52 protein-coding genes, 25 tRNA genes and 3 pseudogenes (2 of these 80 cut by a window edge) are annotated in these 56227 nt (G+C 65.8%); 49 read left to right on the top strand and 31 right to left on the bottom strand.

The window, feature by feature from the left end:
* From FB459_RS10550 to FB459_RS10540, 3 genes are all read left to right on the top strand, one after another.
* Window positions 1-880, top strand: the 3' portion of a protein-coding gene (locus tag FB459_RS10550) for an ATP-binding protein (protein WP_211345177.1). The gene continues 536 nt to the left of window position 1, outside the view; the window shows 880 of its 1416 coding nt (coding positions 537-1416); its start codon lies beyond the left edge, outside the window; its stop codon occupies window positions 878-880.
* Window positions 880-1770 carry an O-methyltransferase gene (locus FB459_RS10545; RefSeq protein ID WP_141928457.1) on the top strand — a complete coding sequence of 297 codons (891 nt, stop codon included), beginning with the start codon at window positions 880-882 and terminating at the stop codon, window positions 1768-1770. The genes FB459_RS10550 and FB459_RS10545 overlap by 1 nt, the downstream gene beginning before the upstream one ends.
* Window positions 1771-2057: 287 nt before the next feature.
* The gene (locus tag FB459_RS10540) at window positions 2058-3020 is read left to right on the top strand and encodes a tyrosine-type recombinase/integrase (RefSeq protein ID WP_141928456.1); all 963 of its coding nucleotides are present in this window, start codon (window positions 2058-2060) and stop codon (window positions 3018-3020) included.
* Window positions 3021-3094: 74 nt separating this feature from the next.
* On the opposite strand, the gene FB459_RS10535 is transcribed toward FB459_RS10540, so the two are convergent.
* The 7 genes from FB459_RS10535 to FB459_RS10505 form a co-directional block, all read right to left on the bottom strand.
* Window positions 3095-3358, bottom strand: coding sequence for a hypothetical protein (locus tag FB459_RS10535; RefSeq protein WP_141928455.1), 264 nt, complete (start codon window positions 3356-3358; stop codon window positions 3095-3097).
* A gap of 172 nt (window positions 3359-3530) precedes the next feature.
* Window positions 3531-4034, bottom strand: a complete 504-nt coding sequence (ssb, locus tag FB459_RS10530; protein ID WP_141928454.1) for a single-stranded DNA-binding protein — start codon at window positions 4032-4034, stop codon at window positions 3531-3533.
* 134 nt (window positions 4035-4168) lie between these two features.
* Window positions 4169-5035 (bottom strand): ATP-grasp domain-containing protein, encoded by an 867-nt coding sequence (locus FB459_RS10525; protein WP_141928453.1) that lies wholly within the window; start codon window positions 5033-5035, stop codon window positions 4169-4171.
* The gene (locus FB459_RS10520) at window positions 5028-5249 is read right to left on the bottom strand and encodes a hypothetical protein (RefSeq protein WP_141928452.1); all 222 of its coding nucleotides are present in this window, start codon (window positions 5247-5249) and stop codon (window positions 5028-5030) included. Before FB459_RS10520 ends, FB459_RS10525 begins: the two co-directional genes overlap by 8 nt.
* Entirely contained in the window at window positions 5246-11554 is a 6309-nt protein-coding gene (locus FB459_RS10515) for a PHP domain-containing protein (protein WP_141928451.1), read from the bottom strand. Before FB459_RS10515 ends, FB459_RS10520 begins: the two co-directional genes overlap by 4 nt.
* Before the next feature lie 127 nt (window positions 11555-11681).
* Complete coding sequence (locus FB459_RS10510; RefSeq protein ID WP_141928450.1) at window positions 11682-12581, bottom strand: hypothetical protein; 900 nt, start codon at window positions 12579-12581, stop codon at window positions 11682-11684.
* Window positions 12582-12660: 79 nt separating this feature from the next.
* Complete coding sequence (locus FB459_RS10505) at window positions 12661-13641, bottom strand: class I SAM-dependent methyltransferase (protein ID WP_141928449.1); 981 nt, start codon at window positions 13639-13641, stop codon at window positions 12661-12663.
* 182 nt (window positions 13642-13823) lie between these two features.
* On the opposite strand from FB459_RS10505, the gene FB459_RS10500 reads away from it, so the two are divergent.
* A complete protein-coding gene (locus FB459_RS10500; RefSeq protein WP_141928448.1) occupies window positions 13824-14045 on the top strand; it encodes a hypothetical protein in 222 nt (73 codons plus the stop codon).
* Here the strand turns inward: FB459_RS10500 and FB459_RS10495 are convergent.
* The gene (locus FB459_RS10495; RefSeq protein ID WP_170221862.1) at window positions 14042-14581 is read right to left on the bottom strand and encodes a P-loop nucleotide/nucleoside kinase family protein; all 540 of its coding nucleotides are present in this window, start codon (window positions 14579-14581) and stop codon (window positions 14042-14044) included. The two genes, FB459_RS10500 and FB459_RS10495, sit on opposite strands and share 4 nt — an antisense overlap.
* Before the next feature lie 114 nt (window positions 14582-14695).
* Between FB459_RS10495 and FB459_RS10490 the strand changes: the two genes are divergently transcribed.
* The 9 genes from FB459_RS10490 to FB459_RS10455 all read left to right on the top strand — a co-directional run bounded on the left by FB459_RS10490 (window position 14696) and on the right by FB459_RS10455 (window position 23504).
* Window positions 14696-15969, top strand: a protein-coding gene (locus FB459_RS10490; protein WP_425472344.1) for an IS3 family transposase whose coding sequence is annotated in 2 segments (ribosomal slippage) — window positions 14696-15044 and window positions 15044-15969 — 1275 coding nt in all. Because the reading frame shifts where the segments join, the coding sequence is not laid out codon by codon here.
* A gap of 708 nt (window positions 15970-16677) precedes the next feature.
* Window positions 16678-17769 carry a KTSC domain-containing protein gene (locus FB459_RS10485; protein ID WP_141928445.1) on the top strand — a complete coding sequence of 364 codons (1092 nt, stop codon included), beginning with the start codon at window positions 16678-16680 and terminating at the stop codon, window positions 17767-17769.
* A gap of 130 nt (window positions 17770-17899) precedes the next feature.
* Window positions 17900-18418 (top strand): hypothetical protein, encoded by a 519-nt coding sequence (locus tag FB459_RS10480; protein WP_141928444.1) that lies wholly within the window; start codon window positions 17900-17902, stop codon window positions 18416-18418.
* 51 nt (window positions 18419-18469) lie between these two features.
* Window positions 18470-19555: a site-specific integrase gene (locus FB459_RS10475; RefSeq protein ID WP_170221860.1), complete on the top strand. Its 1086-nt coding sequence runs from the start codon at window positions 18470-18472 to the stop codon at window positions 19553-19555.
* Window positions 19555-20307, top strand: a complete 753-nt coding sequence (locus FB459_RS10470) for a hypothetical protein (protein ID WP_141928442.1) — start codon at window positions 19555-19557, stop codon at window positions 20305-20307. Before FB459_RS10475 ends, FB459_RS10470 begins: the two co-directional genes overlap by 1 nt.
* Before the next feature lie 89 nt (window positions 20308-20396).
* Window positions 20397-22208 (top strand): FtsK/SpoIIIE domain-containing protein, encoded by a 1812-nt coding sequence (locus FB459_RS10465; RefSeq protein WP_170221859.1) that lies wholly within the window; start codon window positions 20397-20399, stop codon window positions 22206-22208.
* A gap of 41 nt (window positions 22209-22249) precedes the next feature.
* Entirely contained in the window at window positions 22250-22603 is a 354-nt protein-coding gene (locus tag FB459_RS10460; RefSeq protein WP_141928440.1) for a hypothetical protein, read from the top strand.
* A 113-nt stretch (window positions 22604-22716) separates the two neighbouring features.
* Window positions 22717-22863, top strand: coding sequence for a hypothetical protein (locus tag FB459_RS17555; protein ID WP_211345176.1), 147 nt, complete (start codon window positions 22717-22719; stop codon window positions 22861-22863).
* A complete protein-coding gene (locus FB459_RS10455; RefSeq protein ID WP_141928439.1) occupies window positions 22860-23504 on the top strand; it encodes a PDDEXK family nuclease in 645 nt (214 codons plus the stop codon). Before FB459_RS17555 ends, FB459_RS10455 begins: the two co-directional genes overlap by 4 nt.
* Here the strand turns inward: FB459_RS10455 and FB459_RS10450 are convergent.
* Window positions 23501-24295: a MerR family transcriptional regulator gene (locus FB459_RS10450; protein ID WP_281279559.1), complete on the bottom strand. Its 795-nt coding sequence runs from the start codon at window positions 24293-24295 to the stop codon at window positions 23501-23503. The two genes, FB459_RS10455 and FB459_RS10450, sit on opposite strands and share 4 nt — an antisense overlap.
* A 116-nt stretch (window positions 24296-24411) precedes the next feature.
* Between FB459_RS10450 and FB459_RS10445 the strand changes: the two genes are divergently transcribed.
* The 35 genes and pseudogenes from FB459_RS10445 (at window position 24412) to FB459_RS17845 (ending at window position 31957) form a co-directional block, all read left to right on the top strand.
* On the top strand, window positions 24412-24900 hold the full coding sequence (locus FB459_RS10445; RefSeq protein ID WP_141928437.1) for a putative immunity protein: 489 nt from the start codon (window positions 24412-24414) through the stop codon (window positions 24898-24900).
* Window positions 24897-25157 (top strand): annotated as a pseudogene (locus FB459_RS18245) (hypothetical protein); the annotation flags it as partial. The gene FB459_RS10445 and the pseudogene FB459_RS18245, both read left to right, overlap by 4 nt.
* Before the next feature lie 36 nt (window positions 25158-25193).
* Window positions 25194-25781: an RCC1 domain-containing protein gene (locus FB459_RS10440; RefSeq protein WP_246092408.1), complete on the top strand. Its 588-nt coding sequence runs from the start codon at window positions 25194-25196 to the stop codon at window positions 25779-25781.
* Window positions 25751-26074, top strand: a pseudogene (locus tag FB459_RS10435) (helix-turn-helix domain-containing protein); the annotation flags it as partial. The gene FB459_RS10440 and the pseudogene FB459_RS10435, both read left to right, overlap by 31 nt.
* Window positions 26075-26408: 334 nt before the next feature.
* On the top strand, window positions 26409-26621 hold the full coding sequence (locus FB459_RS10430; RefSeq protein WP_141928435.1) for a hypothetical protein: 213 nt from the start codon (window positions 26409-26411) through the stop codon (window positions 26619-26621).
* A gap of 129 nt (window positions 26622-26750) precedes the next feature.
* A tRNA-Trp gene (locus FB459_RS10425) sits at window positions 26751-26823 on the top strand.
* Window positions 26824-27024: 201 nt separating this feature from the next.
* Window positions 27025-27111: transfer RNA gene (locus FB459_RS10420), tRNA-Tyr, on the top strand.
* Between the two features lies 1 nt (window position 27112).
* Window positions 27113-27185 (top strand) — tRNA-Lys (locus FB459_RS10415).
* Window positions 27186-27198: 13 nt separating this feature from the next.
* Window positions 27199-27271, top strand: a tRNA-Arg gene (locus FB459_RS10410).
* A 2-nt stretch (window positions 27272-27273) separates the two neighbouring features.
* Window positions 27274-27349: transfer RNA gene (locus tag FB459_RS10405), tRNA-His, on the top strand.
* Between the two features lie 2 nt (window positions 27350-27351).
* Window positions 27352-27423 (top strand) — tRNA-Met (locus FB459_RS10400).
* Window positions 27424-27427: 4 nt separating this feature from the next.
* Window positions 27428-27514: transfer RNA gene (locus tag FB459_RS10395), tRNA-Leu, on the top strand.
* A gap of 1 nt (window position 27515) precedes the next feature.
* Window positions 27516-27588: transfer RNA gene (locus tag FB459_RS10390), tRNA-Thr, on the top strand.
* Between the two features lie 12 nt (window positions 27589-27600).
* Window positions 27601-27685, top strand: a tRNA-Leu gene (locus FB459_RS10385).
* 26 nt (window positions 27686-27711) lie between these two features.
* Window positions 27712-27784, top strand: a tRNA-Val gene (locus FB459_RS10380).
* A gap of 182 nt (window positions 27785-27966) precedes the next feature.
* A tRNA-Gln gene (locus FB459_RS17335) sits at window positions 27967-28039 on the top strand.
* A 9-nt stretch (window positions 28040-28048) separates the two neighbouring features.
* Window positions 28049-28122, top strand: a tRNA-Ile gene (locus tag FB459_RS10375).
* A 27-nt stretch (window positions 28123-28149) separates the two neighbouring features.
* Window positions 28150-28221 (top strand) — tRNA-Glu (locus tag FB459_RS10370).
* Window positions 28222-28348: 127 nt separating this feature from the next.
* Window positions 28349-28432, top strand: a tRNA-Leu gene (locus FB459_RS10365).
* 13 nt (window positions 28433-28445) lie between these two features.
* Window positions 28446-28515: transfer RNA gene (locus FB459_RS17330), tRNA-Glu, on the top strand.
* A 105-nt stretch (window positions 28516-28620) separates the two neighbouring features.
* Window positions 28621-28693: transfer RNA gene (locus tag FB459_RS10360), tRNA-Ala, on the top strand.
* A gap of 53 nt (window positions 28694-28746) precedes the next feature.
* Window positions 28747-28820: transfer RNA gene (locus tag FB459_RS10355), tRNA-Asp, on the top strand.
* A 5-nt stretch (window positions 28821-28825) separates the two neighbouring features.
* Window positions 28826-28897 (top strand) — tRNA-Asn (locus FB459_RS10350).
* Between the two features lie 19 nt (window positions 28898-28916).
* Window positions 28917-29002 (top strand) — tRNA-Ser (locus FB459_RS17325).
* A gap of 5 nt (window positions 29003-29007) precedes the next feature.
* A tRNA-Gln gene (locus tag FB459_RS10345) sits at window positions 29008-29080 on the top strand.
* A 405-nt stretch (window positions 29081-29485) separates the two neighbouring features.
* A tRNA-Pro gene (locus FB459_RS10340) sits at window positions 29486-29564 on the top strand.
* Between the two features lie 31 nt (window positions 29565-29595).
* A tRNA-Lys gene (locus FB459_RS10335) sits at window positions 29596-29669 on the top strand.
* 36 nt (window positions 29670-29705) lie between these two features.
* Window positions 29706-29776: transfer RNA gene (locus tag FB459_RS10330), tRNA-Lys, on the top strand.
* A 2-nt stretch (window positions 29777-29778) separates the two neighbouring features.
* Window positions 29779-29854 (top strand) — tRNA-Asn (locus tag FB459_RS10325).
* Between the two features lie 21 nt (window positions 29855-29875).
* Window positions 29876-30310, top strand: a complete 435-nt coding sequence (locus tag FB459_RS10320; RefSeq protein WP_141928434.1) for a hypothetical protein — start codon at window positions 29876-29878, stop codon at window positions 30308-30310.
* On the top strand, window positions 30310-30582 hold the full coding sequence (locus tag FB459_RS10315; protein ID WP_141928433.1) for a hypothetical protein: 273 nt from the start codon (window positions 30310-30312) through the stop codon (window positions 30580-30582). The genes FB459_RS10320 and FB459_RS10315 overlap by 1 nt, the downstream gene beginning before the upstream one ends.
* Before the next feature lie 21 nt (window positions 30583-30603).
* Window positions 30604-30801 carry a hypothetical protein gene (locus tag FB459_RS10310; RefSeq protein ID WP_141928432.1) on the top strand — a complete coding sequence of 66 codons (198 nt, stop codon included), beginning with the start codon at window positions 30604-30606 and terminating at the stop codon, window positions 30799-30801.
* A 110-nt stretch (window positions 30802-30911) separates the two neighbouring features.
* Window positions 30912-31613 carry a hypothetical protein gene (locus FB459_RS10305; protein WP_141928431.1) on the top strand — a complete coding sequence of 234 codons (702 nt, stop codon included), beginning with the start codon at window positions 30912-30914 and terminating at the stop codon, window positions 31611-31613.
* Window positions 31614-31669: 56 nt separating this feature from the next.
* Window positions 31670-31743 (top strand) — tRNA-Asp (locus FB459_RS10300).
* 55 nt (window positions 31744-31798) lie between these two features.
* Window positions 31799-31957: a hypothetical protein gene (locus FB459_RS17845; protein ID WP_246092407.1), complete on the top strand. Its 159-nt coding sequence runs from the start codon at window positions 31799-31801 to the stop codon at window positions 31955-31957.
* Window positions 31958-32356: 399 nt separating this feature from the next.
* Here the strand turns inward: FB459_RS17845 and FB459_RS17840 are convergent.
* The 12 genes and pseudogenes from FB459_RS17840 to FB459_RS10240 all read right to left on the bottom strand — a co-directional run.
* Window positions 32357-33403, bottom strand: a pseudogene (locus FB459_RS17840) (recombinase family protein); the annotation flags it as partial.
* Between the two features lie 350 nt (window positions 33404-33753).
* Window positions 33754-34359, bottom strand: coding sequence for a hypothetical protein (locus tag FB459_RS10290; protein ID WP_141928430.1), 606 nt, complete (start codon window positions 34357-34359; stop codon window positions 33754-33756).
* A 9-nt stretch (window positions 34360-34368) separates the two neighbouring features.
* Window positions 34369-34833 carry a single-stranded DNA-binding protein gene (locus FB459_RS10285; RefSeq protein ID WP_141928429.1) on the bottom strand — a complete coding sequence of 155 codons (465 nt, stop codon included), beginning with the start codon at window positions 34831-34833 and terminating at the stop codon, window positions 34369-34371.
* 47 nt (window positions 34834-34880) lie between these two features.
* Window positions 34881-36698, bottom strand: a complete 1818-nt coding sequence (locus FB459_RS10280; RefSeq protein WP_141928428.1) for a type IV secretory system conjugative DNA transfer family protein — start codon at window positions 36696-36698, stop codon at window positions 34881-34883.
* Window positions 36695-37273 carry a hypothetical protein gene (locus tag FB459_RS10275; protein ID WP_246092406.1) on the bottom strand — a complete coding sequence of 193 codons (579 nt, stop codon included), beginning with the start codon at window positions 37271-37273 and terminating at the stop codon, window positions 36695-36697. Before FB459_RS10275 ends, FB459_RS10280 begins: the two co-directional genes overlap by 4 nt.
* A 166-nt stretch (window positions 37274-37439) precedes the next feature.
* Complete coding sequence (locus FB459_RS10270; protein ID WP_141928427.1) at window positions 37440-40379, bottom strand: hypothetical protein; 2940 nt, start codon at window positions 40377-40379, stop codon at window positions 37440-37442.
* A gap of 151 nt (window positions 40380-40530) precedes the next feature.
* Window positions 40531-41544, bottom strand: coding sequence for a DNA-processing protein DprA (gene dprA, locus FB459_RS10265; protein ID WP_141928426.1), 1014 nt, complete (start codon window positions 41542-41544; stop codon window positions 40531-40533).
* A 181-nt stretch (window positions 41545-41725) separates the two neighbouring features.
* On the bottom strand, window positions 41726-43204 hold the full coding sequence (locus tag FB459_RS10260) for an ATP-binding protein (RefSeq protein ID WP_141928425.1): 1479 nt from the start codon (window positions 43202-43204) through the stop codon (window positions 41726-41728).
* Complete coding sequence (locus FB459_RS10255; RefSeq protein ID WP_141928424.1) at window positions 43201-43977, bottom strand: hypothetical protein; 777 nt, start codon at window positions 43975-43977, stop codon at window positions 43201-43203. The genes FB459_RS10260 and FB459_RS10255 overlap by 4 nt, the downstream gene beginning before the upstream one ends.
* A gap of 10 nt (window positions 43978-43987) precedes the next feature.
* Complete coding sequence (locus tag FB459_RS10250; protein ID WP_141928423.1) at window positions 43988-45451, bottom strand: SCO6880 family protein; 1464 nt, start codon at window positions 45449-45451, stop codon at window positions 43988-43990.
* 3 nt (window positions 45452-45454) lie between these two features.
* A complete protein-coding gene (locus FB459_RS10245; RefSeq protein WP_141928422.1) occupies window positions 45455-46861 on the bottom strand; it encodes a TrbL/VirB6 family protein in 1407 nt (468 codons plus the stop codon).
* Window positions 46862-46891: 30 nt separating this feature from the next.
* Window positions 46892-47161 (bottom strand): DUF6112 family protein, encoded by a 270-nt coding sequence (locus FB459_RS10240; RefSeq protein WP_141928421.1) that lies wholly within the window; start codon window positions 47159-47161, stop codon window positions 46892-46894.
* An 85-nt stretch (window positions 47162-47246) separates the two neighbouring features.
* On the opposite strand from FB459_RS10240, the gene FB459_RS10235 reads away from it, so the two are divergent.
* The gene (locus FB459_RS10235; RefSeq protein WP_141928420.1) at window positions 47247-48395 is read left to right on the top strand and encodes a hypothetical protein; all 1149 of its coding nucleotides are present in this window, start codon (window positions 47247-47249) and stop codon (window positions 48393-48395) included.
* Here FB459_RS10235 and FB459_RS10230 read toward each other — a convergent pair.
* From FB459_RS10230 to FB459_RS10185, 10 genes are all read right to left on the bottom strand, one after another.
* Window positions 48390-48656, bottom strand: coding sequence for a DUF6112 family protein (locus FB459_RS10230; RefSeq protein ID WP_141929508.1), 267 nt, complete (start codon window positions 48654-48656; stop codon window positions 48390-48392). The two genes, FB459_RS10235 and FB459_RS10230, sit on opposite strands and share 6 nt — an antisense overlap.
* Window positions 48653-49831, bottom strand: coding sequence for a M23 family metallopeptidase (locus tag FB459_RS10225; RefSeq protein WP_141928419.1), 1179 nt, complete (start codon window positions 49829-49831; stop codon window positions 48653-48655). Before FB459_RS10225 ends, FB459_RS10230 begins: the two co-directional genes overlap by 4 nt.
* Window positions 49832-49837: 6 nt before the next feature.
* A complete protein-coding gene (locus FB459_RS10220) occupies window positions 49838-50533 on the bottom strand; it encodes a hypothetical protein (RefSeq protein WP_141928418.1) in 696 nt (231 codons plus the stop codon).
* Window positions 50534-50611: 78 nt separating this feature from the next.
* On the bottom strand, window positions 50612-51679 hold the full coding sequence (locus FB459_RS10215; RefSeq protein ID WP_141928417.1) for a ParB N-terminal domain-containing protein: 1068 nt from the start codon (window positions 51677-51679) through the stop codon (window positions 50612-50614).
* Complete coding sequence (locus FB459_RS10210; RefSeq protein WP_141928416.1) at window positions 51676-52545, bottom strand: hypothetical protein; 870 nt, start codon at window positions 52543-52545, stop codon at window positions 51676-51678. The genes FB459_RS10215 and FB459_RS10210 overlap by 4 nt, the downstream gene beginning before the upstream one ends.
* 78 nt (window positions 52546-52623) lie before the next feature.
* Entirely contained in the window at window positions 52624-53055 is a 432-nt protein-coding gene (locus tag FB459_RS10205) for a hypothetical protein (protein WP_141928415.1), read from the bottom strand.
* Window positions 53052-53744, bottom strand: a complete 693-nt coding sequence (locus tag FB459_RS10200; RefSeq protein ID WP_141928414.1) for a DUF2637 domain-containing protein — start codon at window positions 53742-53744, stop codon at window positions 53052-53054. Before FB459_RS10200 ends, FB459_RS10205 begins: the two co-directional genes overlap by 4 nt.
* Entirely contained in the window at window positions 53741-54646 is a 906-nt protein-coding gene (locus FB459_RS10195) for a bifunctional DNA primase/polymerase (RefSeq protein ID WP_141928413.1), read from the bottom strand. The genes FB459_RS10200 and FB459_RS10195 overlap by 4 nt, the downstream gene beginning before the upstream one ends.
* The gene (locus FB459_RS10190) at window positions 54646-55728 is read right to left on the bottom strand and encodes an ArdC-like ssDNA-binding domain-containing protein (RefSeq protein WP_141928412.1); all 1083 of its coding nucleotides are present in this window, start codon (window positions 55726-55728) and stop codon (window positions 54646-54648) included. Before FB459_RS10190 ends, FB459_RS10195 begins: the two co-directional genes overlap by 1 nt.
* 227 nt (window positions 55729-55955) lie before the next feature.
* On the bottom strand, window positions 55956-56227 hold the final stretch of the coding sequence (locus FB459_RS10185) for an AraC family transcriptional regulator (protein ID WP_141928411.1). The gene runs 703 nt beyond the window's last position; 272 of the gene's 975 nt are visible here — the last part of the coding sequence; its start codon lies beyond the right edge, outside the window — the gene reads right to left on this strand; its stop codon occupies window positions 55956-55958.

The following is a 56227-nucleotide window of genomic DNA, read 5'->3' as shown; positions in this document are numbered from 1 at the left end:
GCTGCACCCCAGCGTCCAAGACGACCTGAAGGACCCCGCCATCGTTCAGGCCCTGCGAACGGAGCTGCGTGTCCGGCATCAAGAGTCGATTCAGAGCGGACTGCAGCTCCACCTCAACAGCGACAAGCCTCTCGTGGCGTCGCGACCGTCGCTTCAGGCATCGGACGTGATCCAACCGGTCTTCAAGGAGTTCCAGGTCCCGGGCGCCAACGGAGGGACCGTCGACGTCAAGCTCTACGCCGGAACCGTAGCCCCACGGAAACGCGACAAGGACTCTGACCCGGAAGACGAAGGACAAGCCGAGAACTTCCAAGACCCTGGAGATGCCGGGTGGTATCTCTTCTGCAACGACCGGCTGTTGCTGGTGGCGGACAGGACGTCGCTCACAGGCTGGGGTAACCCTGCGGCCGCTTATCACCCGCAGTACCGGTCGTTCCGTGGCTTCGTGTACCTGTCCGCCGACGATGCCGGCCTTCTGCCCTGGAACACGACCAAGACCGCGGTCGACCGCGACTCTCCCGTTTTCAGGGCAGTCCAGTCGGAGATGAAGACCGTTCTGGTCGCGGTTCAGGCCGTCATCAATCGGGCCAAGCAAGTGCGCGCTCGGCTGGAGGACGAGGAGCCGAAGCCCGACATCTTGGTGGCCCTGGACGAGACGCCTGACAAACCGATCACATCTCTCACGGCCTCGTCGAGCATGGTCACGCCACCTTCGCCGCCGGCCAAGCCGAAGGCGCCCCCGACGCCCAAGGTCCAGCGCATCCAGTACGTAGTCGATCCCGACAAGTTCGAGGAGGTTGCCGAAGCGCTCGGTGCCAGTAGCGGCTCGGAGGTCGGCCGTCTCACTTTCGACTACTTCTACGAGCAAGAAATCGGCTGATGGCTCGGCAGTACGAGTTCCGGCCTGCCAAGGCCGCGCAGCGTCGCATGATTGTCGATGCGTGCCGACGGCTGACGGCGATCGCCGCCCTCGACCAGTACCAGTACGTCGGTTTCGGTGGACTGGAGTTCATCGACTTCGTCGAATTCCACCGCGGCCTCGGTGTCCCGCAGATGACGAGCATCGAGCGGGATACGAACATGCTGCATCGGCTGGAGTTCAACAAGCCCTACAACGGCATCCGGCTGCTCATGGGCGAAGCACGCAACGAGCTCCCGCAGGTGGACTGGACCAAGCTCTCGATCACCTGGCTCGACTACACGGACGTGCTCACTACGGACATTCTACGCGATGTGGACTTCGTGGTGCGCTCAAGCCAACCCGGCAGCGTTGTCATCGTGACCGTCAACGGCGCGACGACCGGCGTCCGGCTGCCCGAAAGGTTAAGCAATCTGCGTATGAATCTCGGAGACCTCATCGCTGATGACCTCACCGATAAGGACATGGCGGCATGGGGGCCTACTCGGGCCGAACGAAGCGTCCTTCAAGCAGCGGCACACTCCGCCAGCCGCGAAGCCCACGGGCTTCCTCTGCGCCAACTCTTCAACTTCCACTACGCAGATGACGCCAAGATGCTCACGTGGGGCGGGATCGTGACAAGCCCGTCGCTCGACCGCACGATCGACTTGTGTCGGTTCGAGGACCTCCACTTCGTCCGCACCGGTGACGACGCATTCGAGATCAACGTTCCCGTGCTCACCGAACGGGAGATCACCTACCTGGAAACCGAACTCGTCGGTGCCGGTCCCCTACCGAAGATCAAGGGCGTGGAGCCAAAGGACATCCAGTCGTTCGCTCAGGTCTACCGCTGGCGGGTCGGCACCCGCTGACGGCGCCGCTTTCGCCCCGCGCTTGACCCTGGGCCCGCTCCGGGCGACCCCAATCAGAACACGTTGCACTCCGCCGACTACAGCGCCGGGCCGACGCCTCTCATATCAACGGCACGACGAGGTGTCCGATCGTCGCGCCCGGACTCAGCCAGGTCTCGCGCCTTTTCGAGGGCCGTGCGAGCGCGGGCGGCGTCGATCTTCTGCACTGTGTTCTCGGCTGGTGCTCCGAGCGGCGTGGACGTGGTGATCGTGTAGCGGTCGCGGTAGGCCGCGACGGTGCGGGACCTTTGACGAGGGAACACACGAAGCCGTCGAGCTGCGCCCGCGGCCTGTCCGGCCTCGCCTCGACCTATCGACAGGTCATCTTCGCCAACGTCTCGACCGTCTTCACCGCAGCGGTCGATGACAGTCTGATCCAGAAGAACCCCTGCAAGGCGCCTTCGGTACGCAAGCCGAAGCCGGAGCCGCGCACGATGACCCCCTGGTCGTCAAAGCAGGTGGCACTGGTTCGAGACGCGCTCCCGACCGCTATCAACTGGTCACGCATCTTGGTGCCGGGCTGGGCCTGCGCCAAGGCGAGATATTCGGTCTGTCACCCGATGACATCGACTTGGACAAAGGGCGAGATCGAGATCGTCCGGCAGGTCCAGCTCCGTGGCGGCAACAAGCAGCTCTTCGGGCTGCCCAAAGGACGTAAGACTCGCCGGGTCCCGCTCCCCGATTCGGTGCTCGACGCGATCAACGAGCACATGACGCACTACCTGCCGCGCAAAGTGACCCTGCCCTGGGATCGACTCGACGGGCCAGAGCGGACCTTCGCTCTACTGCTCACCACGCGGGAAAGGGGCGCGCTCAACCGCAACTACTTCAACACCCACCTCTGGCGTCCAGCACTTGAAGAAGCCGGCATCGAGGTCACCCGAGAGAACGGCACCCACGCACTTCGCCACTTCTACGCCAGCACCCTGCTCGACGCCGGCGAGTCGATCAAGGCACTCAGCGAATACCTCGGCCACGCCGACCCCGGCTTCACGCTCCGCACCTACACCCACCTCATGCCGACATCGACTGAGCGAACCCGCAAGGCCATCGACTCGATGTTCAGTGAGCACGACGGTAGGCGTCCGTCCGAGACCGCCAAGGAACCGGCAGAGCGCCGCTCCCCCGCCGAGAGCGTTCGACCCGCACCGGGCAGCTCGATCCTGCCGCCAACGCGGCCTGCGCCGCCTCGACCCGGCCCCAGCCTGTGATGTGAGATGCGTACCCACTGCACCCCAAACGCCTTCAGAATCAGTGTTTACGCAGGTCAGAGCCGGTGCACCAGTCACACCAACGACTTGTGCTCACACTGTCCGCCGCACCATGCCGCGACCTGGCGTTTTGACTCCGGGTCGAACAATCGAACAGGGTCACGCTGCGTCGCCCGCGACATGCGCACAGACATCACAAACCGCAGGGTCAACGCCGCGACGAGAGCGAGGATCGCCCACTTCAGCCAGGGGTGCTGGTCCAGCACTTCGAGGGCCAGGCCGACACCTGCTCCGGGCAACGAGCCCTCGTCGACGTTGCCCCGCGCTTGAGCGTTCAAGGCACCTCCTTTCGAATACGACGTAACGCCCGTCCGGAGCTTGGGGTCTCCGGACGGGCGCTGTCGTGCGAGGTACTACCTCAGCGGGTCAACTCAGAAGTCGCCCGCGGGCTTCGAGGAAGATGGTCGGCTCCCTCATCAACGAAGGATCAGTGAACCGACCGATGACGTCCTAGAAATCGCCCTGGTAGCCGCCAGCCTGAGCAGGCTGCGCGTACTGCTGCGGCTGCGCGGCGGGCGCGGCCTGGGGGGCCGACTGCTGCGGAGCCTGGGCCTGCGGCGCAGCCGCCTGCCCGTTTCCCAGACCGCCACCGTTCTTGGTGACGCGGGTGACGACGGCGGTCGCCCACTCCAGGCTCGGGCCGACGTGCTCGGCCTCCACCTCGAAGTAAGTGGTCTTCTGACCGTCCTTCTCGACGACGTTGCTCTTGAGGCGTCCGGTCACGATGACCTTGTCGCCCTTCTTGAGCGACTCGGCGATGTGCTCACCGAGGTCGCGCCACGCGGAAACCCGCATGAACGTGGTGTCTCCGTCGACCCAGGCGTTCGTGCCCCGGTCGAACTTGCGCTCGGTCGAGGCGACCGAGAACGAAGCGACCGCTGCGCCGGACGGAGTGAACTTGAGTTCCGGGTCGGCGGTCAGGTTGCCGACGATGACGATGTTGTTGTTTGCCATGCGATGAATCCTTTGAGTCGTGACCCGTCGGTGACGGGCGTTTGAGTCACTGCCACGGCTGGTCGGGCAGACCGTCCGCTTACTGCGTCTGTACGGTGCGACGAAGCCGACAAATCGACGCTTCGCTGTACCGTTCACTCAGGCAACCGGTGGCAGCCTGCACTCGCACGGTGCGACGAAGGCGACGTTTCGACGCTCTCGTGCAGCGGCCGCTGGCGCGCGGCCCGCTGAATGAGCCAGGCGTCCGGGCGCCAGTCCCACTCCCCCGTCGGATCGGCACCGTTCGCGGCGAGCACGGTGACGACCACGCCGTCGATGTCCGCACCGTAGAACGCCGACGACCACGCCGGGTTCGCCTCGACGACCGACCAGATGCCGTTGGTGCGCCCGACGTCCAGCACATACCCACGCGGTCCGGGCACGGCGTCGGCGACCCGACCTGCGAACAGCACGGCGCGGGCTGCGTCGAAACGGTTGATGGACATGCCCTCATGCCACGTCTGCCCGTTCACCAGGTACGGGCTGTGGGCAACGACGCGGCCATCGAGTACGAAGCACCGGACCTCGAGATCGAACGACGTCGGTGTCGTCAGCTGGATCCACGACCCGTCCGGCAAACCGGCCGCTGCTGCTTCGACGAGAAAACCCGACAGCGTGGACCGGACACCGGCGGGCAGGTTCTGCGGTTTCGCCTCGGCGACCTTGGCGAACCGAGGCACCGTCCAGCGGACGGCTCCGGATCGAAGATCGGCCAGCGGCACCGTCTCGATGCGTCGGTGGAGCGCCCACCACGGAGCGCTCGACAACCAGTGCGGTCCGGGCGCCTGCATCGACAGACCCGCTCGCGCAGCCCATTCCGTCGGGCACCAGAACGCGCGTCCCGGCGGCGGCATATCGAAGCCGAGATCGGACTCGACAACGACCCCGATCGTGTTGACACTCAGCCCATCAGCCACCCAGTGTTTATGGGTGACGACGCGCAGCGCGTCGATGTCAGGCATGGCTGCCTGCGGTCTGCGGCGACCGAACAGCTTGCCGATGCGACCGCACGTCGTCCGGGTCGGCAGTGCTGTGCGGAACGAAAACAGCGGCCAGGAGCAGGAGCGTCGTGCGCAGATCCGCGTACCAACCGAGCGAGGCCCCGGCCGGGATGGCTGCCAGAGCGACCGGGGCGACCCGCCGGTCGGGAGGGTCGGCCTCGAATCGACTCCTCACGCGATGTCGCTCTCTCGCGCCTTCGGTCCGCCGTCCACGAGCACGACGCACGGTCGGTTCACCGGGTACTTGTCCGGCGTCACTTCCAGCTGAAACCCATCTCGCGACACCCGGTGGTGCAGGTTGAGGTTGCTCAGGTCTTCCGCGATCGCGGTCACATCTGCGCCGGGGACCAGCACGGACTTCATCTCGCGAGCAAGCTTGCGGCTCGAGTTGCGCACAGACACGGCGACCGAGCTCGTCATGCTGATGATCAACGGATTGGATTCGTGTGATGAACCGCCCGTTGGGACCGGCCCGCTGTGGGCTGGTGGCGGCGCGCTCGGCGTCACCGGAATCGGATCCGGAACCGGCTCCGGCGCCGTCTGGATCACGGGCTGTAGCTGCACGGGAAACAGCTGGAAGACGTTGCTGGCCGCGTCGGCATCTGCCTCGTCCTCGACTTCAACGACGTCGACCGGCTCTTGCGGCGAGGACATATCGGGCTGCATCGCCGGCACGGAGAACATAGACGCGACATGCAGCGCTCGAACCGGTGCGAGGTTGTCCTGAGCCACCGACACGAAGTGGGTACCGAGCCAGAATGCGGAACCGATCATCTCCAACTGCTCGTCGGTCGAGTCGTCCTCATCAACATCGCCCATCGCCGAGATCTTCACCCGGCCGCGCATGCAGACAATGTCTCCCGGCTTCGGGTCGCGCAACCCGTTGGCGAGACGCGCTTTCTCCAACGACTCGGGCCACAGCACACCGGAGATCGACCCGGTGGAACCCTCGATGGTGAACCGCGCGAACTCACGTCCGCGGGTGTGACCGATCGTCCACTCAGACACCATCGCCTTCGTGGTGACGACCGGGCAGGGTGACAGGCCAGCGACCGGAACGCACGGAGCCTGATCCGGGTGCGGGTTCCACGCACGGACCTGCGCCTGCATCTCGCTCAGCGGGTGGCGACCGACGATGATGCCGAGACGTGCACGTTCACGGGCCGCGCGCTCGGCCACCGACCATTCGATCGCCGGGATCGGCAGGTCGGGGTACTCCCGCAGCGCCCGCAGTACGCAACTCATCCCCCGACGGGTGCCGTACTCGTCCAGCGCGCCGGCGTCGATCAGCCCTTCGAAGACGTTGCTCGGGATGAACTTGTCATCCACCTTCGCGGCCCGCAACAGGTCCCCGAGCGTCTTGAACGGCCCCCCGTTGCGCTCGATGATCTGCACGAGCTTGGCGGCGTTGTCCTTCACCCCAGCGATCTCGGACAGACCAAGCCGCACCGTGTGGCTGCCCTCGACAGCGGTGTCGAGGTTGCCGGCAGCCAGGCTCGGGCCGAGCACAGTCACACCGGACCGGCGCACCGAATCCAGGACCGGCAGACGCCTGTCCTTATCGGTGGTCACGGTGAGCTGGGCCGCAGCAAAGTGCGCTGGCCAGTTCGCCTTCAGGTAGGCCGTCATGTAACCGATATAGGCGTACGGCGCCGAGTGGCTGTTGTGACTGACAACCCCGTTGGCGACGAAGTTATGGTCAGTCCCCTCAGCCATCTCAACGTCGTAGACCAACTCCTCGCCGTCCGGGGTGACCGTGACGATCTCCAGTTCACGGGTGGTGTGCCCCTTGGCCCAACGGCGCGGTCGGTTGTTGTGCGCGTAGTCCCACTCCTTATGGTGCGAGACGCACTTCCACGCCAGGTTGGACGGCTGGTTGTTCGTCCGGTCGCCGTCCAGGTGCGCGCGCTCGAGACGCGTCTGCTCCCGGGTGACACCGCACTCGTCGCAGGCCGCCTCCGCGATGGTCTGCTCGGTCCATTCCTGCAGCCGGTTGTACCCACCGTCGATGAACCACCCAGAACGCGTCACCCCGTTGACTTCTGTGCGACTTCCGATGCGCTCACCGACGGTGACTCGACGGGACGGGTCGCTGGAATCCTGTCGCTCGTAGCCGCCGTCGGCGATCAGTGCATCGCCGGGGTTCAGCTGGTCGACGGTGCGGTAACCCTGCGCGGACAACCACCGGTGGTTGCCGGTCGAACGCAGCACCGTTCCGTCCGACAGTTCGATCCGGAACACCGGCTTCACACCGTGGCAGTGCACGTCTTTGACGCGCTGCGGGCGGATGCGCCCGTCGCTCGAGTCGTACGCCAACAGCATGAAGCCGCGGCTGTCGTTGAACTTGTAGAGCCACGTCGAGCAGCGGGCGCACATCCGTCCGACAGCTGTCGGACGCGTCGGACGCTCACCGCAATGAGCACACATTCCGGCGGCGACATCGTCGTCCCCGTAGAGTCGGTGATAGAGCTTCTCGATCGTCCACTTCTCCGCCTTCGGACCCGTCCCACGGCCCGTCCACAGCTCGGTTTCCCCAACTGCGCAGCTATTGAAGAGGTACGAGGCCGAGGCCTCGAAGGTGCGCCACAACTCCTTGAGGGTGTGCTCACCGAACGGAATCGAGGCTGCGGTGTCGGTCTCCGGGTTGTCGAGCGTCGCGATGGCGCCCTGGCGGAAGAAGATCTCCTTCAGGGCGTCCATGTCGGCTTTCTTCTTCTTGCTGAAGGCCTTGCGTAGCTTGTTGCGCTTGTCCGGTCCGAACCCGGCGACCTCACGCGCCAGACTCATCAGGTCTTCCTGCACGACGATCAGTCCGAGGGACTTGTCGAGGACACCGGCGAGCACTGCGGCCTCGGCCGGGTTGGAGGTCAGGTACTCGTAGCTGATCTCCTCCTGCCCGCGTCGGCGTGCGACGTACCGGTTGTGCATCCCGGCCCCCATCGGGCCGGGGCGGTACAGCGCGACGGCCGCCGACAGGTCATCCAGGCACGTCGGGGCGATGCCCTTGACGAGCTTGGTCATGCCGGAGGATCCGAGCTGGAACAGTCCGGCGGTGTCACCGGCAGCCAACAGCTCCCAGGTGCGGCGGGCGCGCTCATCGGTCTGCCCGTCCATCGGCAGCTTGCCGTAGGCCAGGTCGATCGGTTCACCGGTGACCTTCTCGACGTGCTCCTTGGCTGCCGCGATGATGTCCAGGCTCTTCAACCCGAGACGGTCGAACTTGGTGAAGCCCATCGCCGCGAGCGGATTGGAGTCCCAGATGGTGACCCACTGAGCGGTCCGCAGGTCCGGCTTTCCGTCCTCACCGGTGCTCGCGGTGCGCTTGTCCTTGCGCATTGGCAGGATGTCCAGCAGCGGCTCATCCGACAGCACTACACCGCAGGCGTGGATGCCGGGGTAGGACTTGGTGCCTTCGATGGCGACGGCCTGCTCGACCAGGTCGGCGGACATGTCGTCCTCTTCCATCTGGGCACGCAGCGGCGCGCCATCGAGTGACCACCGGACCTGGTTCTCGTTCTCCGGGTCGGGGTCGGTGCGCAGCAGGTCAGTCAGCGTGACGTCGGCGTGGTCCGGCACCATCTCAGCCAAAGTGGCGCCGAGGCTGGCGTACCCGGTGAGACGGCCGAGGTCGCGGACGAGGGACTTGGCCTTCTTGGAGCTGAACGTGCCGATCTGCGCAACGTGCTCGTAGCCGTACTTGTCCTGCAGGTAGCCGACGGCGCGGTTGAACAGGGCCTCGGGGAAGTCGATGTCAATGTCGGGCGGGTCCAGGCGCGTGACGTCGAGGAATCGCTCGAACAGCAGGTTGTGTTTCAGCGGGTCGACGTCGGTGATCTGCAAACAGAATGCAACGAGGGACCCGGCTGCCGAGTTGTGCACGACGTAGGAGTCGGTCATGAAGCTGTGGTCGACCGGCACTTCGAAATCGAAGACCTCGCGGACTGCGTCGGTGGTCTCGGCCGAGCGGACGCGCAGGTATACGAAGTTCTCGTCGGCGCCACCGAACTGGTCCTTGGGCGCGGTGAACCCACCCGTCGTGCGGATCTGCCAGGAACGCGCGCGGTTCGCGAACTCCGGTCGCAGGTCGATGCGATCGTCCACCCGGACGCCGGCCGGAGCGCCGATCGACCAGAGCAAGTCACGCACCTGCTGCATGAGGGCGGAGGAGGCGGTGCTGTACGAAGCCCTCCCGTCGTGCCGGGAGCCGTCTCCCCACCACAGCCCGTCGAGAACCATGCGCTTCTGCTCGAGCGACAGGTCTGCGACCCAGGTGGGCAAGTGCTTGGTGGTGGCGGACATGCGGTAGTCGGGCGCCAGAGATCGGAACAGCCCGAACACCGCAGCGGAGCGGATGTCCCACTGAACCAGATCCGTCGTTGCATGGCGCGCTTGTGGGACGTCCAGCCCCCAGACGCGCTTGACCAGCAGCGGGATGAGGTCGGTTGCGGTGCTGCCGCGCTCGGCGAAGCCAACGGCACGGGTGGAGTCGGTCCGCAACCACCCGTTCGAGGCGAAGGCGCCGAGCAGGAACAGCAGATCCTCGTTAACGGTCACGAATCGCGGAGTCCGGATTTCGACGGTCGCGTGTTGGCGGACATGGGCGTCCCACGCAGCGAACGACGCGAAGCCGTGGGACGACAGGTCGGTCCACAGTGCGTCGCGAGCCGCCTCGGACCGCGTAGCTCGACAGGACTGTCCGTTCGATCGCTGGATCGTGAGTGGACCGGTCTCAGTCCACCCACGAGCGATGATCGACTGGATCGTGTGACGGGAGACGCCGGTCCGAGCGGTGACCTCGCGCACGCTGTGCGGGTACGGCCTGTTCGTCGGTACGAGCTCGATGATCTCCTCGCTCGTGATGATGTGCCGGGTCTTCCCGTTCGCTGCGGGCAGCACGGACGCGACGTCGATGACCGACGGGGCGGTACCGGGCGAGGCCGGACGCGGCACGCACAGCAGATCGCCAACCTGAACCTCGCCCGCGGGCGTCCACTGCGTCGGGGCGAGGTCCTCGGCGTAGAAACGTCCGTTCCGAGCGCGCTTCCCGCCACCCTCGAAGAGACGCTGGGGGCTGACGAGGACCTTGTGGTCGCTCGTCATCGAGACACCGTTGCCGTCGGAGAAGGTGCGCAGCGTGACAAGCTTCTCCTGGACCTCGTAGCGGAAAGTGTTGCTGACCTGGCGCAGCGCGCCGGTGTGGGTGCGCACCGTGTCGCCACGCTGGATGTCGCGGATTGGCAGGTAGCCGGCGGTTGTCCAGATGAGAGAGTCGCCGTGCAGACAACCGCGGCCCGGTCCTGTCGGGTAGCCCTCGTTGCGCGCCCAAGCGATCCAGTCGTTGACGATGAGGAAATAGTCCTCGTATCCGAACTTGGAGATGACGTCGAACTCGAACTTGAGGCGATCTTTGACGCCCTGCGGCAGCGTCGGGTGGGGGTCGTTCGGGTCGCAGAAGCGCTTGACCGCACCGGTGCCGACAAGTTCGCGCAGCAGCCGGTTCTGCGGGCTGACGCCGTCGCGCTCGGCGTAGGCGAGAGTCACCGGGTTGGTGACCGGGAACTTCGGCATGCGCGGGCGGCTGGCCGGCAGGAAGTCGGCGAGGGTGCCCTCGACCATGTTCGCGATCTCGACCGAGGTGCCGATGATGTCCCGGTCACCCAGGATCTCCTTCGCCCAGGAGAACGCTTCGAGGATCTCCTCGGAGGTCCGCATGTGGTAGCCGGCTCCGTGGAAGCGGAAACGCTTGGGATCGTCCAGGTGCTTGCTACTACCGATCGCGAGCCAGCGGTCGTGGTCCTCACACTGGTCTATGTGGGTGTAGTGCGCGTCGTTGGTGGCGACCATCCGTAGGCCGTAGTGATCGGCGATGGCGACCTGCATCGGTAGCAGTGCGCGCTCGTCAGGGATCCCGTGATCCATGACCTCCACAAACAACCGTTCGGTGTCGCCGTCGAGGATGTCGAGCAGCTGCGCGACGATCTCCAGCCCGGCCTGGTAACCACCCCTGGAACGCAGCGCCACAGACAGTGGCCCGCCGAGGCAGCCGGTGCCGATGATGAGTCCGTCGGAGTACTGCTTGAGCAGTTCGAAGTCCATCAGTGGGTAGCTCTTGACGGACTGCGAGGCCTCGTTAGTGAGCCGGACGAGGTTGTTCCAACCCTGCTGGCTCTTGGCGAGCAGCGTCAGGTGGTAGCGGCTGACGACTCGGTCGCCTTCGGCGTCGGAATCGGCGACGCCCTCGATCGTGTCCGGGGACCAACGCGAACCGACGGCGACGTACGCCTCGACACCGCCGATGACTGGGATGCCGACCTCGAGGCCGGCAGCAGCCATCGCAGGCGCCGCAGCCAGCGTGCCGTGATCGGTGAAGGCGACCGCCGGCGCACCCTGGCGCTTGGCTTCACGGCACATGCCCACGGGTCGTTGGAGACCGTCAAGCGGACTGAACTCGGTGTGGTTGTGGAGGTGGACGAACGTCATGCTTTTGACGGTGCGACGAGTCGCACGATTCACGTTCCGTCGCCTGAACGCCGACTCCCGCCCGAGCCGGGTGGAGTCGGCGGGGCGGGAGTTCTGGGTCCAGTATCGGCTACGAGGCCGACAAGCGTCAGCTACTCGCCGGAAGATCAGTGTCCCAGCCGAGCGGGCTGTTCTCCAGTCCGGCAGCCTTGCGCGCGGAGTCGAACTGGTCCTTCATCTCGCGTTCGACCGGTTCGGCGTCAACGACGAAACCAGCGAACGTCTCGGCCAGGCGCGTCGCCGGTGATCCGACATCGCTCAGTCGTTCCTCGTCGACATCACGCAGCTGCGTGGAGGTTCGCTCGAAGTAGCTCGACATCTCCGCGTCATCCCCAACGAGCCACTGCCCCAACGCGCAGGTCATGACCAGCAGGCTGACCTTGTCCTCGAACGACAGTTCAGGACTGATGATGGCGTCCGAGACGATCTCGCGCAGCTGCTCTCCGGTCCGTCCGCGCGCGATGAGCTGCACCGGTTCGAGCATCGTGATAGCTGCATCGAGGGACCACTCCGGGTCGTCGATCTGGAAGATGAGGTCGTCGAGGTCGAAGTCGTCCAACACTTCATCTGGATCGCCGGACTTCCAGGACAGCAGCCGCTCCCGGTCAGCCTCGGCGTCGATACCGAGATAGTCCAAGATGTCGAACCACGTTCCGGTCTCCGGGTCGTAGCAACCCGTCTCCTGCATCTCGAATCCGACGCGCATGAGCCACCCGTCGATCGGCTCGAGCTGACCCTCGAAGGTCATCGGTTCGGCCAGTCGCTCCGGCAGCCATGCCAGAGGGTGCCAGAGCATCTCCGCCGGCCACTGGCGGGCTGTCGTGCCCACCGGCGGGAGCGGGGTCGACAGCACAGGCGAGGAGACCAGCTCGGATCCCTCGAAGCCGGTGTCCTGACTGAACTGGGCAAAGTCCACGACGTAGTCGATGAGGTCAGCGGGCAGCAGAAGGGATGTGCCAGGCGCAAAGCCGGGGCGACGCGACGACATCAGCAGACACCGCCGATCGGGGCGCGAGCGGCGAGGTCGCAGTGGGTCATGTCGGAGCCTCCAGTGGCTGATCGGGCGGTCAGGCGAAAACGGTTCTGCCTGTTTCATGGGTAGGTCGCGCAGACCCAGGGTGCCCACTTTCGACCCAGTGCGACCTACCCAGCCGTCGGAGCCGGTGGATAGACCCGCCCATGCCAACCCCGCACGGGCGCACCACCGATCGCGCAGCGGACGGTGGTGAGGGTCCAACTTCTTCCGGGGCCGGCCTACCCAGCCTGCGGAGCCAGTGGGTAGCGCCGGGCGCGGACAGCAGGACGGCGAGATGCGAGCGATTCGGGCCGACCCCGTGCGTGGTGGCACGCTCCCGATTCGAACCTGTTTGAACACAGAAAACTGCGAGATTCCGCGGGTTTACGAGTACGCTGCGACCTGCTGCGTAATCACACCCCGTGTCCAAGATCCGGGGGTAGGGCCCGAACTCCATTCGACATCGAGCCGTCCGCAATCGGTCGACCGTCAGGCCCGCCGCTCGCGCTTCGGCAGCCTCAGCCTTCGGATCACGACCGCTGCGCTGTTGGGGCGACAACGGGCCGAGCATGAACTCGATGAGCTCGAACGCGGAGGACGGCCCGACGTGCTGGGCGAGGTAGCACCCTCCAGGACGGAGAACCCGGTGGATTTCCGACCAGTCGGGTTTCACCGGGTGCCGTGAGCTGACCACGTCGAATGATGAGTCGTCGAACGGCAGCCCGCCGCCGGTGTCTGTCGCCACGACGCGAACGCCGCGGGCGCCCAGGATCTCGCGGGCACGTTCCGCGTTCGGTGCCCAGGATTCGGTCACGACCATGGTGCGGGGCAAACAGGACGCCTCGTTGACGACCTCTCCGCCACCGGTGTCGATGTCCAGCGCGCTACCGGCATGTGCCAGCCGCTGCTCCAGCAAGCGCGCATAACCCCACGACGGTCGCTGCTCATTGGCTCGACCTTCGAGCCAACCGAAACCCCAACCGGTCACGTCGGCATCCTCGGCCTCGGTCACGAGGTCTTCGAACGAGCGCATGAAGCAGACCATCTCCCACCCGACGCGACGCTGCAATCGATTTCGGCCGGATAGAGGCACCCGAGGACCGACGCCTACGAGCGGGTCCTGGACTCCGACGTCCGCTACCGCTTCGTCATCGACACCAGCACCCTGGGTTGAGGCTCACCGTTCCGGCCCGGGAGGGCGCATACTGAGGGGTGATGACAAGTCGATCCGGCGCTCCGCGGAGCCACCTCGCCACCAGTCCCTTCGCGCCCAAGGTCGAGCCGGTGATCCAGCAGTTCGCGCTGCACGACCGGGTCTGCCACCAGACCTACGGGCTGGGGCGCGTCGTGGGTGAGGAGTCTGCGGCCGCGACCGTGGACTTCGGCAACCGCACCATGCGCATCGTCAGCCCCTACGCCAAGCTCGAGAAGCTCTAGGCCTGGTGCTCTCGTGCCGCCGAGGAGGCGGCACGGGAGCATCCGGTATGCCGTGCGGCGGGCTGATCGTAGGTCCGCACCTCCGCGGCGCTCGGGATCTCGAACAGGCCCCGCCAGGTCTGCAGGTCCTCCAGGGTGATGGCGCGATCCTCCCGGCCGCGCTCGGTGATCCGGCGATGCAGCTCCTCATCAGGGGCATCGAGGTAAACCAGTTCGACCCGCGCGCCGTGGCTGCGAGCTAGATCGCGCAGCTCGACCCGCTCGCTGCGCGCCCACGTCCCCCACTCCAGCACCACGCTCACGCCGAGCGCGAGCAGGTCCTCCAGCAGACCTCGCTGGAGCGCCTCGACGCGGGCCCGCGCCGCGATGTCCCAGATGCTCTGCCCGAGCTGCTCCAACCACTCGTCCGGGCAGAGCCGCACCGCGGATCGCTCGGCAGCCAGACGCCGGGCCAGGGTCGTCTTCCCGCTGCCGGGCAGTCCGCAGACGAGGAGCAAGGTCGCCGGTGACGGGCGGTCGGCGCCAGGATGCGGCATACCGAAGAGCCTAGGTGAGTGCATGGCATGCTGGGCCTAGAGGGGCCTGACCCCGGTTCTTGGACACGCTGAATCCAGCACCTGGTGCTGGGGAAGCGAGATGATCGAAGAACCATGGCCAGGAAGAACTACTCCGAGGAGTTCCGTCGTCAGGCCGTCGACTTGTACGAGTCCACCCCGGGCGCCACGGTCCGCGGCATCGCCGAGGACCTCGGCATCGTGCGTGGCACGCTGCGGGGTTGGCTCGAGGTCTACGGGACCGGCAAGAAGACCGCCGCTGACGGGACGTTGACCTCCAGCCCGCTGCAAGCCAAGACGTCCGCCGCGAGCTCGTCGGCACCGACGGACGAGACGCCGGAGCAGAGGATCGCCCGGCTCGAGGCCGAGAACGCGGCGTTGCGAGCGGAGACCACCAAGCTCACGACCGAGCGGGAGATCCTGCAGCGGGCGGCCAAGTATTTCGCCGGGGAGACGCGCTGGTGAGTCGCTTCCAGTTCGTCGCCGACAACTCCGCCACCTTCGAGGTGAAGCGACTGTGCGAGCTCGTCGAGATCGAGCGCTCGTCCTACTACGCCTGGCTCAAGGCCGCGCCGGCCCGCGAAGCCAGAGCAGCTGACGACGCAGCGCTGGCTGAGCGGATCAGAGCGGTCCATGCCGAGGACAACACTCAGGGCGCGCCGCGGATCACCGCCGAGCTCAACGCTCAACTCGGTGACAGCGCGGCTGCCGGTGAGCGGGTCAACCACAAGCGTGTCGCGAGGGTGATGCGCTTTGAGGGCATCCGCGGCTACATGAAGAAGCGCCGGGTCCGCACCACGATCCCCGAGCCGTCGGGGCAGAAGTACCCCGACCTGCTCCAGCGTGACTTCACCGCCGAGCGCCCCAACGAGCGCTATGTCGGCGACATCACCTACCTGCCGCTGGCCGACGGGACGAACCTGTACTTGGCGACCGTGATCGACTGCTACTCCCGTCGGCTGGCCGGGTGGGCCATCGCCGACCACATGCGCACCGAACTCGTCCAGGACGCCCTCAAGGCCGCCGCCGCGACCCGGGGCAGCCTCAAGGGCGCTGTGTTCCACAGCGACCACAGGTCGGTCTACTGCTCGAAGGCCTACGCCAAGCTCTGCCGCAAGCTCGGCGTGACCCAGTCCATGGGCGCCGTCGGATCCAGCGCGGACAACGCCCTCGCAGAGTCGTTCAACGCCACGATGAAGCGTGAAGTCCTCCAAGACGCCGCCTGCTGGAGTGACGAGCTGACCTGCCGTCGGCAGGTCTTCAGATGGCTCGTCCGCTACAACACCAAGCGACGCCACTCGTGGTGTCGCTACACCTCGCCGGTCGCCTTCGAGACCGGCTACACCGCTACGCTGCGACCTGCTGCGTAATCACACCCCGTGTCCAAGATCCGGGGGTAGGGCCCGGACACCCGGCTGTTCATCGTGGTCACCGGTTGGGTCAAAGTTTCGCCCCGCGTTTCCGCAGGTCAGCAGCGGTTTGATTGGTACAAGTCCGAGGATTTGTACTTTTGAACAGCGCGCACGTAGTGCTTATAGGGGTGATTCGTATATATCTACTTGCCGAAAACAACCATACATATAGGAGGTACCCCCTTATACCGTTACTAACCTCGTACAAAAGATCAAAAAGTAGTAGTAGTAGTAGGGTTTCCGGCTCTGACCTGCAGAAACGTGGGTGGCGATTTTGAACCAACCCGTGAACACAAGGGCTGCGGAGGGGTTCATTTTGGACGAAACAGCCCTGTTTTCGGCCCAAGATGACCCAAAGTACCGAATGTGACGCAGGCCACACACTGCCGACTACCCCTACGCGCGCGCGGGCGCGCGCACACGATGGGAGAAGGGGTCGTGCTCATCCTTCCCCCATCGCCGGTGTCGCATCTACGAAACTCGGTAGATGGCCGTATATTGCATGGGTATCGTCCGCTATATACACCTAGATTTAGCTAGATTTCCTAGAGTGCGCTAGACACCGGTAGACACTGCTCGGGGTGTGGCCCGTCCTTGGCGTCGCGCACCTGCCCGCCATTCCTTCGGACAGAAGGCGCAGGAGTGCCGTACGAGGAGGAGTTACTCATGACCACCGTTGATCCGTCTGGCGCCATCCACGACGCCAAGGGACGCTTCGCCGGCCACGTTGCCAGCGAGGCCGGAATGGAACTGTCGGCGGCCGACCAGGCACCGGCATCGGATGCTGTCGACAAGAACTGGCGCACCGAGCGCGCCGAGCAGTTGGCCTCGATGGGGTACGTCCGGCCAGCCGCGACACCGACGAACATCCCGACCACCACCACCGACCGGATCTCCGATTGGTGGACCAACAGCTTCATCGACGCCGAGCACGGTCACGCCGACGGCGACTACCCGGTGATGCCGGATGACAACACGCCCGGCATGCACGGCGGCCGGTCGCTGGCCGGAAACCGCCGCACGCACCGGATGAACTACTCCGGCGCTGGCATCAGCCTGCGGATGCCGTCCAAGACCGCGATCCACCGCTTCGCCAAGGAACGCGGTGCGCGCACCTTCGACGTTCCACTGTCGGTGACCGCGAGCGATGGTTCGACCAAGCACGGCACGGTGCGGGTGGTGCGCGGCGAAGGCAACATCTGGAACGTGAAAGCCCTCGGCTTCTCCGGCTCCTCCGAGATCGAGGTCTCCGAGGGGGTCAAGGCGATCTTGGAGGGGCAGCGCGCGCGGACCGCTCTGGCTGAGGCGGGCGACCTGACCCGGCAGCGCGTCGAGGGGATGACGAAGATGGGCGCCGCGGAGAAGACCGTTTCCTCGGAGTGGGTGAAGGCCGTTGGCCTGACGACGAATGACGGTGGTGATCCGGTCATGACGATGCGCACCAAGCCGTACGAGCGCAAGGACGGCACCGTCACGCCCGGCCGCAGCTACGGCTACAAGGTCGACCTCGAGACCTTCAAGGCGATGTCGAGCTCGGGCGAACCGGGTCGGTTCTTCAACCGTCAGATCAAGGGCAAGGCGACACCGGTCGAGGTGATGGAATGCGACAAGTGCCACCGGTTGTCGGCCCGCGCTGACCACGTCTGCCCGACTCGTTCGGTCCCGGCAGCACCGCGCCCGAAGACGCAGGACGCAACGCGCGCCTCGTGGCGTGAGGCAGCAGCCGCCCGGATGGAGCGATTCCGCCGACGCGACTGACTCCCGAGCACTGACGACACGGCCGGTCGTGCGCGTCTAGGCTGGCTGTTCGCACGGTTGGTTCCCGCCGTCGCACCGTTGCAGCTGAACGCCCCGGACATGGCTGGGGCCGCGCAGAAAGGCACGATCTGTGGCACTGCTTCAGAGCACACTCGAGGACGGCGGGCAACCACTACTTCCCCCGCACCCGCACGGGGACGCATGGCAGTTCGTGATGTTGTTCGGTGACCACCAGCAGGCAGTCGCGGACACGGCATCTGAGCTTTTGTCGCTCGTCATCGACGGCTACGGCTCGATCGTCGACGACCAGTCCGCCTTCCTGGCCCGGCTCGATCACGCGATCGCTGTCAGTGCCGGCGTGCAGCACTCCGTGGTGGCATCGGCTATCGACGGTGGCTACCAGCTCGACGACGACGACGTCACCACGGCGCTGTTGTCGAACAAGGGGCAGCCGCTGCGGATCCCCCCTGAGTCCTGGGATCAGCCGGTCGCGCTGATCCTCGTCGCGACGCATTACGCGCCGTACACCGACACCCCTGCTCCGTCGGGTGAGCTCGTCATGCTGGTCGATCCGAGCAGCGAGAAGGAATACCTCAGCGCGTTGGACGCTCTCGGGCTGCTGACCTTCCGGGAACTGAACCTGGCCTGATCGCCCGGGCAATCCGGCGGATCGTCGGTGCGCTGTCGTTCAATGGACGGCATGCCCTCCCACGATCTGACTCACCTCGACGACGCCGTTGCGGATCTGCGCGCGGCGTCGTTGTCGTCTCGCACGATCGCTGAGTACGAGAAACAGTGGCGTGGCGTGCAGTCGTGGTGTCAGGTGATGGACGTGCGCTCGTTGCCGATGAGCTCGCAGGACCTGGCCCGCCACCTGGCTGCGGTCGCCGACGACTACTCGGTGTCGACCTTGGCCCAGCGCGTCGCTGCAATCAACGCCGCACACCGCATCGCGGGCCTTCCTGCCCCTGGCAACGACCCGATGGTGTCGCAGGTGCTGGCTGGGCTGCGTCATCGGCGCCGCGCTGTTCCCAGACGACGGGCCAAGGCGTTGTCGCTCGAGCATGTTCGCGTGCTGGTCTCGAGTCTGGATCAACAGACCGTGACCTGGCCGGACGCGGTGGCGGCTCACCGGGACACGGCACTCGTCCTGCTGGGTTGGACGGCCGCTCTGCGGCGCAGCGAGATCGTTGACCTCGACTGGCGGCACCTGTCGGTAGAGAGATCGGCAGGTTCGGTTCATCTGCGCGTCAGAATCGACTACTCCAAGACCGATCAGCACGGCGACGGCGACACGTTGGCCATCCCGTCTGGATCGCACCGGCTGACCTGCACCCCGTGCGCAATGCACCGATGGGCTCATCTCGTCCGAACTACCAGCCGACCCGAGGCAATGTCCGCCGTGTGGGATGCGCGCTCATCCAGCCGGGCAGCTGACGCGCACCGCTGCGGGCTCAGTGACGAGTCCTGGGCGCAGGCGACGAACGGGCTCGACGGACCTGTCTTTCGTTCGGTGACAGCTTCGGGAGCGATCTCCGATCGGCGGTTGGCGGGGTCATCGGTCGGCTCGATCCTGGTCCGGCGAGCTGAGCAGGCCGGGCTGTCCACGACCAAGCTGTCGGCGCACAGCCTGCGCGCCGGTTTCATCACCGAGGCCGACGCGAGCGGAGCAGACCTCGCCGCGATCATGCGTCAGTCCCGGCATCGCCGACCAGAGACGGTGCTGGGCTACATCCGTCACTCCAACCCGCTCGCCGGCAACGCCGTCACATCCCTCGACCTGTGATGCGCACCGCCACCGCTCGCCAGCTCCAGCAGGACTACCTGGCAAGTCTCGGCCTTCCCGTTTTCGACCGCGAGATCACCCTGCGTCTGGCGTCCGACGTACCCGGCAGTGTGACCGGTGACTTGGTGTCACAGTTCGTCCTGCAACCGATCAGCGCGATCCGTCACCGGTGGGCTGGCGGCGACGCACGCGCGATCCGCGACCACCTCATCACCGTGCTGCACGACCTGGGTCTCACGCGTGCCCGACTGACCTCGTTGTCCCCCGCCGATGTGCGCGTGGTCGGGCGGACATGGCGGGTCGGCGAGGTCACACTTCGGCCGCGGCCCACCCCGTCAACCTGCGAGTGCTGCTGTCTGGCTCGTTGGCTGGTGGTGCTCGACGCTTTCGAGCCGGGCGGTGGGCGCAGCCAGTACGGCGCCGAGCAGGCCGCCTCTGACCTTCGAGTCGACGCCCATGTCTGCCTGTCTGCGGCAGCACTGCAGAACTGGCAGGACGCCCCCACGCTGCTACCGGTGATCGACCGCCACGGGACGCTCGGACTCGACGCGTTGTCGCCGCGGTCAATGACGGCCGCCATGTCCCGGAGTCGCGAGCTCCAGGAGGACAGGCCCGTGAGGCGTGTGAACCACGCCGTCCTGCCGGTGCGCCGACGGCCTCCACCGGACCGCGACCTGCCCGACCTCCTCGACCGACTCGAGGAGATGGTCGACGCGTTGCTGCATTCGATCTCAGCAACCCTCGACGCCTAGCTGCTCACCGGACTCCGTCCGGCTGGGCAACTTCGTGGTCGCGGCAGAAAGCAGACCCTGACCTCAAGGGATCTGCCCATGAAACAGGTGTGGAGATCGAACGCCTGAACGTGCCCCTGAAGCCCGGTTTCGACGCGGCTAAGCACAGTGCTGCCCTGACGGCGAAGATCAACGAGGCAAAGGGCGGCGGCTGGAAGCTGCAGTCGATCGACACGAGCCAGAACAAAGCGATCTACGTCCGACGCGCGGCGGTCACCAGTGTCACCTCCAGCATCGAGAACCCTGAGACCTTCGAGGTGCAGCTCGCGCCGGCGGACAGCAAGACCGCGATGGGTGAGAAGGTCGCCCGTGAGCAGGAGTCGGCCTACCCCGGCTTCTACCTGACTGTCTTCGACCCGCACCTGGGACGAGCACGGCTGACCAAACTCGACGACGACACGGTCCGATGCCGCAACGCGGTGGCGACCGCCCTGGGCTGCAAGGCGTGGGACGTCCAAGCGCGCCCACGCCGCGACGGAGGTTTCGATCTCGAACTGCCGAAGACCTACATGCCCTCTAAACACGAGGACAAGCTGAACGAGGTCGCGACCAGTGTGATCGGCCGACCCGGTTGGTACACCTGCATTGACGCCCGTGCGCTGACGGCGAGCATCATCCCCGGAGAGCTTCCGACCTTCCCGGCGATCGCACCGCTGGACTTGCAGCGCATCCTGAAGGACAACGACAACGAGTCGATCCCTCTCGGCCTGGCGCTCGGTACGCCGGGTGATGTGAAGCCGCGGCCGATCGCAATGAAGGTCGGCGGAGACCCGCATTCCATCCTCAGCGGGACCACGGGGTCTGGAAAATCGGTGAATATCGCGACGATGATCACCCACCAACTGCTGACTGGTTCTGAGCTGGTCATCATCGACGTGCCGCACAAAGCGATCGACTACTTCTGGGTCAAGAAGTTCGTCCGTCCCGGTGGCTGGGGATGCGACTCTCTCGAAGGTGCCGTCACCGTTTTGTCGATGTTGTACGACGAGGGCATGGAGCGCGCCAAGTTGCTGTCCGAGCACGGCGTCCAGAACGTCCGGCAGCTGCCCGCCAATCTGCGCCCGAGGACCATCTTCATCGTCGTGGACGAGCTGTCCGGTCTGATCCAGACCGACCCGACGACCGGCATGGCGAAAGGAACTCCCCTGCGGGAGAAGACGGAGTACGAGAACCTCCTGAAGGCCACCATTGTCGGCAACCTGAAGAAGATCGCTGCGGAGCTTCGGTTCGTCGGCTTCCGGATGCTGCTCGCCAGCCAGGTGATGAACTCGACGACCGGTGTTCCTCCGAGCCTGAAGACCAACCTGACGAACAAAATGCTCATGGGCGTCGGTGCGACGAGGGCCAACCGCGGCTTCGCGCTGGCCGACGAGTCGCGTGTCCCGCAGGTGCCGGAGTACATCAAGTCGGACGAGAAGGTCGGCCGGGGTGTCGGCGTCGTCGAGCTCGCCGGACAGATGCCTGCTGTGCTCAAGGGCTTCTACGTCAGCCTCGAGGATGCCATCGCGGCGTTCGACGAGTCCGGACTTCCGACGTGGACAAACCCCGCCCCGACCGATGCTCAGATCGCTCGGTACACGGCCATGATGTCGGGTGACGACGCCGACATGGACGATGACAGCCTGGCTGGCAACCGGACCCCGTCGGGCAAGCCGCTCGACCCGCGCTTCGGCCCGGTGGAGACGTTCAATGAGGACGGCAAGCAACTGTTCGGTGCCGCCGCAGCAGCCGCGGCCACCAAGCGGATCGCGCAGGACGGTGCCGCTGGACCGGCCAAGGTGACTGTGCCCTCGGACGGTCCCGCCTGTCCCGCCTGCGATCGTCCGATCAACCCGGTGACCGGCGAATGCGGCTGCGACTGAAAGACGCCGGCGACCCGCCGACGTCCTGCTGAGGAGGAATCATGCGTGGACTGCGACAGCACCCGAACCTGTTGGTGCGTTTCGTCGGTCGAGTCCTGTACGCCGTCCTCAGCCTGGCCGGCTTCCTGATCGGTCTCGGCTGCTTGGTCTGGTTGGCGGACACGTTCGCCGGCACCGGCATTATCGACAACCTCGGCAAGTTGTGGGACGAGATCACCTCCGGCAGTTTCAAACAGACCATCATGAAGACGCTCGGCATGGTTATCGGCGGCATCTTCGGCATGTGGTTCCTGATGAAGCTGATCTTCCCGAGCCAGCCGTCGAGCTACCGCGGCAAGGTCTACGTCGACCGCAACGGTGACGGGCGCACTGACGAACGGGACGGTTACCAGTGACCGCTGTGCGCTTGTCGTCTCCCCCGCTTGTTCTGCGCCTCCTCCACAAGCCCACCACAGACCGGTTGCGTCAACCCCGGTTCGGCCGGGTATCTCCTGGCGCAGCGACACTGTTGCTCGCACCTGTCAGTGGTGCGGTCGCTCTGGCGTTCGTGACGGCGTCCTCGGCGACTCCGGTACTGACCTGGATCTGCGGGTGGGGGTCGTTCTCCCTGTTGCTGATCGTCGAACTGCTCGTCGATGCGGCGGTTCGACGATGAGGGCTATCCCGCAGACCTATTCGGGCGTGTTGTTCCGGTCCACGCTCGAGGCGGACTGGGCGGTCAACCTGGATGACCTGAAGATGACATGGCAGTACGAGCCGGAGGGGGCGATCCTGCCGTCCGGGGAGTACTACCGCTGCGACGTCTTCCTGCCGCGCGTGACGACCTTCGTCGAGGTGAAGGGGCCGCACGACGAGCGGATCCACAAGCCGGCTCAACTCGCCGAGGCGATGTTCCATGCGCCTGGTTGCGACACCGGACGACCGGTTGACATCAACCCGTTCACTGACGACGACTGCGCGTGCGGTTTCGGTACCGCCTTCCCGTGGCGACTGGTGGTGCTCGCCCGAGCCTCCGAGCGCGGACGGATGGTGTTCTCCGGCGCGGCGACACCCAGCCATCCGAGTCCGAACGTGGTGCTCGCCAAGTGCGGGGTGTGCCAGCAGTACAGCTTCGCCGACACCTGTTTCGGGTGGCGCTGTCGTCGGTGCCGCCAGTCCGGTGACGTGGCCGTGTTCAAGTCCGGCGGGGTGACCTTCCGGCAGATCGACCATCGCGCGGGCGCGAGTGCCGGCGCAGGCACTCGTCGGCCGGCGCGCAAGAGCTCCACGAGGGCTTCGCGCGCCAAAGCCAGCTAGGTGTACTGACCGGGAACATTGGTTGACGCTGGCGACAGGTCCCGACGGTCTCCCTCGCGTGGAAGACATCGGCTCAGATACGCGGATGCCGTAAGGAGTCCCATGGAGCTCGCGTCGAGATTCTGACGCCATTCGCCCAGTCGAGCGAGGGCGGCCGATGCGTCGCCATGGTGATGGATCTGGTCGATGGTTGAGGCGATCCTCGCCAAGGGGAAGCTTCCTCGGCGTAGCAGTACGGCCACCCGGGCGTCGAGGACGTCGTCCTTTGTGTATTCGCGGTGCCCGTTCGCGTGTCGGCGTGGGTGCATGATGCCGGCTTCTTCCCATCCCCGGAGCGTCGCGGGGGTGACGCCGACGTGTCGCGCGAGTTCGCCGACGGTATAGGTGGCGGTAGGTGTCGGAGACGTCGAATCAAGGGGGTTGGCAGCGTGGAGGACGTTCTCGAGTTCCCTCACCGTGTCGCGCCCTGCCGCGAGCTGCGCGTGGGCCTGGTCCAAGGCCTCGAGGGCATCGCCCGGACGGCCGCCTGTGACCGCAGTCATTATCGGAATCGCGCCCTGATGTCCGATGGCGCGAGCCAGGGTCGTGAACGCCAGCAGCTGATCAAGATGGCCCTGGTCATAGACGCGATACCCGGACGGTGTGCGTCGCGAGCCGGCGATGACCCCCTGCGCCTCGTAGTTGCGCACTGTCTGTGCCGAAAGTCCGGCCGCACGAGCGAGATCGACCGGCCTGAGATCGCGACCAGCGTTTGAGGGTTTTGCGATTGATTCAGCGGACAGCGGGACCACAACCTTAAATCGGTCCTTCAAAGTTACGATGAACGAGCATGACTACCAACTCAAGACCGCTCGGTCGCGTTCAGCGCACCCCAGACTTTGACCTGTCCATCGAGGACCTGCGCGCGGTGTCGGCGTTCAACCTGGCATGTGCGCTGCAGGTCATTGACCTCTTTGAGGCCGTGAAGCCGCACGACGCGCGCCCACGTGATGCGTTGGTCGCGGCAGATAACTTCGTGCGAGGTGGCCCGCGGTCCCGTGCGCAGCGCATCTGTGCTCCTGCTGCCCATCGAGCCTCCGAACAGGTCATCGGCGCTGCCTCGCATGCGGCGAAGGCAGCCGGTGATGCTGCGGCTTCTGCCTATCTACATCCGCTGGCCGACGCCGCCCAGGTCGGTCACATCCTCCGCGGTCCATCGCATTGTGTGTTAGCGCTGGAGATGCGAACTATCGAACCGCTCACGCGTGCGGCTGCTGCTGCCGCAATTCTGGAACAGTCCACCCCTGCTGTGGTCGAGGTGCTGTGCCGCTACCCAAGCGCTGCAACGAGAGATCGAGCGACCGCTGACGTGATGTCGTTTCTGGATGTCCAGCTTCGGAAGTCGGTGCGCCGATGAGGACGCCTGACGAACAGCGCACGCACCAGCCCGACATCCCTGTGATCGCAGCTGGGCGGCGGCACTCCGTCGGGGTTCGCCGCGACGGCAGAGTGCTCGCCGCCGGGAGTCTTGACGCACCGGAGTGCGCTGTGAGCGATTGGCGCAACGTAGTCGCCGTGGCGACCGGCAACGTTCACGTTGCAAGGAACACTGGGCGCTCACACACTGTCGGCCTGCGCGCCGACGGGACGGCGGTGGCGACCGGATGGAACGGCGACGGGCAGTGCGACGTAGCCAGTTGGAACACTGTGGTGACCATCGCTGCCGGGTGGCGTCGCACCCTCGGGGTGCTGGCGGACGGAACAGTGAACGCCGTCGGGCGGCGTAGCGAAGGAGCATGCGAGGTCGGCCAGTGGCGCGACATCACCGACGTGGCTGCCGGGGACTGGCACTCCGTCGGTCTTCATGACGACGGAACCGTGGTGGCATCGGGGAACAACCGTCGCGGTCAATGCGATGTCGCGCACTGGCGGCACGTTCGAGGCATCGCCGCGGGCTACCTGCACACCACCGCCGTTACTCACGACGGAGTGGTGCTCACCACCGGCGACGTTCGTGGCGGCCTCGCCGAGGCCGCCCACTGGCAGGACATCCTCGCTACAGCCGCTGGTAGCCGACACACCCTCGGCGTCGACGCGCGCGGCAGAGTCTGGGCTGCGGGAGATAACAGCCAAGGACAGTGCGACGTGTCGTCCTGGTGCGACGTAGTCGCTGTTGCCGCCGGAGCTGAACACAGCCTTGGTCTGCGAAGCGACGGGACGGTTCTGTCCACGGGTCGCAGTATCGATGGCCAGTGCTCGGTCGAAGAATGGCAACTCGGCAACGGTGGTACCGCCTGATGCACCCGAATGCAGCACTCACGCCACGCCATCGCCTCAAAGTCGCTCGCCCGGTCGTAGACGACGGCTAGCCGATCAGCGAGGTCGCCGCCCGCTTCCAGGTGTCCTGGCCGACTGTGAAGCGGTGGGCAGACCGCTACGCCAATGGCGAATCAATGCACGACCGGTCCCCGCGGCCGAAGACCTCACCGAACAAGACGAGCAAGGCGACGACGAAGCGGTGTGTGAGCCTGTGCATGCGACTTCGCGAAGGGCCAGTCCAACTCGCGAGCACGACGACGAAACTGCCATCACCGCCATCGCCGTCCTGCACCGGGCTGTCGACTGGTTCGCTGACCGCGGCGTCACCGCCGAACGCGTCGGGTCAGTACAACTAGACGGCTGAGCTTCGCAGCATCGAGCAGGGCCCCACACCACACGCGCTGCGGGGTCCCGCGCTGTCGCATCGCCGGCAGCGGACCCGCCGTTCCATTCGTCGTGCACGTCGCACCGTGTGCTCGATATAAAGATTCGCCGGTCGACGGCTCGTCCGCCTACCCTTGGATCCGACGAGGCGCGAGCTTCGTCGCACCGTTGTCAGTAAGCACCTCACGCACGACCGAGTCACCCCGAAAGGAGGGGCAGCAGATGAGTACCAGTGTCCTCACCACCGCACAAGCGATCGACGACGTCGAGTTCGCCGGCGCGTTGTTCTGTGCTGCCCCGACATCCCAGGCCGTACTCCTGCCTTCGCTGGTCATCAACCCCAATGGCACGCACCTGTATGTGCCGGTCTCAGCGAACGTGCTGGCCGGGCAGCAGTGGCGCGAAGCCAAGCCCGAAGGGGCGATCATGAACTGATCTTCAGTTCCCTCAGATTCTCGAGGGGTCGCCCAGGGCTCACGGAGCCGGTCTGGTCAGCGCACAGCGCGGATCTACCGGTCACCCAGCTCAGGGCGGCCCCTCGACCTGTTTTCAGCACAACTTCATGTGGGTGTAGCTCAACTGGCAGAGCACTGGTCTCCAAAACCAGCGGTTGAAGGTTCGACTCCTTCCATCCATGCACGGCGTCGGTGAGGCACCGGGACGAATCCGGGCTCACTGTCACAAGGCTCATCGACGCAGCAGATCAACTCCACAGAGATTCCCTCGCAGGCCAGCGGACCGACCAAATCCGCTGACATCCGTCCACGTCAGGTCGGAGTGTCCGGGTCGCTTCAGCGGCCCCTGCGGGATGAGGGTCAACCGTCGGGTTGGCCCGCGCGCGTCGGATGCGGTCTTGGTGAGCCGCGGCGGACTGTAAATCCGTTCCACATGCGGACTGAGGGTTCGAAACCCTCCCGACGCACCACGCTCCGTTAGCTCAGTTGGTAGAGCGACTGACTCTTAATCAGCAGGTCGAAGGTTCGAGCCCTTCACGGAGCACGTAGCACGACTCGCCCTTGAAGTTCACCGGATTGAACACTCGGCTACGGACCGAGAGGCAGCAGGTTCGATTCCTGCCAGGGGCACTGTGCGTGAGGCGACTGGTGGTTTGTCGCGCCGGCTTGTGATGCCGGTAGTCGCGGGTTCGATTCCCGTCACGCACCCTGGATCGGTAGCTCAGCGGTAGAGCGGGTGCCCCATAAGCATTTGGCCGCAGGTTCGACCCCTGCCCGATCCACGTTGCCCCGGTGGCGGAACTGGTAGACGCAGCCGATTCAAACTCGGCTACCTGACCGGGTGTGCGAGTTCGACTCTCGCCTGGGGCACCACGCCTGAGTAGCTCATCCGGTAGAGCGGCCGTCTTGTAAACGGTAGGTGCTCGGTTCGAGTCCGAGTTCAGGCTCGCAGCAACCACGCCTCGATGGTGGAACTGGTAGACACGCCGGCTTCAGGTGCCGGTGCCCCGTGAGGGCGTGCAGGTTCGATCCCTGTTCGAGGTACGCACCGGATCTTTGCGTCCGGTCTTGGTCGTCTAGCTCAGCTGGTAGAGCGGCTGTCTAACACGCAGCGGGTCGGGAGTTCGATCCTCTCGGCGACCACTTCGCGAACACCGTTGCCACCGAACGATGTTCGCGCTTTGCGGGTGTAGCTTAGTCGCTCCTCCTCGCGATGCCTCACGTTCGACCGTCGACGGATCGAACGTGCTCGAGGTGGGGCAGTTGGTAGAGCAATGGTCTTCCAAACCTGCGTCGCGAGTTCGAGTCTCGTCTCCCGCTCTCATTCCGCTGTGCCCTGATGGCTGGGCACCCAGGTTCTGACCCTGGGCAACTCAGGTTCGATTCCTGACGGCGGAGCCGGTGCATGGGGGCGTAGCTCAGCGGGTGAGAGCGCCGACCTGATGAGTCGGAGGCCGGACGTTCAAGTCGTTCCGTCCCCACTACGCACCGCCGATCGACGCTGCCTCGCCCCCATGAGGTAATGGCTAGCCTGCCGGGTTTTCACCCCGGTCGCACGGGTTCGAATCCCGTTGGGGGTACTGCGTTTTCGAGCCGTCGCGTCGGTTCGCAGACGCACCGGAGGATGAACCAACCGGGGTGTTGGGTCCGGTTGCTAACCGGTTCGGCGCTTCGGCGCTGGGGATCGTGCCCTCCATCCTCCGCTTCGCCCCGGTGGTGAAACCGGTAGACACACAGCCTTGAGGTGGCTGTGCCCGTCAGGGCGTGCACGTTCGAATCGTGCTCGGGGCACTTCGGGGTGTTACCCCTCATGAGGTAATGGAAGCCTGCCGGATTCTCGATCCGGTCGCGCGGGTTCAACCCCGCTGAGGGTCTGGTTGAAGCCCGGAAGGTCGTCCGTTCGAGGCCGATCGGACCCAGCACTGCCCGCCTGTGCGGCACCCGTCGCCAGAGCAGGGAGAGCCACTCGAGGTGGCATTGGGATCATGGCGCAACTGGTAGCGCACCTGCCTTGCATGCAGGGGGTTGGGAGTTCGAGTCTCCCTGGTTCCACGCAGACGGGACGCCTTCGAGACGTTCGCACCCGTCGCACCATGCACGAACAAGGTTCCTTGGCGCAGTCGGTGAGCGCGCTCCCCTGTCACGGGAGAGGTCGCGGGTTCGAGTCCCGCAGGAACCGCTCGGTCCCCGATGGCTCAACGGCAGAGCATCCGACTGTTAATCGGCAGGTTGCTGGTTCGAATCCAGCTCGGGGAGCTAGGGACTCGTCCCTAAAGGAGGATCCAGCCGATGTGGTGGCGGCACCCGTCTTGAAAACGGACTGCCTGAAAGGGCGTGCGAGTTCGACTCTCGCATCCTCCGCACATTCCGCCGTGCGCTGCTGGTTGCGCACCCGAGCTTTGAACTCGGACGGCGCAGGTTCGAGCCCTGCCGGCGGAGCCCTACGCACCGTGAAGCTGTAGGGGAATCCGGGTTCGATACGCCGGAGGTCGGCGGTTCAAATCCGCCCTTGCTAAGCAACAAGCTGTTTGCTGCCCGGGTGATCGCCGGGCGGTGGCAAGGCGTAGGCGGGTGCCAACCGTCGGCGCCGACGCAACGGCGGGCCCGGTTCCGGGCGCGGTTCGACCCCGCAGGCGTCAACGGGCCAACGAGCCCTGCGAGTTCGGCACGCATAGTCCGCGGTGCGGCCCCTGCTGGTGCAGGACGGCTGAACGGTTCGATTCCGTTGGCCGCGCCGACGGACGATAAGCAACGCCGCAGTCGCCTTGGCTGGCGGGCCGGGGGCACGAAGCTGGCTTGGGTCACTGAGTCAGGCCTCAGCGCGGCGCATCGGTCTGTCAGCAACGGGATGTGGGCCAGCGGCTAGGCCGCCCGCTTTGGGAGCGGGACATCTTCGCGGGTTCGAGTCCCGCCATCCCGACCATGGAATCGGCTGTGTCACAGTCGGTTTCCGGGAGCCAGTCGCACAGTTGGTAGTGCAGCGGACTTTTAATCCGAGTGGACGTGGGTTCGAGTCCCACCTGGCTCACTCACGTTTCCTCCGATCCAGCGGACGCAACGCGGTGTAGCTGTAGCTCAGCTGGTAGAGCGCATTCTTGGTGCAGGCCGTTGCCGGTTCGAAACCGGCCAGCTACCCCGTTCCGGAAGCACAGACGGATGTTCAACCGCCTGTTAAGCGGAAGGGCGCAGGTTCGAGTCCTGTCCGGCACACCAACCACGTCGCACCGTGCAGGTGTGAAGACTCAGCGATTCCTCCCCGACCAAACTCTGTGCGCTGCCTACCGCGCGGCGCTTCTTGCGCTCACCGACGGGGACCCGGCACCGTACGACCCGATCGGGAACCCAGGAAGTACCGAGCAGCGCGGCATGGCACGAAGCGTCGCGGATGCCGTCCTCATGACGATCTTCGGTGAGGAAGCCGTCCCGTGCACCTACTCGACCGACTGGACTGACCAGATCGACTCGATGCACGCCGACATCGACACCGACCAGGTGTGGGGCGTCCGCTACCTTGCTCAGCCCGACCTCGACACGGGCGACCCCGTGGTGAGCTGGCATGGCAACCGGCAGCTCGCCCAGGCCGAACTCGACGAGTCCGAATCACGCCCAGCAGTCCTTGTGACCGTCACCGGCCCTGTGACCACCCACCAAGAAACAATCAGGTACTGATGACCGACGAAACCCCCACTTGGCTGATCTGGCTTGCGGCGATCCTCGCCGCTGCAGTCATCGCCGGCGCCTTCATCTCCGGGCAGCAACCCGTGTCCGGCACCATCGTTTCGAAGGACCACAAGCCTGCGTCGGAAATCGGCACGTTCTGGGGTGTCATCGAAGAGAAGGCTCGGTGGTGGGTTGTCGTCGACGGCGGCGCGAACACGGTCTGCTACCTGAGCGAGGACCGCTGGAACCAGGTCCGAGTCGGTCAACACATTGAATGCTGAACCCCGTCGCACCGGATAGGCATGAGTAACGACCTTGACTTCATGACCACCTTGTCTGTGTTGTGTGACCGGTGCGATCGGATTGACGAGTCCCTGTTCTCCGATCGCGCTCGGGCAACTGCTGAGCTGAGCGACGCCGGGTGGGTGTTCATCCCGGACGCCCCGCAGCATCACCGACAGTTCTGCCCGTCCTGCGCCGAGATGGTGACCGGGGCATGAGCGTGAAAGCGCACGACGGTCACCGGCTGAGTGTGAGCACAATGAACGAACGATGGGGAACCGTTCAGAGCGTCATCGAGCCGGTCCTTTGCGCCGAGCAAACGAAGCTCATGGCCGAGTGGATTGCCCGGCGCCGGTTCGACAATGAGCTGAAGCAAGCTCAGTTCCCAAGTAGCGCCGACACCCCAGGCACCGGGTCAGCCCTCGCCGATGTCGTGATCGAGTTTCAGTTGGCGGATGCTCGTCTGCGCGCTCCGAACGCCCGGCGCGAACCGGAACTCGACCTCGTGACATCGGCCGTGTTCTGGAAGGACCCGACCGATCCGACGATGATGCTCGTAATGCCAGGCAGCGAGCACGAACGCATCCGATCCGCGCTGATGAGCGCGCTCGACGCGACACCTTTCGCGTACTGGGACAACACTGATCCTGACCCGGACGTGACCGGCGATGAGTGGGACCGGCGCCGCGCCGCGTGGCTCGGTACCGCGTCAGCGCCGACATTGAGACTGGACGTCACTGCCCCGTTCATCCCGAACACCGACGAAGTCGCTCGGTCGCTTCTCGCGTTCGGTGGGCGCAGACTTGGACTCACCGATCTGAGCGAAGCCCAGAGGCTGCTCAGCCAGCCAATCGACGCACCGATGAGCCCTGAACGCACCGCTCGATTCCGCCCAGTGCTGGAGGCATTCGAGGACATCGGACCGTTCCCCGGGTTGGACGCGGACTGGCACGGTTGGGTGTTCGAACGGAACGCCATTCTCGAGAAGCATCTCGGGTCGTGGAGCGAAACGGGGCCCGTCGCACCGTAAGAAAAGCAGCCGGCCCGTGCTCGGGCCGGCTACCCCGTCGCACCACACCAGAACAAGGTTCATTGGCGCAGTCGGTTAGCGCGCTCCCCTGTCACGGGAGAGGTCACGGGTTCGAGTCCCGTATGAGCCACCCAATAGTCGATGTTCAAACTTGCGACGTCCGCAGGTTTGAGATCCTCCCCCGCGTGCACGCTGGCCTGATAGGCCAGCGCTGCCGCGTGGAGGTTCGGGTCGAGCAGCGCATCGAACGGCTCGCCGTGCTCAGCTCTCACAGTGTCGGCGTTCTCGATCTCGTAGACGTGGATGCGCTCGAAGAACGCTTGGTTGCAGATGCGTCGGAGTGAGTCGTCAATGCTCATGTAGATCGTGTGCATGTCACCGGCCAGAGCGAGGCAGTCTTCGAGGTGCGCCTTGGCTTGGTCGTACTCGATCTGCCCCGCGTCGATCTGCGCGTCGAGGAACGCCAGCCGCCTCGCTATACGGTCCTGCTCCTCTTTGAGGAGGTCGAGCGGGACGGCTCCGGCGTGGTGGGCGTGGAGCAGGCTGCGGCGTTCGTCACGAAGCTTGTCTCGCTCTGCGGCGAGGGTATGCCGTGCTGCTTTGTTCGCGGTGTGGAGGTCATCGAACTGGCGCACGAGCATTTGCCTGAGGGCGGTGACGATGTGTTCGGGTATCTGCACGCGACGGTAGTAGTCCTCGACCTGTCGTTCGATGTGCTCGATCGGCATGGCCTGGCGGACACAGTTCGTGCGCTTGGAGTGCCGTCCGGCGCAGATGAAGTACGGGTAGACGATGCCCTTGCCGTTCTTCGCATGGGTGACCATGAGGCGGGAGCCGCAGTCGCCGCAGTACACCGAGCCTTTCAGATAGTGCTCGTGCGTCTGCGTCTTCTCCCCAGAGACCTGGTGCGCGGTGAGGACGTTCTGTACCCGGTACCAGAGTTCCGCGCTCACGAGCGGTTCGTGGAGTCCGTCGTAGCGTGCACCACGGAAGATCACGTCACCCTTGTAGTACGGGTTGGAGAGCATCTGCTGGATCGTGGACAGTCCCGGCGCTTTCGCGGGCCGCTTCGGCGTCGGCACGCTCGTGAGGCCGCGGTCGACAAGTTCGCTGTGCAGCATCGAGGTCGAGTAGTTCCCCGTCGCATACGCCTCGAACGCCCAACGCACCAGCGCCGCACGCTCCGGGTCCGCGATCACGGTAGGAACGTCACGGCCGAGCTCGTCACGCTTGTGGACGTTGAGGTACCCGATGGGTGCGCGACCGACGGTGCCGCCGAGGGCGGCTTTCTGCGTCATGCCCTTGGCGACCTCGTTGGCAAGGTTGCGCGAGTAGAACTCCGCGATCGTGGACATGATGCCGTGCAACAGCATCCCTGACGGGGTCTCATCGATGTTCTCTGTCGCGGACACGAGGATCACGCCGGCGTCTTTGAGGGCGAGGTGGATCGCCACGTCGTCGGCGCGGTTGCGGGCGAGCCGGTCGACCTTGTGGACGATGCAGTACGCGACCTGGTGGGTCTTGACGTACTCGATCATCCGCATCAGCTCGGGCCGGTCGGCCTTGCGCGCGGACTCTCCCGCGTCGATGAACTCCTCTACCACGATCGCGTTCAGGTCACGGGCTTTGCGGAGGTTCGCGTCGCGTTGCGCGGGGATGGAGAACCCCTCATCGCGGCCGCCGCGCTCTGCCTGCTCTTTGGTCGAGACGCGCAGATAGGAGACGGCGAGGGTGGTGGTCTCGCCGAGTCGGTCGATGCTGGTGGGTGGCGCTGGGGGTGCCAAAGTCATGAGTCGTGTTTCCTCTCACCGAAGGGTGGGAGCCAACGCGACGGCGAAGCGTCACGCGGTGCGACTCGTAAACGGGAAACACGTCCGCCGGGAGAAAACCGGGGTAAGCCACAAGGGCAAAGAGACTGCGCACCCGGCCTGGGAAGACCGTGGCGTCGGGTTCTATTCTACGTTGTCTGGCTCAGAACGCCCAGGATCAGCGGCATCCCGCGCGGCTTCGTCGTCTGCCTGTGCTCTGCTGATGGCCATGCCGAGGAACACTTGGGCGAGCTTGTGCAGATCAGGCTGGTTGCGCGGCACCACCTCAACGGTGAAGCGTCGATCCTCACCGCGCCGCCTTGCACGCCTGCTCATGGCACTTCTCCCGTGCTCAGCACGAGACCTGCGATGAACTGATCCTCGGCACGCCGGCGCGCTTCCACGTCGGCGTGCATGTAATCCACGAAGTCTTCCTCCCGGTTCGGGATGACGGTGTCTTCGATAGGATCGGTGTCGAGTTCGCCAGGCCAGGCGATGCGACGTGTGGGGCGGTCGGTGTTCAGGCGGGTGCCGCAGGCGGCGGTCCAGTGTCGGAGTCGTTCTTGAGCTTCGGTGAAGTCGCGATGCCAGACGAGCATGGCGGAGCCTTTGGCTTCGGGGTGGATCGCGCATAGCCAGTGGATGTGCAGCGCGGACAGCTCCCACACCAGCTCGGGGTGGCGGTGCCAGAACGGCGGGCAGACGGCGACGGGGAGGCCGTAAGTGTGGCGGAGCCAGTGCACCCATTCGTTGAGCGCGAGCCATTCGTCCTCTGCGGCATCAGCGGTGAGGAGATTCCAATTCACCGGCCCCGGAGGCCCCGCCTGATCCTCCTCGTCCGCGCCATCGGTGGTGTCGGGGTCGTAGCTTTCATCGAACTCGTCCTCCGCGATCTCATCCGGATCGACTTCGCCCGTGTCTGGCAGTTCATCAACCATGATTCGCCCTCACCTCCCAACCGCAGCGGCACCAGCGGTTGCGCGACGCGCCGCGTCCGGTGACAGTGCCGCGTCTTCGAGTCCGGCATCGAGTGAGTCGGATTCTGGGGTGCGTCGGGGCCGGTCGACGGTGTAGCGGGTGCGGGCGAGGTCGTGGCCGATCTTCTTCGTGACGAACTCCTCGACCTTGATCGTCTGCCCGTTGTCGTCGGTGCGGTCGTACCGGTGGGTGTAGCCCTCAGCGACGAACTTGTCGCCTTTCGCGAAGCGCTGGTGGGCGCGTTCGGCGGTCTTCCGGAACGCGACGAGGTCGTGGAAGGTGGTCTCGGTCTGCGTGAACGACCCGTCGTCTTCGCGACGGTAGTGTTCCTGCCCGATCTTCACGAACAGGCGCGCATCGCCCTTCTCCGTGAAGGACAGGTGGGGTTCGGAGGCGATGAACCCGGACAGGGACTCTTGCGTGTGGATGGCCATTGGACACTCCTCGTGACAGTCGGCACCCCGTGGTTCGGGGTGCTCTGTCACTCAGGTGCGCCCACAACCCCCTGCTCGCTGGCCGACGCAGGCGTGCCGTGTTGCAGCAGCTCCTCGACTCCACGGCGCTGCGTCTGCAGCTCGCCGGAGTTCTTCCGGCCTGTCCAAGCACGGAGCTTCGCGACGATGGGTGGGGCTGCGCGAAGCAGGATGAGGCCGGTGCCGAATGGGAGCGTGCGGATCACGTCAGGCGGCATGATCGACACCCGACGAATGGAGCGTTGCGCCGAGCGGGAGCCCTGGTCGCCAATCGTGGTGGAGTCCGTGATCTCGTCACGTTCCCCGATCAACGTGGTGAGGTCTTGAAGGTCACGGCTGTTGGATGCCCCGCCAAGGATGACCTTCACGATCGAGGCATCCCAGATCGCCCCGGCAGCGTTATCCGACCACTTCTCCCGCGCCTGCGCGAGCGACTGCAACACCGGCATCGTCGTGATTCCCGTACCCCCACCTTCCGCCATCAGCGTCGGCAGGGACGGGAGCGGTGCGAGGTTCCCGATTTCATCGAGCGCGAGCAGCAGGGGCGGGTCGAGGCGTGCTGCGGGCGATCTGGCGGCGAGGCGGCGGGCTGCTTCGACGAGGTCCTCCACGAACGCCGACACCAACGCTGCACTGTTGTTCGCCCCCGCGCCCGTCGCCAGGAGATACACCGTGCCGCGCTTACGCAGAAACTCTTCGGGGTCAAACCGTTCGTCTGGGCCGGGGCTCACGGCGTCGAGCACGCGCGGGTCCGCGAGGGCAGCGAGCGAGAGGGAGACGCCTTGCCAGATCGAATCCCTCGTGCGGGGGTCGGAGTCGATCATCGCCTGCAACGAGTCCGCCCACCCGATCGCAGCATTAGGGTTCGCGGTGAGGATCGCGACCGCATCCGACGCTGCGGCAGGATCGAGGGTCCACCGGAACAACTCGGCTGGAGTGCGGTGATCGAGAGCGGCCGCGTGGAGCAGCGCTTGAAGAGCGGTGCGAGTCTTGCCTTCCCAGAAGTCACCACCTTCGACACCACCGGCGGAGAGCCCGGTGCCGGCGGCGAGGCCGGTGGCGCGGATCATCGCCGTCAACGGATCTGCGCATCCCCGGATCGGCGACCAGCGGAGCCCCGCGGGGACGCCTTCGGCGAGGTGTTGCGGGTCAAACACCGCCACCGGTCGCTCGTCGCTGCTGCGTGCCGTGAGCGTGGCGGTGAGATTGTCCGGGCGGGTGGAGGTCGTGACGACGGCGCCGGGAGCATCCAAGATCGCGTTGATCACGACGTGCAGGCCCTTGCCGGAGCGTGGCGGCCCGATCAGCAGGATCGAGTCTTCGACGCTTGCCCACACACCAACGCCCCGCGACGCACCGAGGAGATAGCCCACGTCTTCTGCGTCAGGCTTCGACAGTGAGGGGCGGAGTTGCCCGCCGCGACGCAGCAGCGCCCTTTCCGAAGCGGCGGTAGCGACATCGGTGCGGGTCGCGATCCCGACAATCCGATACGGGTCGATCTTCGTACGTCGGTGGTGCTCCCGGAACGTTCGCCACACCCACCAACCCACCGCACCAACAGCGGTGATTAGCAGCCCTGCGACGATCCAGTAGACGACGGCATTCAGATCGTCGGCACCGAGCGCAGTACCCGGATCGGCGGGGCGCAGGAGTACGGCGAGGCCTGCTTCGATGCCACCGCTCGGCTGCGCGATCCCCGTCACACACGCGGTGATCGAACCAGCCACGCGGAGAATGACGGCAAGAACCGCAGCAGCGACGAGGGTGATGATCCCTAGGTTCGCGAGCTCATACCCGAGCGCCCCGCCCTGTCTGGGGGCGCTCATGGGAGCCTGCTGACGACGAGGGTGCCGGAGATACGGCCGAGGAGGATCACTTCACCCGTCACCGCGGCCGCTGCTTGCTCCGTGGTGAGGAGGGCTCGGGCTGTGCCGTCGTGGCTGGCATCGGAGCGGGTATGGATGATCGCGACCGCGACATCCTCACCCGGCACAAACCCCGCGCCCGCGACTTGATGCAGCACCGACTGCACCGCAGCCACCGGAGGCGTCACCACCTCCGGCGCCGGTGCGTCCCAAGGCCTCGGCAGAGCGCGTTCTCGTGGCGGGGTGATGATGTCGGTGAACGTCGACCCGTCCGTCTCCCGCACCTGCACCCGCAGAGGCGTCCGATGTCGGGCTGCGAGAGTGTCGAGAATCGCGGGGAATGATTCGCGCCGCCAGCCCGGTGAGAATGGCTCAGGCAGGTACGGTGTTCCGTCGACGGTGACGGTCATTGCACCGTCCGCACTAATGGTGAACTCCACCAACGGCACCACTACCGGCCCACCATTCGAAGGCACCGGCACCATCGGGGGTCGAGCGTCGGGGTGGGTGCGGCGGTAGCGCGGCTTCGGCGTCACAGGGCGGTCCTCTCTCAAAAGTGCGGGGGTATCGCCATGCAGGTGCACCCATGCCGCCTATGAGCGCAGAGGACAGAAAGGTGGGAGGGCGCGAACCTGGGGGTGGTTCGTGCCCTCCCGTGCTGACCCGCCATAGTAGGGGCGCCAGCGAGTCAGCAGCTTGGTGTTACTCCTCCTTTGCTCCCTCGAACTGGGCCTTGAACTCCTCGAACGCCTCGTCCTCTTCACGGACGTAACCATTGCGTTCGCGGGCGATCGCGAGGCGGCGACCGAACAGCAGCATCCCGCCGGTTACGGCGGCGATCAGGCCGCCGGCGAGTCCGAGCGGCCACCAGTTGCCGTCCGCGCCGGTCTGCGCCAGTTCACCCGGTTTGCCGGGTTCCTCCGGGGTCTCCAGCACTGGGGTGACGGTGGTGGTCTCATCAGGGGCACTGCAGAGGCCGCGGTGCAGGATCAGGCCGTCCTTGTCGATTACGGTCTCCACCCAGTAATAGGTGCCGATCTCATCGAAGACCACCTCGTCCGAGGCGTACTCGCCGGGACCGTCGAGGTTGATTACGGCGGAGGTGAACACGAGCTCTTCCGCCGTGCACAGCGCCTCACCGGTGTGCTGCCGGTACGCCTCGAACACGAGCCGTGCCCCGTCAGGGACGGTGCCGGTGACAGTTGCGACATCATGCGCCGGCTCACCCAACACGACAGTGGGCACCGCATTCGTCTTCACGAGCAAGTCGTCGGGCTGCTCGATGATGACGGTCGTCTCGCCCGGCGCCCCGCACTTCCCTTCGGCGATCACGTCGCCGTCGGCGGCGTAGAGCGTTTCGACCCAGTAGACGTTCCCGGGGTCCGCGACGGTGGTGGTGCCGGAGTGGTAGATGCCGGCCTGGGTGACCGGGATCTCGTTGCTGCCGTAGAACGGCGACTCACACACCGCCCCGACCTCTGCCGGGTGCGGCCCATAGGCGCGGAACACCAGGTACGCACCGTCCGGGATTGTCGTGCCCTGCACCAGCGCGGTGTCCGAGAATGGTTCACCGACGAGCGCCTCCGGTGTAGCCTGCGTGATCACCGTCACCGGCACCTCAGTGTCGGCGGGTGGGACGTAGAAGCGTTCGAGCACATCGGTCGGCGACGATGCGTAGGGCTGCACCCGGTCGTCGCCCTCGAATGTCGTCACGAGGACGTAGAAGCCGGGCTCGGTGGGCACGATCTTGTCGTCATCTGTGTACCCGAGCTTGTAGACCCCGTTCCTGGCCGGTGTCGTGAGCTCCGCGAGCACCGGCGCGGTGGTGAGATCGAGATCATCCGCCAGCTCCGCATCCGTGGCGAAAGGCCCATAGACGGTGTGACGGAGTTCGTCGAGGTCGGCGTTCCAGTAGCCGTCGCCGGTGAAGTCACCGTGGTTTGCCGGGAACCCGCTGACGGTGACGACGTCGAACGCTCGGCCGCCGGGGTGCACGTTGTACTCCCGCATCAACGACGTCACCGTGACGGGCCATCGCACGGATGTCGTCTCGACGTTGATGCCGTAGTTGTCTTGCCAGTCGGCGGCGATGTAGTCGCGCACCCACTCCGGCTGCGAGGCCTTCTTGACCTCCCACACCCAGGTCACGAACCCACCCGACGGCGCCACCACCGACGGTGACGTGTAGACGCCAGGGCCGTCCGCCGTGACCGTGACGGTCCCGAGTGGCACCGCGTTGCCGTCGATCGCGGTGTTCTGTGCTGGGGGTAGGGTGCCGGGGACTTGGTAGACGGTGCCCTCGAACACCACCGGAATGTGTGCGCCGTCCTTCTTCAACCACGCACCATTCGAGCTGGACACGGTGATGGTGTCCGTCAGCGCGTCGCCGGGGATGGCGAGGTGCTGGTCGGCTTCGGATACGGCGACGGGCTGGAACGGCACCGCCGACGTCTCGGCGACCTGTCCGAACCGGTCGGTGAACGAGTCGGTGAGGTACTTCGCGATCTCGGCGTGTGCATCTTTGTCGATGGCCCACACCCAGGTGTAGAACCCCGACTCGGGCGCGATGATCGTGCCGGGCGACGTGTACGACCCCGCACCTGTGAGCGTCACCGTCTCGGTGCCTGCGATGGGAGCACCGGCGGGTGGGGTGTCCGATTCGGTGGGCTGCTCATCGAACGGCCCATACAAGGTGCCTTGAGCGGTCACCTCAATAGGGTTTCCGTCGAGGTGAATCCAGGTGCCCTTCGACTCCGAGACCGTGAGTCCATCCACGAACGGGTCACCCTCGGCGACGTAGCGGGAGGCGACCTGGGTGGTGATCTCCGGCTGGAAATCCAGGTCGATCACCGGCGACTCCACCTGCGCAGACAGCCCCGTGGAAGAGCCTGCGACGGCGGCGATGAGACGCTGCTGCCCAGGCGTCGCATACAGGTCAAGCGCGGCCCCGTACCCAGCGGCGGCGATGTTCATGGATGCGCCGATCTTGTACGACGGCACTCCGTCGGCTGGGGTGCCGGTGATCGGGTGCGTACCGACAGCGAGGTTCCGCGTCGAGGCCCCGTCCGAGAACACCGCATTCGTCAGCGACGCACTCCCCGTGAGGGATGCGGGGTGGGCGTTGACGGTGAGGCTGCCGTTGTACTGATCCGCCATATCCAGCGCGAGCGACAACGACGGGTCCGTGACCGCGTTCACCGCCGCCTGCTGCCGCATGGTCAAGAGGTTTGCGAGGATCGTGCCACGCTCGGACGCGGGGGTGCGGGCGACGTAGTAGTCGTCACCGGACATGCCGTGCGAGTTGTACATGCCAGGACTCGCGACCGACCACACATACAGCGCCACCGCAGCCGTCACGTTCGCATCACCGGACTGCCCCCACCGGTCCAGCACATAGTTCATCTCGGCAAGCTGCTGACGAGACAGCGAATCCAGCGACGTGATCCGCTCCGGCCCCGCCGTACTCCCATACGGAGGATCAGCGTGGAGATCCGCGCAGTACGCCTGCCGACCGTCGACACCGGTCTTGTACGCGCCGAGAAACGCACCGTCAGACCAGTAGCCGACGCCCTCACTCGCCGCATGCGCGGGCTGCGTGCTGAGCGCGAACGACCCCGCGAGCACGAGCAGAGCGAGGAACACGGACAGCCATCGTCGGAGCCTGGTCGGGGGTGGCGCAGCCACCGGCTGCGGAATTTGGGTGAGTGATCCTGACACGAGATGCCTCCTGACGTTCTGGTGAGCAGCAACCCGACACCGGGCCGCCTTCACAGCAGGTGCACCACCCAGACCCTCACAACCCAGGGCCCGGCGATCTCCGCCCCTGACCCGACTTCTCCTGATCAAGCGGATCGGCCTCGAGTCCTGCCCGCTCCCGCACTGCACGATGCGCACCGTCACGTACTCCGTGGAGCAGTTCGCGGATGTCGTCGTAGCCGGTGATGATCGACCCGAGCCCGTCACGCAGCAGTCGGTGGCACCCCGCAGACGCGGCACTCGTGAGCGGCCCAGGGATCGCGCCGACAGGACGGCCAAGTTCGATCGCGCGGGCGGCAGTGTGGAGTGATCCCGAACGGTAGCCGGCCTCAGCGATGAGGACGGTGCCGGAGAGGGCGGCGAGGAGTCTGCCGCGTTGCAGGAATCGCCACTTCGTAGGAGCCGCCCCCGGCGGCAACTCCGACAACAACAGCCCGTCCGTGCCGACACGTGCCAGGAGCTCAGTGTGCCCAGCCGGATACGGGCGGTCCATGCCGCCCGCGAGAACCGCGACCGTGGAACCACCCGATGCGAGCGCGGTCCTGTGCGCGGCACCATCGATGCCATAGGCCCCACCTGAGAGCACCGCACGAGAGTCTGCCACCGCTGACTGCACCAACTCCGCCGTGACGTGCTCCCCATACCCGGTGGATGCCCGAGCCCCAGTCACGGTGAGGCGGTCCCACACCGGGCCGGACAGGAGCGCGGTGTCTCCTTTCGCCCAGAGTGCGACGGGTGCGTGATCGCCTAGCGCATTGATCGACAGGGGCCAGTCCGCATCGCCGGGGATCAGCACCCGCATTCCGTGGCGCTCGGTCTCCGCGATAACCCGCTGTGCCTGGGTTACGTCGATGCGTGGTGCGAGGCGCCTTTGCCAGGTATCGCCATCCGGGCCGGCTGGCACCTCATTGGCGACGGCACGGGTGACGGTCTCGGTTGCGCCGACGGTGCGGATCATCCGCCCCGTCACCGAATCACCCGGTTCGGAAGCGATAGCGAGGATGATTCTCGCGGTGCGCTCGTCGGCTACCATCTCGTTGATCGTGTCCATCGGTGTTGCTCCCTCGGTCGTGTCGAATCAATCGAGGGATAGGTACGAAGCCGCACGCCAAGCTGGTCACCGAAACTGAGCCGGTCGCAGCGGGAACTTGCACCCTCACAGCACCCCACAGAGCGGCCGAGACTGGTGGAATCACGCGGAAACAGGCTTCAGAAATCCTGAACCTAAGCGTTTAGCCCTTCATCCGCGCGGTCGTGTCGAACGCGGCGAGCTCGGCCGGGTGGAGCTGATGTTGTACGACGAAGGATCGTTCCTTGATCCGCCAGAGCCCCTGCCCGGTGCCAAGGCCGGGGAGGAGTTTCTGTTCGGTGCCGGTGAGTCCGAGTGCTGCGGCGGTGGCGCCGAGTTGGTCGGGTTCTTGCCGGTAGATGATCCGTGTCTCCGCGTTCGCCAACAGTGAGTTGGCGAGGGCGCGCATGGCTGAACCGGAGTCGCCGACGTTGTCGAGGTCGGTGAGTTTGTGGAAGATCAGCATGTTCGCGATCCCGTAATGCCGCGCCAGCCGCCACTGCGCATCCATCCGTTTCAGGAGTGCTGGGTAGGCCATCAGTCGCCAGGCTTCGTCGTAGATCACCCACCGGTGCCCACCATTCGGGTCCATCAGCGCCGACTCCATCCACGCCGACGAACAGGTCATCAGCACGGAGATCAGTGTGCTGTTCTCCGCCACCCGCGATAGATCGAGCGACACCATCGGCAGTGACGGGTCGAACCGCACCGTCGATGGCCCATCGAACAACCCCGCGAGGTCGCCCGCGACGAGACGGCGCAGAGCGTGGCCGACGAGGCGACCGTCTTCCGCAAGCCGACCATCCGTATCTGTTGCCGGGTCGGGTGCGAGGATACGGTCGACGACCATCGGCAGGATCGGCACCTCCGAGGATCGGACAGTGTCTTGGAGGGCGAGGTCGATCGCCGTGTGTTCCAAAGGCGACAGCACCCGATCCAGCACCGTCTCCGCAAGCGCACCTATCAACTCACGGCGGCGTGAAGCAACCTGCGCTGTCCATTCCGCGTCGCTCACCCCGGAGGGGCGGTGACCTTCATCGAGGGGGTTGAGGCGGTTGCGGAGCCCGTGGCCGAGAACGATGGCCCGCCCGCCGACGGCTTCCGCGACGGCGGTGTGTTCGCCCTTCGGATCGCCGGGGACGTAGACGCGGCGGCCGAACGGGATCGACCGCGTGTAGAGGGATTTCGCAAGCGACGACTTTCCGGAACCGACGATGCCTGCGAGGACGATGTTGGGGGCGGTGATCATTCCGCGGGCGTAGAGGGTCCAGGGGTCGTAGACGAACGAGCCACCTGAGTAGAGGTCTTGGCCGACGAACACCCCGTCAGCACCGATGCCCCCTTCGGCAAGAAACGGATACGCGCCAGCGAGCGTCGCGGAGGTGTCCTGATGGCGTGGCAGACGGAACCTGCCCGGCGTTCTGAGCGTCGCAGCGCCTGCTTCGCCAGAGGCAGGGAGGTAGGTGGTGTTGCGGCGTTCGGCCCGCTGCGCCGCCGCCCGCTCACGTTCGGCTGCTTGGTCGATTCTGCGGGCGTTGGTTTCGATCTTCGATACGGCGTGCTTGCGCGCCTTGCGCTGCGTGCGACGTTCGCCGGCCGGTTGTACCAGTGCCGCGGTGTGGAGCTTCTGCCGCTCGCTCACAGCGCTCGCCCCCGCGGCATCGAGGACGACTGAGACGGCGCGAACCAGTCATCGTCCTCCTCCACCACCCGTGCTTGCCGACGCACCCTTCGACGTACCGGTGGTGTCCTCGATGCAGGAGCCTCCAACTCTTTTGATTCGGGCTGTATGCGGAGCAGGGAGACGTGCCCGTGGTCGTGGTTGTACGTCAACGTGTATTCGCCGTTCGCGGTGGTGCAGTCGAGGGGGCCAGTCGGGATGGTGGCGTAGACGTATCCGTTGACGAGCGCTGCCTGAGTGGTCTCTTCTCCCATGTCGAAACCCGCCAGATGCTCGATCGCCGCATCCGTACCGTCACGGTCGATGATCGTCAGCACTTCGTCGGCGTCCTGGCCTTGCAGGAACACGACACTCACCCACCGCGACACTGGAGCCGCCGCTGCCGGGTTGACGTGCCAGGCGATCCGCCCGGAGGCGGCCATTGCCGCATCCGCCCGGTCATGCACCGCATCCAGCAGTGCTGCGGCTTGCTGCAGCTCTGCGGTCGCGGCCAGCGCGTTCGTCGCGCCGGCTGCCTGATCCCCGGCATCGTCATGCGCACGCACTCGGTGCGTGACGTGCGCGGTCGCGAGCTGATCGACCACCTGCCGCAGTGATCGCACCCCAGCCAGCAGGTCACCGAGTACCGCATAGGTGTCGGCAGGGTCCTCGAACACGCGGGTCGCGTGCGCAAGCCCCCGAAGCGCTTCGGAGGCTTCCGTCGCGTCGGCGGTCGGGTTGTGGAACGTCGGCATGACTCACTCCTCAGACGATGCGGCACAGCGGCAACGCTGCGACGGTGAAGGCTTGCGCTTGCTGACCGACGAGGCGCCGGGTTTCGCAGGAGGCTTGGATCGCGGCCTGTTCGATCGCCGCGATCGCGGTGTCGAGCTCGTCCGGGGTGGGTGCGGACACGCTGATGAGGCCGGTGTAGCGGAGGACGCCGTGCCCTGCGGCGAGGTCGGCTTCTTGTTGGAGTACGTCGCCGTATTCGGCGGTTTGGGAGGCGTCTTCGATCTGCCCCATCTTGGAGCGTTGCGCCGCATCCGAGATCAGCTCGGTCTTCTTCTTCCGAATATCCCTCGCCGCTTGATCCGAACGGATCGGCGTGCAGATCAGTGAGAACGCCCGCTGGATGCCTGACGAAAGCAGTACCGGTGCGAGGAACCCTGGATACACCTGAGACCTCGGCCACTCCGATATCCAGAGCACCGCGTGATGTGCGGAGTCTGACCGCAGCCGATCCCACGACTCTGTCACCGCGACCGGCCCTGCAGTCGCGAGGCTCCGGCCGATGTCGCCGTGGCGTTCGAGGAGCGCTGCGGCGGCGGGGTCGTAGGCGGAGCGGAGGATGACGGCGACCTCGCTGGGGGTTAGCCAGGTGCCGACGGTGAGTTCCGCTGCGCGCAGCGCGGTCACGAGCGTCGTCATCTCCTGCCGGAGCACCGCCGCCGCCCCCTTGATCCCGCCACCGTTCGTCCGCACCTGCCGGGCGGCCGCACGGAGGTCGAGGGCGAGACTGATCGTCGTCGCGTGACGTTCCCCTGCGGGACCGGCACGGTCGATGAGCTCCCGGTAGACCGTCGAGGTCCACGACCCGTCATCGGTGCCGTGGCTGCGCCACCACTCAACGAGGCCCGAGCCGCCGTCGGGGAGAGTACGTTCGCACACTTGGAGACGCGCGATCCGGCCGGAGCGGCAGGCGGTGGCAAGCACCCGGCCCCAGGTGGCGACACGGCGTTCCTGTTCGCCGGGGTCGAGGAGCACGAAAGCAGGATGTGACACCGCAATGATCGCGGTGAGCGTCTGATTGTGGGGGTCGTGGATCATCGCCGCCCCCGTCTCCGGGTCCTCCCACTCCCGGAGTGCTGCCCCATCACCTGGGAGTGCGAGCGTGCCCGCGGGTCGGGGCTTCACGATCCGCCGCCGGAACACGGTCTGACGAGCTTGTGTGCGGGCGACCCACCGGAAGGTGACAGGCACCCACTCGATCAACTTCCGGCCACCAACCGGCGTCCAAGCGAGAGTTGCGCTCAGGAGCCAGATAGGTGCGGTCCAGGCAAGCAGTATCCCGCCGCCGGCGTAGAGGGCACCAACGATGGAGAGTACGCCGATGGCGAGGACGATGAGTTGCGGGAGTGAGAGGCCGAGGAGGATGCCGCGGCGGGTGAGGCGGGAGAACTGCACCGCCCGCAACCCAAACTCCACCGTGCTCTGCTGGTTCGACATCGGCTACTCCCTTCCGGTCGTCGGCTTCGGAGCCGGTGGTGGCGTCTGCTTCGCCGGTGGCACAGACGGCGACGTGGGCGGTGCCGTGGGAGTGTGGTTCGGTGCGGGAGGCGGTGCTGGCTGCGCGGTTTCGCCGGCACCGGCCGCGTGGCCTTCCGCAGCGCCACCGACAGCGCCACCGAGTTTTGGCCCCGCGGTTGCGGCGGCTTTGGCGACTTGCGCGCCGATCACGACCGCAGCCGCAGGCCCTGCAGCGGCTGCACCAGCACCTGTCCCAGCACCGGCCGCACCAGCTCCACCTCCCGCGCTCCCTGCGCCAGCACCAGCGGCGGCGCCGGAACCACCGCTCGCCGCTGCTCCACCACCAGCACTGGGCGCCACTGTCGATGCGGGTGACATGCCACCACCAGACGGTGCCGCGCCCCCACCCTTGTCGCCGGCGCCGTCGAGGACCTTCTTTGCCCCGTCAGTCTTCGGGGCCGAGGGCACTGGCACGGGGCGGTTGAGGGCGGATTTGGCTTCTTGTTCGGCGCTCATCGAGTGGTACATGTCGAAGCCGACGAAGCTGACGAACTTGTACGTCATATAGGGGGCGAACGCGGCGATGAACATCAGCACGACCCCGGCGATGGGGTCGCTGATCGACGCGAGATCCAGTTCGATCGGGGCGGAGACTTGGGTGATGGCGACGAGGAAGATCACCACGAGGACGAGCTTGGACAGGATCAGGGCGATCACGAACGTCGCCCACTTCGAGAACCACCCCTTGGTGGCATCCCAGGAGAACCCGGCGAGGGCGATGGGTGCGAACACGATCGCGACCAGCAGGAGGGCTTTGCGGATCAGGAGGGAGAACCACACGATCGCAGCCGCCGAAATGGCGAGGCCGGCGAGAAAGATCGTGACGATCGCACCCACACCGGGGGCTGCGATGTTGATCCCTGCGAACCCGGCGGCGAGGAGGGTGATGCGGTCGCCGATGGATTCCATCGTGTTCCCTGTGGCTTGCACGATCCCGATCGCGAGCTGATCCGTGATCTCCAACAGGAGACCGGTGAGGCCGATGGCGACGAATGAGCCGAGGATGCTTTTCGCGGCGCCGAGGGCTGCGCGGGTGAGGGCGGTGGGGTCGCGGTGGATGAGGCCGGTGATCAGTTGCAGGCAGAAGAAGATCAGCACCACGAACACCGCCACCCCGAACAGGATGTTGTAGACCCCGATATAGCCGGGGTCGGATACGTCGACGAGGGTGGTGGTGTCGAACACCGCCCAGACGGCCTCGAACAGCCGGGCGGCGGCGCCTCCCATGGCTTGGGCGAGCCAGTCGAACGGGGCCGCGATCAAGGTGGCGGCGCCTTGCCCGACGGTGTCGCACACGGCCGAGATCACCGGCACATCACACACACTCATCACATCCTCCTTCCCACGCGAACGTTGGGGTTAGACGGCTTGGCCGACGCCCCAGAAGAAGTTGATGAGCGTCACGGCGGCGCCGCAGATGATCGCCGCCCCACACGACACGAGCACCCCGAGCTTCCCTCGCGACGCGAGATGCGGATTCGAGGAGTTCGCGCCGAAGCCCCATACGATCGCGGAGACGATCAGGGCGAGGACGGACAGGATCAGGCCGACGGTCATCACCGCGCCGACGATGATGCGCAACTGCTCGATCCCGGGAAGCCCGGTACCGTTCGGATCAATATCAATCACAGGGATGCTCCTTCAGCTCACAAACGCCAGGGATGGCGGACTTGCCAGCCAGGTGCACCCATGCCCCCTCGGTACTCTGTGTGGGATGGGGAATCGTGAGAGATCGGCTCTCGTGGAGCGGAGCGACGGCTTCAACTACGGCTATGCGATGAACTGCACCTGCGGGAGGGTTTCGGTTCTCTCAGCGGAGGACTATTACGTCGAGGCCGACGGTGCACACATGAATTGCGCGCACTGCGGAACCAGCATCCACTTCGGAATCGCCGTTGCCGCGCTTCGCAACCAAGACGATCCTGCGCTCGATGACGAAGCAGTGACCCGCTTCGCCTGGTACCACACGAGCACTGAACCAGACTGGCCGTCGTCGGACTACGCCCGCCGGTTTATCCAGGACATGGAGCAAAACGGTCACCGGCCAGTAAACCGGGCTCACTACGTCTCGACGCACACGACGAAAGCGCTCCACCTTGGCACCTACGAGACGGCGGTCGAGAACATGCTGCGACGGATGCATGACGAGCACGACGGCGGTTCCCCGTTCTACCTCTACCGAGTGGCGATTGAGCTTCGTCCTGGCCGCATCAACCCGGGCTATCGAGACGAAAACCACGACGACGCAGCACAGCTCAGCATCAGCGAACTCGACAGAGACAGCCTCGATGCCGTCCGCTACCTCAATGTCCACGAAGGGACAGGCCTTCTCTCGCTCGCGATTCGCCCTGAGGTCATCACAGCTGTGCAGCGCATGCCAATTCCACTCCCAGAACTCGCTCTGCCTCCCATGCCTGGCTTTCTAGACCGAGAGATCACTGCGCTGGCGCATGCAAAAGACGAGATGGAAGCTGCGCAAGCCAAGGTTGAGTCCATCCCGCATGGTCGTCGCCGGATGATGTACTTCGGCGTCTACGACGACCCGGATGGTCTCGCAAAGAAGGCTGGCGACCTCGAACATCGTTACATCGATCTATGGAATCAACTCGAAGACCAGTTGGCGGAGGCCTATCTGCCAAGCGCCTCGCGACCGATCCGCCGTGACTTCAACGAAGCGATGGGAAGCTGGAAGAGCGCGCACCCAACCGCCGATCCCCAGACCTTCATCTCGAGATACCGGGCCATGGCTGCACTGATCGAAAAGAGCCCGGAAGTGATCAGCGAACTCGCGCACCAGCCATGGCGAGACCTACGTTCCTTCGGAACCAGAAAAAGGCTCAAAGGAAGAAGCCAATACCTATAGCCTCTCGCCGACATCGAGGAGGAAGTTCACCCATGCCACTCCGGCGCCGGCGAGGGCTGCGGCGCCGAGGGCGACCCAGGCTCCGATCCTGGCTTTGGTGGCGGTGTGGGCGTTGCCGGTTGAGGAGGCGACAGCCCAGATGATCGCGGAGACGATCAGCATGAGTACCGCGATGATGAGGACGAACATCAGCAACGCGCCGACGATGCTGCGGAGGTCGTCCGCTGCGCCGACGCCGCCGAAGTCGGGGAACACCATCAGCGCCCACCCCCACCCAGCGTGCAGGACGCGCGAGAGGTAGTGCCGCCGGTGATGCCTTCCGCGCCTTGGTCGGTGAGCCATTGGTCGGCGTCGATCGCTGGCTGCCCCGTGCCGCCGGGCCGGATTTCGAGGTGGAGGTGGGGTCCGGTGGATTTCCCAGACGATCCGACATCGCCGATGTGTTGCCCTGCGGTGACGGTCATCCCTTCGGTGACGTGGATGCCGTACTCCCGCATATGCGCGTAATACGACGCCACCCGTTCCCCGCCGACGGTGTGCTCAACGATGATGAGCCCACCCCACCCTCCGGTGTATCCGGCGTGGGTGACGATCCCGTCGGCGACAGCGTAGATCGGGGTGCCGTCTGCGGCGGCGAAGTCGCTACCGGAGTGGAACGCCTGCTCGAAGGTGATCGGGTCAGTACGCCACCCGAACGGACTCGTCCGCACCCAGGTGCCCTCCGGCAATGGGAACACGATCCGGGTGGTTTCCGGCACCACCACCTCACCGGCGCCGCCGTCAGAGGTGGGTGCGGGCTTGGTGAGGGCGGTGAGGATTGCTTCGGCGACGGGCTGATAGTTCTGATACCTGTCCGGGTAGGCGGACACCTCCACGGCCTGCGCTGCCTCTCCGGGGTCGAGCTGCTGCCACCCCGGAATGTCGAGGAGCCCGCGCGGTGAGGGGTAGTTGGGGCCGGTGGGTCCGCCGTAGAACGCTCTCGCTTGGTAGTTCGGGTCCATGAGCTCAGGCACGGTGCCCCAGCCGGCTTGCGGGCGCATCTGGAACAGGCCAAGGGAGTCGTGGTCGGAGGCGTCGCCGTCGTTGGGGTAATTGGCGGACTCGGGGTAGGTGCCGGTGTTTGCGAGCATCCGCAGATGCGACTCCGTGAGCGCCGCCATCAACGCGATCACCACTCCCGGACGTCTCACCCCGTCGGTTTGCCCGCCGACCGTGATGATCGTTGCGGCATGAGTGAGTTGCTGCCGGTTCAGCGTGACCGTTTCGCCGTTCTTCGTGGTCGCGGTGAGCGAGTCCGGGATCGGCCCGACAATGAGCGAACCCGGCGCACAAGCCGCGACGGCAGGGATGGCGAGGACAGCGACGGAGAGCAGCACGATCGCGGGGCCGAAGCACACCGCGGCGATGGCAAGAGAGGCGAGGAGTTTCTTGAGCATGACGGGTCACCGCAGCGGGTTGTCGAGCTGCGACAGCCGCAAGAGCGTGCAGGTCTCGGTGATCGGATCGGCAGGGGCTGGTGCGGGGTTTCGTTCGGGGGTGCAGGTGAGGAACACGGTGAACGCCACGTCGTGCGTGGTGGTGATGGGGTCGGTGCCCCAGTAGCCGGTGCGGTGGCGGGTGCCGGTGATCGTGTACGCGATCGCACCGTCGGGAATCTGCCCCGCCGCCGCCTGCGCCACCGCGTCCTCCCACACGGCAGGGATCTCGATCGTGTCGATGGTCAGCCACTGCCTCGTCTGATGCGGACGCAACTGCGCCCACGCTTCTGTGGTGGGCAGGTAGGCGCGCACATCAGAGGCTGCGGCGTCGGCCTCCTCATCCGCGGTGACATCAGCGAGCATCTGCGCATAGTCCGCGGGCCCGTATCCGCTGGTGGTATCCCAGGTGAACAGCGCCTCCGCGACCGCGACCGCGAACTCCTCCTGCCCGCCAACAGTGACTACCGGCTCCGGACCCGAAGACGTGTCTGCGGGCGGCGTCGTTGCCGGGCTCTCCGTGATGGCGGGGTCCACAGACTCGGCGGTGCGAGGTCCGCGGATGAGGCCGTAGACGCCAACGCCGACGAGGATGAGCAGGACGATCGCGCCTGCGATGGCGGCGATCAAGAATGTGCGGTGGCGGCGAGCAGTGGGGTCCATCCTGGTGTCCTTCCCGACATGTGCGGATCACCAGACAGGTGCGCTCAGGCGTTCAGGCGACGGAACCGACTCGGCGAGTCAGGCGGTGTGCCGGTGTGCGTCCCGTGCGGCGCGGGCGACATCCAAGAACGCGACTGTCGCGGCGACGGCCTGCTCGAACATGACCCACTGCTCCTTCGAGAGGGCGAGGCCGATAGCTTCGGGGTCGTAGCGTTCCGTCCAGGTTGAGAGCTCGTCCCAGAGATAGACGAACGACCGCACCGGCAGGAACTCCCGTGCTGGTTCCTCGACGGCGTGGAGGCGCGCGGACGCGAGCTGGTTGGGGCGTTTTTTCGTCGCGGTCTTCGCCCGCTCGACCGCAATCTCAGCCAGTCGTTGCAAGTCCGCGGGCCTGGCGGTGTGTTCGAGTTCCCGCAGGCGTGCTGCGCCGGACGCGGCAGTATCGCGGATGCCTGCCGGCTGTGCGGGATCGGCGACGAGGGTGTCGAGCTCGGCCAGGCATTGTGCTGCCCGGATACGCTGTTGTGCCCCGGTGATCGACCCGCCTGCGTCGATCCGGTCAAGCTCGTGGGACGCCCGTTCCCGGACATCGTCAGGCTGGGAGAGATCGGCGGCGATCTGCTGCAACTCGTTGATGCGTTCCAGCGAGGTGTAGGCGTTGCGTCCGGTCACCATGAGTGCGGCTTGCTGGCGGGTTTCGCCTTTCTGCGGTGCCGCCACGGTGGCGGCACCGTTTGACCTGGGGTTTTCTTGTTTCGAGGTGAACCGTGACGCTTCCTGTCGGCCTGCCGCGTCCTCGGCCATGAGGGCTTTCAGCTCGGCGTAGAGCGTGGCTTCTTCGGTGCGGGTGAGGGGCTTGTGGAGCAGGTTGTCGTCCTGTTCGGCGAGGAGCTGCCCGAGGGTGGTAGAGATGCCGGAGCGCACCCACACATTCACGGTCTTCCACTCGAGTTTGCGGATGGCGGCAAGGCGGCGGGCGCCGCAGATCAGCATCCCGTCCGGGGTGATCGTGATCGGCTGCAACAGTCCCTCGCGCGCGATCGACTCCACCAGCGGGTCGAGGTCGCCAAAGTCTTCCCGGTGGCGGCGTCCGGACCAGATCGAATGTACGGCCCGCTCCAGCTCGATATGCCCCGGCTCGCTCATGGCCGGCCCCGCATGATGCCAGGGGCGGCGACCTTGATCGCGGCCCCCAGTTCGGTGTCATCCATGAGATGCCAGAGGGCTTCACCGATCAGGAGCCGCAACAGCAACCCGCGGCCCGCATTCGTTCCGGCCAGGTGCGTGTCGGGAGAACCGAGGATGATCCGCAGCAGCCGATACCAAGACGGGGCAGGGATGTCCAGGAGCGCGCGGGCGTGACGATCCCGCCGCAGCGACTCATATGCCCCGGCGCGGGAGACGGATTCTGCCAGGCGGGCACAGATGCACTCGATGCTCGCGCGAGCGAGTTCTGGTTCCCACCCGTGCCAGCACAACAGCGCGATCGTGTCCTCCACCGCCGATTCCACCCCGGTCGACCCTGATGATTCGATCTCGCCGCCGGTATCGGCGTCGTCGTCGTCGGTGAAGGGGTCGGCGCGGAACGCGGGGTGGTAGTCGGTGATCGGGTTCTCGCGGTCGGAGAAGCGTTCGGCGTCATGGAAACTCGAGTACCGAGGCCGGCGTGCCTGATGCACCGAACAGAGCAGCCCGTTAGCGCGGTTCTCTGCGATGCAGGTGATCTGCACGGCGCGGGTGATGACTGCCCACGGGTCATCGGCTCGGCGGACGGCGGCGGTGCGCATCGCCTCGAACGCCGCCGTCGCCGCCTCCCACGGATCAAGCCCATGCTTGCGCGCGAGAGCCGCGTACTTCTGGGCGGCGTGCCGCATGAGCGCTGCCGCTTCCGCGTCTGTTCGCCAGGCGTCTGGTCCATCGTCGTTCAGGCGGGTGAGGAGTTCGCGGAGTCGTTCTGAGTTCTCGAAACCCTGCCCGCGGCGGTTGGGGCCTGTGTTGTGATGTTGTGGCATGGTGGCACCTCCTGACAGGCAGGTGCGCGCCGGCTCCCCACCGACCCTGTCGCGCCATCGTCTTCTGCGCATGGCGGTTCACCCCAGCCCGATCCCGGACGGCCGCACCCACGACGACGAGCGCGGCCGATCCTGCGGCTCGAACACATCGAACGACTCGAACACCGACGCCTCATCGGTAACCGTTCGTTCAGCGCGGCGATCCCGGATGCTGCGAACACCGTTACGAGTTGCTCGGTAGGCGTGGCCTGGTGCACGGCGGGCACAGTGTGCGAGTTCGGTCTGGAAGTTGATGCCGCGGCCAGCGATCCGGGCGGTGCTCGACGCGATCAGATCGGTGGGGCGTACCCACGCGATCCCATGCCCCACCCGCGAACCAGGACCAGTGCTGGTGGTGAGCGAGGGGTCGCGGTGCACAGCGAACGCCGAACGCTCCGCCTCTGACCCCTCCACCGACTCCAGCCGAACATCCAGTGGCTCAGTCCGGTTCGTCTCTGCAACGTCGTTCACGATGTCTCCTCCTTCACTTCAGCGCCGAACCAGCGGCCCACAGTCGACGGGTGCACGCCCAGGTGCCGGGCGATCTGCTTGTTCGACCACCCCTCCACCTCCCGCAGTTGCGCCGCCTCCTCCCGCCGCTCGCTTACCGGCACCACCGGGACCGGCGGCTTGGACGTCGGTGCGTCTTCCAGCCCCGGCACGGCATCACCTGTTGTCGCCACAGCGCGCACGACCGGCGCCAGGTCCGGCACGGTCTCGTTTGCTTTCGTGATCGGAGCGACGGGGCGGGTGAGCATGACGGTCAAATGAGTGATTGCGAGCAGCACGAGCGGTGGGATCGCGGCGACCGATGCGGCAAGGACGCTGAGAACGTCGGTGTCGGCGGCGATGATCGCGTGGATCGCGTTCGCAGTCACCGACACCACAGCCCCCGCAGCAAGCAACGTCCAGGGATACCAAGTAGGTCGGTGCTGGCTGGCGAGAGCGACGACGGCGACGGTTGCGACGACGATGATGCCGTCCACGATCAACGGCCACGCCCACGCCTGCCGCGCATCAATCCCAGACCGCCGAGCCAGATCAGCAAGCGCCGTGAACGACAACCAGAACGCCCCCGCTGCGATGAACACCGTGCCCGTGATCGCCGTGACCACTGCCAACTGGCGGCCCCGCGGCATCACCGTCTCCGCAGTGTTCATGAGAGCACCCGCCCCGGTGATTCGCGCACGAGATGCCGCCGATCCGCCACGGGCTCTGCGTCAGCACGGTGCATGGGGTGGGTGGTGCGGTAGGCGGAACGGATCGTCGCCATGATCTCCCGTGACCTCAGCCCCGCGTGTTCGGCCGCAGGCCCGAGGGCTTCGAGAGTCGCATCGGGAGGGGTGCCGGCTTCGGCGAGACGACACGCAGCCCAGAACAGGCCCCGGTTCCGCTCACCCTCGCCACGCCCAGCCACCCAACCGGCAAGCACCTTCGCATCCGAACCCCGCCGCTCGAACCGTGACGCACGGGCACGGTCGAGCGGGATCGGGGTGCGAAGGTCAAGGAAGTCGCGCAGCCGTGCCGCATCGACCGGGGCCGGATTGTTGCCGGCGACGACCAGCCGGTAGGGAGCACGCACGCCGCCGGGGCGAAGCACCTTCGAGGGCGGGGCGATGATGTAGCCACCATCACCACGGAAATCGACATGCGCATTCGCTGCCTGCCACGACGACTGCGACCGACCGGAGTCTGCCGGGTAGTAGGCATGGAGCCCGCCAGAGGGTGTGCGCACCAGCGCCGCCCACCCTGCGGCAAGGCCTTCACGGTGTGCTGCACGGAAGGCTGGGAATCCGGTGCCGGTGGAGTGCAGGTCGACATCGAGGACCTCCACCCCGGACGCGGCGCCGGTGGGAATGCCGATGTTTGCCGCCGGCCACCGCCGCCACCACTCCGACACCTGCGCAGGATCGGCAGTCGCGTTGTGGAAGCCGCGGCGCACCAGCGGCCGCTTCTCACCCGGCACACACGGGAACACCGGAACCCCCGCCGCCGCGAACCGCGCCGCAGCCTCCGGGAGCGGCATCCGACCGACCTCGGAGAACAGGTCAACAGCACCCATCACAGGCTCCTCACCGAAGAGACGACCGGACGGCGCGGTTCCTCAACCGACAAGTCAGCCGCAGCATCGACCATCGGCGCGGGAGGCTTCTTCGCGGAGGGGTCACGGCTGAGACCAGGAGGATCACCGTTGCCGATCTGCGCGGTCGGGAGCTGATCGAGAATCGCGGCGGCGGTCTTGCGGACGCGTTCGCCTGTGCCTTGGACGACTTCGACCGGGGACTTCTCCGGCACCGTCGCCGCCCACCCCGACACATACGGCACCGTGCAATCACTGGTATCCATGCCATGCGCCGCAGCGACCATCAACGCCACCGAATCCGCCTCGACCTCACCGATTCCGCGATGCCCTGTCGCATCGGGATTATCCGGTCCGTGGAGGAGCACGTGGGCGAGCTCGTGCACGAGAGTCTTCACCTGTGCCGCCTCGGGCATGTTCTCCCGCACCGCCACCGTCCGCGCACCGAAATCGGTGAGGCCGTTCGCACCGTGGATCATGCCCTCGTGCGACACCCGCAACACCGTGAACCCCTGCGCCTCGACTTGCACGGCGATGCCCTTCCAGAGCCCATCGGGTGCTTCGCCTTCGAGCAACCGGGGTGACGGCGGGACAGGTATCGGATCACCCGCGGTCTGCGAAACATCCCACACATAGGCGGGGCGAACACCGACCATGCGGGACCGCACCGCCTCACCCGGCTTCGGCTTCTCGAACCGGCCAAGCCTTCGCCACGACTCCGCCACCTTCGGCGTGAACGACGCGAAACGGCCCGTGACGGGCGCGAGGATCATGTACCCCGACTGGCCCTTCTCCACCTGCCGGCCGAGCGCCTGCCACTGCTTGAACCCCGCCACATACGACGGCACTGGCTCCGGCACTCGGCCTGTCTCGAACGCTGCCTGATGCTGCACGAAGATCAGCAGCGTGTTATTGAACGAACGGGCACGGAACCGGGCCGCGAACTCTAACGCCTGCTTCCAGTCCTCACCCGACACCAACGACTCGACCGCGCCGGTGAGCTGTTCATGGAGGGCATCGAGCTTCGCATCTCGCGCAGCCCGCGCCTCTTCGCTGGTCGCCATCGTCGTCCTCCTTCCGCAGGTACCCGCAACACGGCGGGTGACCTCTGCGACCAGAAGGTGCGCGAAGGGACTCAGGAAACGCAATCGAGACGGACGACGGACAGAAAGTGAGCGACCGCCAGGTGCATCACTGAACCCGACGTGGTCAAACTTGGTCTAGCTCATTCGGGAGAGTCCTGGTGATCCGTGCGCAAAAAGATGAGCGTTTCACCCGGCAAGACGCGCGTTCACTCAGGGTTGAAGGGCGCCGGGACAACCTCGCTGATTCTGCGGTACTCGCTGGGGGAAACGCCGACACTCCGGCGGAACTGAAGTGCAGCGAAGTCAGGATCCCCCCAGCCCACCTGGGCCGCGATCTCAGAGATGGGCGCGTTATCCACACGCAGTAGGTGAGCCATGCGCTCGGCACGAAGCATCGTCAAGTAGGAGATCGGCGACTTACCAAAGGCCTCGACGAACACCCGCCGCAACTGAGACACGGACAAGTGCGCTCGGGCTG

Source organism: Yimella lutea, assembly GCF_006715095.1.
Lineage (GTDB): Bacteria > Actinomycetota > Actinomycetes > Actinomycetales > Dermatophilaceae > Yimella > Yimella lutea.
The sequence above is the reverse complement of the archived record's forward strand: the minus strand, read 5'-3'. Positions and strand labels throughout refer to the sequence as shown.

Excerpts from the sequence above, each read along its gene's own strand:
- FB459_RS10315 (WP_141928433.1), top strand. The coding sequence starts at position 30,310 with ATGACCGACGAAACCCCCACTTGGCTGATCTGGCTTGCGGCGATCCTC.
- FB459_RS10500 (WP_141928448.1), top strand. The coding sequence starts at position 13,824 with ATGACAAGTCGATCCGGCGCTCCGCGGAGCCACCTCGCCACCAGTCCC.
- FB459_RS10190 (WP_141928412.1), bottom strand. The coding sequence starts at position 55,728 with ATGGCGACCAGCGAAGAGGCGCGGGCTGCGCGAGATGCGAAGCTCGAT.
- FB459_RS10305 (WP_141928431.1), top strand. The coding sequence starts at position 30,912 with ATGGCCGAGTGGATTGCCCGGCGCCGGTTCGACAATGAGCTGAAGCAA.
- FB459_RS10215 (WP_141928417.1), bottom strand. The coding sequence starts at position 51,679 with ATGAGCGAGCCGGGGCATATCGAGCTGGAGCGGGCCGTACATTCGATC.
- FB459_RS10430 (WP_141928435.1), top strand. The coding sequence starts at position 26,409 with ATGAGTACCAGTGTCCTCACCACCGCACAAGCGATCGACGACGTCGAG.
- FB459_RS10195 (WP_141928413.1), bottom strand. The coding sequence starts at position 54,646 with ATGGGTGCTGTTGACCTGTTCTCCGAGGTCGGTCGGATGCCGCTCCCG.
- FB459_RS10545 (WP_141928457.1), top strand. The coding sequence starts at position 880 with ATGGCTCGGCAGTACGAGTTCCGGCCTGCCAAGGCCGCGCAGCGTCGC.
- FB459_RS10225 (WP_141928419.1), bottom strand. The coding sequence starts at position 49,831 with ATGCTCAAGAAACTCCTCGCCTCTCTTGCCATCGCCGCGGTGTGCTTC.
- FB459_RS10255 (WP_141928424.1), bottom strand. The coding sequence starts at position 43,977 with ATGCCGACGTTCCACAACCCGACCGCCGACGCGACGGAAGCCTCCGAA.
- FB459_RS10220 (WP_141928418.1), bottom strand. The coding sequence starts at position 50,533 with ATGGACCCCACTGCTCGCCGCCACCGCACATTCTTGATCGCCGCCATC.
- FB459_RS10510 (WP_141928450.1), bottom strand. The coding sequence starts at position 12,581 with ATGTCGTCGCGTCGCCCCGGCTTTGCGCCTGGCACATCCCTTCTGCTG.
- FB459_RS10505 (WP_141928449.1), bottom strand. The coding sequence starts at position 13,641 with ATGCGCTCGTTCGAAGACCTCGTGACCGAGGCCGAGGATGCCGACGTG.
- FB459_RS10460 (WP_141928440.1), top strand. The coding sequence starts at position 22,250 with ATGCGTGGACTGCGACAGCACCCGAACCTGTTGGTGCGTTTCGTCGGT.
- FB459_RS10475 (WP_170221860.1), top strand. The coding sequence starts at position 18,470 with ATGCCCTCCCACGATCTGACTCACCTCGACGACGCCGTTGCGGATCTG.
- FB459_RS10235 (WP_141928420.1), top strand. The coding sequence starts at position 47,247 with ATGGGGAATCGTGAGAGATCGGCTCTCGTGGAGCGGAGCGACGGCTTC.
- FB459_RS10250 (WP_141928423.1), bottom strand. The coding sequence starts at position 45,451 with ATGTCGAACCAGCAGAGCACGGTGGAGTTTGGGTTGCGGGCGGTGCAG.
- FB459_RS10290 (WP_141928430.1), bottom strand. The coding sequence starts at position 34,359 with ATGGTTGATGAACTGCCAGACACGGGCGAAGTCGATCCGGATGAGATC.
- FB459_RS10525 (WP_141928453.1), bottom strand. The coding sequence starts at position 5,035 with ATGCCTGACATCGACGCGCTGCGCGTCGTCACCCATAAACACTGGGTG.
- FB459_RS10200 (WP_141928414.1), bottom strand. The coding sequence starts at position 53,744 with ATGAACACTGCGGAGACGGTGATGCCGCGGGGCCGCCAGTTGGCAGTG.
- FB459_RS10310 (WP_141928432.1), top strand. The coding sequence starts at position 30,604 with ATGAGTAACGACCTTGACTTCATGACCACCTTGTCTGTGTTGTGTGAC.
- FB459_RS10455 (WP_141928439.1), top strand. The coding sequence starts at position 22,860 with ATGAGGGCTATCCCGCAGACCTATTCGGGCGTGTTGTTCCGGTCCACG.
- FB459_RS10485 (WP_141928445.1), top strand. The coding sequence starts at position 16,678 with ATGACCACCGTTGATCCGTCTGGCGCCATCCACGACGCCAAGGGACGC.
- FB459_RS10280 (WP_141928428.1), bottom strand. The coding sequence starts at position 36,698 with ATGAGCGCCCCCAGACAGGGCGGGGCGCTCGGGTATGAGCTCGCGAAC.
- FB459_RS10515 (WP_141928451.1), bottom strand. The coding sequence starts at position 11,554 with ATGACGTTCGTCCACCTCCACAACCACACCGAGTTCAGTCCGCTTGAC.
- FB459_RS10245 (WP_141928422.1), bottom strand. The coding sequence starts at position 46,861 with ATGAGTGTGTGTGATGTGCCGGTGATCTCGGCCGTGTGCGACACCGTC.
- FB459_RS10495 (WP_170221862.1), bottom strand. The coding sequence starts at position 14,581 with ATGCCGCATCCTGGCGCCGACCGCCCGTCACCGGCGACCTTGCTCCTC.
- ssb (WP_141928454.1), bottom strand. The coding sequence starts at position 4,034 with ATGGCAAACAACAACATCGTCATCGTCGGCAACCTGACCGCCGACCCG.
- FB459_RS10210 (WP_141928416.1), bottom strand. The coding sequence starts at position 52,545 with ATGCCACAACATCACAACACAGGCCCCAACCGCCGCGGGCAGGGTTTC.
- FB459_RS10470 (WP_141928442.1), top strand. The coding sequence starts at position 19,555 with ATGCGCACCGCCACCGCTCGCCAGCTCCAGCAGGACTACCTGGCAAGT.
- FB459_RS10285 (WP_141928429.1), bottom strand. The coding sequence starts at position 34,833 with ATGGCCATCCACACGCAAGAGTCCCTGTCCGGGTTCATCGCCTCCGAA.
- dprA (WP_141928426.1), bottom strand. The coding sequence starts at position 41,544 with ATGGACACGATCAACGAGATGGTAGCCGACGAGCGCACCGCGAGAATC.